This window comes from Streptomyces sp. NPDC005151, assembly GCF_053599875.1.
This window is the reverse complement of sequence record NZ_JBSFYR010000047.1, coordinates 1-57,671: the sequence shown is the minus strand read 5'-3', so window position 1 is coordinate 57,671 and position 57,671 is coordinate 1. Positions and strand designations below refer to the sequence as shown.

The window sequence follows — 57,671 nt, the reverse complement described above, 5'->3', positions numbered from 1 at the left end:
GCCCCGGCACCCCCGACACCGTCACCGTGTTCCAGTGCCGTTTGTTCATGTGCCACCCCGGGGCGATCGCCGCGTGCTTCTCCCGCAGCCGCACCGCGTCATCCGGATCGCACTTCAGATTGACCGTGAGCGGCCGTGCGTCCAGCGTGCTGAGCGCGAACATCTTGCCGAGCACCTTGAACACCGAGGTCTCCGGTCCGAACGGAAACTCCTCGACGCTCGCGTTGAACTCCAGGCAGAACGCCCTCAACTCCTGCGGAGTCATTCCGCTGCTGCCTCCTCCGGCACCACCGGCTCCACCAGTACCGTGACGATCTTGTTCCGGCGCCCCGCCGGGGACTCCGCGGTCAGCCGCAGCCGACGCCGGTCGGGCAGATCGACGACCGAGGAAGCCCCGGCGATCGGCACCCGGCCGAGCGCCTTCGCCAGGAGTCCGCCGACCGTCTCCACGTCCTCGTCGTCGAAGGCGTCGACCCCGAACAGCTCGCCCAGGTCGCCGATGTCGAGCCGGGCGGTCACCCGGAAGCAGCCGTTCTCCAGCTCCTGGACGGGCGGGAGCTCACGGTCGTACTCGTCGGTGATCTCACCGACGATCTCCTCCAGGATGTCCTCGATCGTGACGATGCCCGCCGTGCCGCCGTACTCGTCGATGACTACAGCGACGTGGCTGCGGTCCTGCTGCATCTCGCGCAGCAGATCACCGGCGTTCTTGGTGTCCGGCACGAACGCCGCAGGACGCATCGCCGTGGAGACTGGATCGGCCTCCGACTCCCGGTTGATGTGCGTCTTGCGGACCAGGTCCTTGAGGTAGACCATCCCGACGATGTCGTCCTCGTTCTCCCCGGTGACCGGGATCCGGGAGAACCCGGAGCGCAGGGCCAGGGTCAGCGCCTGCCGGATCGTCTTGTACCGCTCGATGCAGACCAGGTCCGTCCGCGGCACCATCACCTCGCGCACCAGCGTGTCGCCGAGCTCGAAGACGGAGTGCACCATGCGCCGCTCCTCGTCCTCGATCAGCGACTCCTGCTCGGCGAGGTCGACCATCGCCCGCAGTTCCGCCTCGCTGGCGAACGGGCCCTTGCGGAACCCCTTGCCGGGGGTGAGCGCGTTGCCGAGGAGGATCAGCAGCTGCGGGATCGGGCCCATGATCCTGGCGAGCGGCAGCAGCACGTACGCCGCCGCCGTCGCCGTGTTCAGCGGGTGCTGCCGCCCGATGGTGCGCGGCGAGACGCCGATGGCGACGTACGACACGAGGACCATCACACCCATCGCGACGGCCAGCGCCTCCCAGGTCTCCGGGAACTCCTTCAGGCAGACGTACGTGACGAGCACGCCGGCCGACATCTCGCAGGCGACCCGCACGAGCAGGGCGACATTGAGATAGCGGGTCGGGTCGGCCGCGACCTGTTCCAGCTTGTCGCTGCCACGCCGCCCGGAGCGCACCGCCTCGGCCGCCCGGAAGCTCGACGTGCGGGCGATGCCCGCCTCGGCGCAGGCCGCCAGCCAGCCGAACACGACCAGCAGAACGGCACCCAGGACGAGGGGGACGCTCACGAGACGGTGGGGGCGGGCGACGGACCGGTCAGGCCGTGCTCGGCGCGCCAGCCGTCCACGATCGCCGCCTGGAGACCGAACATCTCGGCCTTCTCGTCCGGCTCCTCGTGGTCGTACCCCAGCAGATGCAGCACCCCGTGGACGGTGAGGAGCTGGAGCTCCTCGTCCATGGAGTGCTGGGTCTCCGCGTCCTCGCCCTGCTTCTTCGCGACCTCCGGGCAGAGCACGATGTCACCGAGGAGCCCCTGCGGGGGCTCCTCGTCGTCCTTCGCCGGCGGACGCAGTTCGTCCATCGGGAAGGACATGACATCCGTCGGACCCGGCAGGTCCATCCACTGGATGTGGAGCTGCTCCATGGCGTCGGCGTCCACCACGATCACCGAGAGTTCGGAGAGCGGGTGGATCCGCATCCGTGCGAGCGCATAGCGGGCGATGTCGAGGATCGCCTGCTCGTCGACCTCGGTTCCGGACTCGTTGTTGACGTCGATCGACATGGTGCGCTGCGACTACTTCCGTTTGTGGCTGTCTCGGTTGTCGTACTTCTCGTACGCGTCGACGATACGGCCGACCAGCTTGTGCCGGACGACATCCTGGGAGGTGAGCCGGGAGAAGTGCACGTCCGGCACGCCTTCCAGGATGTCCTGGACCTGGCGCAGACCGCTCCTGGTGCCATTCGGCAGGTCGACCTGGGTGATGTCACCGGTGACGACGATCTTCGAGTCGAAGCCGAGCCGGGTCAGGAACATCTTCATCTGCTCGGCGCTGGTGTTCTGCGCCTCGTCGAGAATGATGAACGCGTCATTGAGCGTCCTGCCACGCATATAGGCCAGCGGCGCCACCTCGATCGTGCCCGCCGCCATCAGCCGCGGGATCGAGTCGGGGTCGAGCATGTCGTGCAGCGCGTCGTAGAGCGGGCGCAGATACGGGTCGATCTTGTCGAAAAGTGTGCCGGGCAGGAACCCGAGCCGCTCCCCCGCCTCGACGGCGGGCCTGGTCAGAATGATCCGGCTGACCTGCTTGGACTGCAGGGCCTGGACCGCCTTCGCCATGGCGAGATACGTCTTGCCGGTACCGGCGGGTCCGATGCTGAAGACGATCGTGTGCTTGTCGATGGCGTCGACGTAGCGCTTCTGGTTGAGCGTCTTAGGGCGGATCGTGCGACCGCGATTGGAGAGGATGTTCTGGGTGAGCACCTCTGCGGGCGTCTCGCCCTGCGGCTCCCCCTCCCCGTTGCCGCTCGCCCGGAGCATGGCGATCGAACGTTCCACTGCGTCCTCCGTCATCGGCTGCCCGGTGCGGAGCACGAGCATCATCTCGTCGAACAAGCGCTGAATCAGAGCGACATCGGCTGCGTCACCCGTGGCTCGGATTTCGTTGCCCCGGACATGAATATCGGCCGTCGGGAACGCCGTTTCGATCACGCGCAGCAGCGAGTCGCCCGATCCCAGGAGCATCACCATGGGGTGTGCGGCCGGGATCCTGATCTGGGCACGCGCCTGCGGCTGTGTGGGTGTCTGAGTCATGGGCCAGCCCTCGGGCCTGCACATACCTCCCGTTGCAGGGTTCTCGCCGCTCGACAACCTCTGGAACCAAGCCTACGACTCCGCACGGACAACGCCGAGGGCTTTTTCGCACACGATGCGAACCTCTGTGGCCGCGTCACGCGGGGTGGCGGAAGCCGATCGTCGGTACGGCCCGGCGCAGCGGCCAGGGCCGGGCGGCGGCGGGAAGCAGATGCTCCAGGAACGCGTACCGCTGGAGGGCCGCCGGATCCTGCCCGTCGCAGGTGCGGACCCGCTGCCACCAGGCGGCGATCTCCGCCCAGCCCGGCGCCGACAGGGACCCGCCGAACTCCTGGACGGAGAGCGCCGCGGTCAGTCCGGCGAAGGCCAGCCGGTCGGCCAGCGGCCAGTCCGCCAGGGTGCCGGTGACGAACCCGGCGACGAAGACATCGCCCGCGCCGGTCGGGTCGAGGGCCTCGACCTCGATCGCGGGCACCTCGGCGGTGACGCCGGTCGCCGCGTCCACCGCGTAGGCGCCCTCCGCGCCCAGCGTGACGACGGCGAGCGGCACCCGTTCGGCGAGGGCGCGGGCGGCGGCACGGGGGCAGTCGGTACGGGTGTAGCGCATCGCCTCCTCCGCGTTGGGCAGGAACGCCTGGCAGTGCCGCAGGTCGGGCAGCGCGTCCAGGTCCCAGCGGCCGGTCTCGTCCCAGCCGACGTCGGCGAAGATCCGGGCGCCGTGCCGGGCCGCGACGGCGACCCACGGCTCGCTGCGGCCGGGCGTCAGCGAGGCGACGGCGGCGCGGGCGCGCGGCGGGCAGCACGGGAAGGCCCGGTCCGCGTGCGAGGGGGCGGCGGGTGGCGGGGCCTCGTGTCCGTGCGAGACCATCGTCCGCTCGCCCTCGTACGCCATGGAGACGGTCACCGGCGAGTGCCAGCCGGGGACGGTGTGCGACATCGAGAGGTCGATGCCCTCGCCCTGTTCGAGGGCGTCCCAGCAGTACTCCCCGTAGTGGTCGTCGCCGAACGCGGCGGCGAGCGAGGTGTGCAGTCCGAGCCGGGCCAGTGCGGTGGCCATGTTGGCGACGCCGCCGGGGCTGGAGCCCATGCCGCGCGCCCATGACTCGGTGCCGCGGACCGGGGCGCTGTCCAGGCCGGTGAAGACGATGTCGAGGAAGACCGTGCCGGTGAGGAACACATCGCAGTCCGGGTCCTGCGGGGCACGCAGCCCGTCCAGTGGGTCGATGGCTGGATTGTCTGTGCTCACCTTGCACTCCCCGCTCGTGGCAGATCCGGCCAGTGTGCCCGATTCCCCCTGCATACGGTGGGTCCGCGCCGTCGCGCCGGGCGAGCGTGAGCCGGACCGGTGCCCGACCCGCCCGGGGTCTGCGCACACCAACACTGACCTGCATAAACATGCGCTGCTACCCGCTTCGCAAGGTGGCAAACACTAATGTGACCCAGATCACTCAGGGGTGGCTTTCGGTCGACTGTGCGCACTTGATACAAATTGGCCCGCACGCACCGTCGCCGATCGACACCGACGAGTGCCACGTCCCCCCGCTGTACCCCTCCCCGCCTTCCCTGCCTCCTCCGGCATGTCTTCAGGAACGCCCATGTCCCCGCGCCCTCGCGCCGCGTGGCCCCTGGTCGCCGTGTTCACCGCCGGTTACCTCGCCGCCTATCTGCTCCCCACCATCGTCGGCCGGCTCTCCACCCATCTGGGCCTCAGCGCGGCCCAGGCGGGTCTGGTCGGCAGCGCGCTCCTGCTGAGTTCGGCCACCGCCGGGTTCACACTGGCGGGCCGGGCCGAGCGGTACGGGTCGCGGAGACCGGCGCGGGCCGGACTGGCGCTGGCCGGACTGGCGCTGGCCGTGGTGGGCTACGGGTGCGCCGCGCTGGCCGGTTCCGTGCCCCTCGTGGTCATGGGCGCGGTGATCGGCGGGCTCGGCTCGGGTACGGCGACGGCAGTGGCCGCGGCCGGTATCGCCGCGCAGCGCGACCCGCACCGGACCTCGTCCCTGGGCCTGCTGAGTGTCTCCGCGACCGCGGGCGCCCTCTATCTGACGATCCCTCACCTGGGTGGCGGCCACCGGCTGCCGTTCGCCTCGATCGCCCTGGTCGCCCTGCTCGTCTGGCCCGCCACCGCGCGGCTCGGCGGCTCGGCGCCCACCGGTTCGACGGCACCGGTGGGCGGCCGGCTGCCGCACCGCCGCTCCGGTCTGGTGCTGGCGGGCGGCATGCTCGTCTGGTCGATGGCGCAGAACGCCCTGTGGGGGGTCAGCAGCCGGATCGGTGCGTCCCAGGCCGGGCTCTCCGAGGTCACCATCGGCGCGGTGTTCGCCGCCGCGCTCGGCGCCGGCCTGCTCGGCGTGATGGGCGCCGGAGTGCTGGGCGCCAGACTCGGCCGAGCCGTCCCGATCGGTCTCGGCACCGTGATCATCGCGGGCAGCATCGTGCTCAGCTCGTCGGCCGCCGGGCTCGGCTCGTTCGCCACCGGTGAGATCACGTGGAACACCGTCTACCCGGTGGTCCTGTCGTATCTGATCGGTCTGGCCGCGTCACTGGATGTACGGGGCCGCTGGGCGGTCCTCGCGGGCTCCGCGTCGTCCGTCGGCGTGGCCTGCGGCCCGGTCCTCGGCAGTGTGCTGTCCGAGACGGCCGGCTACCCGGTGATGGGCCTGATCCTGGGCGCCGTGACCCTGCTGGTCGCCGCCCCGGTCACGGCCGTCGCGCTGCACACCGGCGGCCGTCCGCTGGTGCCCGGCTCCGTCCGCCGCCGCGGCGGAGCCCCCGCGGCGCTGCTCGCCGCGACCACCGGCACGCTGTCCGGCGCGGTGCCGAAGATGGGCTCGCCCGAACAGGCCGTCACGGAGATCAGCGTGCCCGCGCTGCGCCGCAGGCGCCTCGGCAGGAACGCGTTCCGGACGGCCGGTCCGTCGGGCGCGGGCGGTCAGTCGAACGCGTACGCCTCGACCTCCGACAGGTAGCGCGACCTGCGCTCCTCGTCGTGGTCGAGGAAGGCCGCCTCGAAGGAGTTGCGGGCCAGGGTGCGCAGCTGCTCACGCTCCAGTCCGAGCGCCTCGTGGACGGCGTGGAAGGTGTCTCCGACGTATCCGCCGAAGTACGCGGGGTCGTCGGAGTTCACCGTGCAGAGCAGCCCGGCGTCCAGCATCGCCCGCAGCGGGTGGTCCTCCAGGGTGTCGACGGCGCGCAGCCGTACGTTGGACAGCGGGCAGAGCGTGAGCGGCACCCGCTCGGCGACGAGCCGCTTCACCAGGTCCGGGTCCTCCATGCAGCGCAGCCCGTGGTCGATGCGCTCGACCCCGAGGACGTCGAGCGCCTCCCGGATGTACTCCGGCGGACCTTCCTCGCCGGCGTGGGCGACCTTCCGCAGCCCGAGCGCCCCGGCCGCCTCGTACACCTCACGGAACTTCGCGGGCGGATGCCCGACCTCCGCCGAGTCCAGGCCGACGGCGCTGATCCGGTGCAGGTACGGCTTCGCGGCGTCGAGGGTCTCCAGGGCCGATTCGGCGGACTGGTCGCGCAGGAAACACATGATCAGCTGGGTGGAGATGCCGTGCTTCTCCTCGCTGCGGTCGAGCGCCCGGCCGAGTCCTTCGACGACGGTGCCGATCGGGACGCCGCGGGCGGTGTGCGCCTGCGGGTCGAAGAAGATCTCCGCGTGGCGGACGCCCTGGGCGGCCGCGCGGGTGAGGTAGGCGTCGGCGAGCTGCTCGAAGTCCTCCTCGGTGCGCAGGACGGCCATCAGCGCGTAATAGAGGTTCAGGAAGGACTGCAGATCGTCGAAGAGATAGGCGGTGCGCAGCTCTTCGGTGTTCGCGTACGGCAGCTCCACGCCACCCCGTTCGGCAAGGGCGAAGGCCAGCCCGGGTTCGAGGGTTCCTTCGATGTGGAGGTGGAGTTCTGCCTTGGGGAGTTGCACGGGTTGCTCGCTCACTCTCGCTGCTGCTGGTTACTGCTGCTGTTGATGTCGGCTCGGGACGGGAACGCTGATCAGGTCCTGGGCGATGGTCAGTTCGCCCTCGAACCCGGCGGCGCGGGCCTGGGTGGCGAAGGCGCCCGGATCTCCGTACCGCTGCGAGAAATGCGTCAGCACGAGATGCCGTACGCCCGCCTCCCGGGCCACCCGGGCCGCCTGTCCGGCGGTGAGATGACCGTGGTCGGTGGCGAGCCGTTCGTCCTCGTCGAGGAAGGTCGACTCGATGACCAGCAGGTCGCACCCCTCGGCAAGCGTGTACACGCCGTCGCAGAGCCTCGTGTCCATGATGAACGCGAAGCGCTGGCCGCGCCTGCGCTCGGAGACCTCGTCGAGGCCGACGCCGTCCAGCGAGCCCTCGCGCTGGATCCGTCCGACGTCCGGCCCGCTGATCCCGTGCTCGGCGAGCCGGTCGGGCAGCATGCGCTGCCGGTCGGGCTCGACGAGGCGGTAGCCGTACGACTCGACGGGGTGGGAGAGCCGGTGGGCGTGCAGGGTGTACGCGGCGGTCTCGGCGAGGACCCCGTCGGTGGCGACCGGGGCCTCGGTCAGCGCGACGGTCTCGCGGTAGGCGGTCGCGTACCGCAGCCGCTCGAAGAAGCGCTGCCCGCTCGCCGGGTAGTGCGCGGTGACGGGGTGCGGGACCTGGTCGAGATTGATGCGCTGGATCACCCCGGCAAGGCCGAGGGAGTGGTCGCCGTGGAAGTGCGTGACGCAGATCCGGTTGATGTCGTGCGCGGCGACACCGGCGCGCAGCATCTGGCGCTGGGTGCCCTCACCGGGGTCGAAGAGGATGCCCTCGCCGTCCCAGCGCAGCAGATAGCCGTTGTGGTTGCGGTGCCGGGTGGGGACCTGGCTGGCGGTGCCGAGGACGACGAGTTCGCGTACGGACATGGGTGCGGCGGCCTGCGATTCGGGTGGTTTCGGCGTTATCCGGGCGGCCACTGCAGTCCGCGGCCGCCCAGGACGTGGGCGTGCGCGTGGAAGACGGTCTGCCCGGCACCGGTGCCGGTGTTGAAGACGACCCGGTAACCGGTGTCGGTGATCTTCTCGTCGGCGGCGATGTTCGCGGCCTCGCGCAGTATGTCGGCGGCGATCTGCGGCTCGGCGGCGGCGAGGGTGGCGGCGTCGCGGTGGTGGACGCGGGGGATGACGAGGATGTGGGTGGGGGCCTGGGGGTTGATGTCGCGGAAGGCGACGGTCGTCTCGGTCTCGCGGACGATGGTTGCCGGGACCTCTCCCGAGACGATCTTGCAGAACAGGCAGTCGGGCTGCGGTTCTCCCGCCATGGCCGGGCTCCTCGGTCGCGTGGTTGATCCGTACACGGGCATGCTATCGGGCGCGGTTGCCCCGTTCCCGAAACCGGGGGCGGAGCTCCGGTCCCGGGAACGGGCGGGCAGGGGAACGAGGGCCTTTCTTCCGGATCGGGCCGGATCCGGAAGAAAGGCCCCGGCCCCCTACCCCGGCAGACCCGGTGCCGACTTCGCCGGGCTCTCCGCGAGCCCCTCCAGCGCGATCCGGATCGCCGCGTCCAGCTGCGGATCCCGCCCCGCCGCATGGTCCTGGGGCGCCATCACGACCTCCACGTCCGGGTCCACCCCGTGGTTCTCCACACCCCAGCCGTACCCCTCGAGCCAGAACGCGTACTTGGGCTGCGTGACCAGCGTGCCGTCGACCAGCCGGTACCGGCTGTCGATGCCGACCACGCCGCCCCACGTCCGCGTACCGACCACCGGCCCGATCCCGAGCGCCTTGATCGCCGCGTTCACGATGTCGCCGTCCGAGCCGGAGAACTCGTTCGCCACGGCCACCACCGGACCGCGCGGCGCGTCCCCGGGGTAGCTGTACGGCTGCCTGCCGCGCGGCAGGTCCCAGCCGACGATGCGGCGGGCCAGCTTCTCCACGACCAGCTGCGACGTGTGACCGCCGCGGTTCTCCCGTACGTCCACCACCAGCCCCTCACGGGCCACTTCGACCCGCAGGTCCCGGTGGAGCTGCGCCCAGCCGGAGCCGACCATGTCGGGGACGTGGAGGTAGCCGAGGCGTCCGCCGGACTGCTCGTGCACGTACGCCCGCCGGTCCGCGACCCACGCGTGGTACCGCAGCGCCTCCTCGTCCGCGGTCGGCACGACGACGACATGACGCAGGTTGCCGCCGTCCGCCGGCGAGACGGTCAGCTCGACCGGCTTGCCCGCCGAGCCGGTGAGCAGGGGCCCGGGCCCGGTCAGGGGGTCGATCTCCTGCCCGTCGACGGCGAGGATCGCGTCCCCGGCGCGGACCGCGACGCCGGGCGCGGCGAGCGGCGAGCGGGCTGCCGGGTCGGACGTCTCGGACGGCAGGATCCGGTCGATACGCCAATGGCCTTCGTCCGTGCGGGAGATGTCGGCGCCGAGCAGCCCCTGTCGGCTCGCGTCGTCGTGCCGGCCGCCCTGCGGCGTCACATACGCGTGCGAGGTGCCGAGCTCCCCCTGCACCTCCCAGAGCAGGTCGACGAGGTCGTCATGGGTGGCGACGCGCGCCAGCACCGGCCGGTAGCGGTCGAGGACGCCGTCCCAGTCGACGCCGCCCATGTCGGGCCGCCAGAAGTTGTCGCGCATGATGCGGCCGGCCTCGTCGTACATCTGGCGCCATTCGGCGGCCGGTTCGACGGTCCGGCGGATCCGGGAGAGGTCGACGGTGACGTTGTTGTCGCTGCCGCAGTCGTGGTCGTCGTCGGAGCCCGCCGGGACACGGCTGTCGGCGGGTACGACGCGCAGCTTGCCCCGGGTGTGCAGGACCAGCCGCTTGCCGTCGCCGCTGACGGCGAACCGGCTGACGTCGGAGGCGAGTTCGTCGCTGTGCAGTTTCTCCAGGTCGTACCGCTCCAGGACGGTCTCCGGTCCCTGGGAGTCCGGCGTCGCCCCTGCCGTACCGAGCACGCCCGTCACCGGGTGTCGCAGCCACAGCAGTCCGTCCTTCGCCGCGCGCAGCGAGGAGTAGCGGGCGGCCTCGACGGGCAGCGGCACGATCCGGTCGGCGAGCCCGTCGAGGTCGATCCTGGTGACGGGCAGCGCGGTGGGGTTGTCCTGGTCGCCGTCGCCGGAGCTCTTCTCCTTCTCGGTCGGGCGGCCGTGGCGCTGTGGCCCGAACGGGGAGGGCGTGGTGGCGGCGAGCGTCAGCAGGTGCGGGCGGCAGGCGCCGACGAAGGCCAGGTCGAAGACGTGCGCGTCGTAGACCGGGTCGAAGGCCCGCTCGGAGAGGAAGGCGAGGTGCTTGCCGTCGACGGTGAACGCGGGGGCGTAGTCCCGGAAGCGGAGCGGCGTGGCCTCGGCGACCGACAGATCGGCGAGGTGCGCGAGTTTGAGCTGGCTCAGCGGCTCGGGCCCGGGGTGGGACCAGGCGAGCCATGCCGAGTCCGGCGAGAAGACGAGTCCGGAGGCGTCGCCGTGTTCGCTGCGGTCGACCTCGTGGACCTCGCCGCTCTCCCGCTCGACGATCAGGATCCGGCCGTCGTGCGAGGCGACGGCGAACCGGCTGCCGTCGGCGGCCGCCGCCAGGTCGAGCACCCTGCCGAGCCGGCCGGCGGCCAGTCGGCGCGGTGCGGTGCCCGGAGCGGTTCCGGTGGCGGGTACGCACTCCAGGGCGTCGTCGCCCTCCGCGTCGGTGACCCAGACGACGTGCTGATCGCCGTCGGCCTGGAAGGTACGGGGCAGTCTGGCCCGCACCCCGGGTTCGACGGCCAGTGCGCGGGCCGGGCCCTCGCGGTGGGTGACCCAGTGGACGGCGCCGCGCGTCCCGACGGCACTGCCGCGGCCGGTACGGTCCGGGGACGCCGAGTCGAGGTGGCTCCCGGCGTGCACGGAGTGCGGCTGGAGGTCGGCGCGCTGGCCGCCGAGGCGGATGTCGAGACGCCGGGGCCCGGCGCCTTCCAGGTCGTCGAGCAGCCAGAGCTCACCGGCCGAGGCGTAGCTGACGCGGGTGCCGTCGGTCGTCGCGTGGCGGGCGTAGAAGCCCTCGGCCTCGGTGTGCCGACGCAGGTCGGAGCCGTCGGGGAGCGAGGAGTAGAGCGCGCCGACGCTTTCGTGGTCGGAGAGGAAGGCGAGACGGTCGCCGACCCACATCGGGCATTCGATGTTGCCGTCGAGGCCCTCGTGGATCCGTACGAAGTCCGCGACGCCGTCCGGCCCCTGGCCCTCCGCGGGTGCTTGCGCGAGCCACAACTTGCCCGCCGTGCCGCCCCGGTAGCGCTTCCAGGTGGCGGCCTCGCGCCCCATGGTGGCGGAGAGCAGCAGGACCCGTCCGCCGGGTCCGTACGCGAGGGAGCCGACCGGACCGTACGGCAGGGTCCGCGCGGGCCCGCCGTCGACCGGGACGGCCCGGGCCCAGCTGCGGCGCAGCGACACCTGCCCCTGGGTGCTGGTGACCAGGACGTCGCCCTCGGGGGTCCAGCCGCGTACGGTGGTCCGCGCGTCGCCCCAGTAGGTCAGCCGCTTCGAAGGGCCTCCGTCGACGGGGGCGAGGTGCACCTCGGGGGCGCCGTCCCGGGTGGATGTCCAGGCGACGTGGGTGCCGTCGGGCGATATGCGCGGCTGGCGGACGGGCCGGTTGTCGGCGCTGACGCGCCAGGCCCGGCCGCCGTCGAGCGGCGCCAGCCAGACATCGTCCTCGGCGGTGAAGGCGATCAATTCGCCCTGGACATGGGGGTACCGGAGATAGGCAGGCTGTGTCACATCGATCACCCTAGGCTGCGGTCGTGCTCCGGGGAACGGGGTTGGCCGGAGTCCGCCCCCGTCCGCGTGTCGGACGCACTCACTTGCCCTGCGGATATCCGGTCACCGTGACGGTCACAGTGACGGTCGGCCGGGCACGGCCGCCGCCACCACCGCTTCCACCACCCGTCGGCGGCGTCACGCCGCCGGTCGAGGGGGCGGCGTGACAGTTGCCGAGCACATCGGCCCGCAGGACGGTCCTGCCGCCGACCTTCCCGGTCAAGTCCCCCCGTACACAAAGCCCGTTGACCTCCTTCGTGACCTTGCCGACGAGTGTGACGTCCTTGCCGCCCGCGGTCCGGCCGCGGCAGTCGACGTGCGCCACCTGCCGCACGGACGCGGAGCGCGAGGACGAGGGCGGCGTCGTACCGCCGCCCTCGACCTCGGCCGTGCAGTTCAGCCACTGCACATCGACCCCTTTGCGCTCCAGCGCCGCGGTGCCGGTCCGGTCGGCGGTCAGGGCGACGGACGCGGAGTTCAGCCCGTCGATCGGCTCACAGGAGACGGCCCCCGCAACCGCCACACCGACGAGGCACAGTACGGCCGGAATGCGATGGGTCCGGCCGCGACCCCATGGACTCAATGCCCTCAATGTCCCCATACGTGGCAGGATCCCACCACTCCCCCGCGGGGCGGTAGACCGCTTGCAGCCACACCGGACGTGTTGTATACGGCGGTTACGCCCAGCGGCCGGTACGCCCCAGCAGCAGTGCCGTCGCCGCGGTGCCCGCCGTCGAGGTGCGCAGGACGCTCCGGCCGAGCCGGCAGGTCCGGGCGCCCGCCTCGGCGAAGGCCGCCAGTTCCTCGGGCGACACACCGCCCTCGGGGCCCACGACCAGGACGATCTCGCCCCCTGCAGGCAGTCCGACGGTGGCCAGCGGCTCGCTGTCGTACCCCCGGTCCTCGTGCAGGACGGCCGCGAAGTCGGCTGTGGCCAGAAGTGCGGCAACCTGTTTGGTCGTCAGTGCGTCCGTCACCTCAGGGAATCGCACCCGGCGCGACTGCTTGCCCGCCTCGCGGGCCGTGTTCCGCCACTTCGCGAGGGCCTTGAGACCGCGGTCGCCCTTCCACTGGGTGATGCAGCGCGAAGCCTGCCACGGCACGATCACGTCGACGCCCGTCTCCGTCATCGTCTCGACGGCGACCTCGCCGCGGTCACCCTTGGGGAGCGCCTGGACCACGGTGATGCGGGGTGTGGGACGGGGCTCCTCGTGGACCGTGCAGAGGTCCGTCACCACCAGCCGGTCCTTGCCCTCGGCGGCCCGCACGACCCCTTCCGTCCACCGGCCGTGCCCGTCCGTCAGGACGACGTCCTCACCGGCCTGCAGCCGCTTGACCGAAACGGCGTGCCGCCCCTCGGGACCGTCCAGGACGAACTCGGGCCCGGCGGGGACCTGTTCGACGACGAAGACCGGTGCGGTCACTGCGTGCTCCTTGTGCTCAGTGCCGCACGTGCGGCGTCCAGTTCTTCGGCGAGCAGCTCGACCAGCCGGCCAGCCGGCAACTCGCGTGCCATGCGGTGACCCTGGCCCGCCCACAGGGCCATTCCCTGCGCATCCCCGGCCCTGGCCGCGGCCTTGCGCAGCCCGCTGGTGACATGGTGCACCTGCGGGTAGGCGGCGGGGGCGTACGGTCCGTGCTCGCACACGAAGCGGTTGACGAGGCCGCGGGCGGGGCGCCCGGAGAACGCCCGGGTCAGGGCCGTCCGCACGAACAGCGGGTTGGTCAGCGCCTGCTTGTGCAGCAGATGGGCGCCGGACTCGGGGCAGACCAGGAATGCCGTGCCGAGCTGCGCCGCCTCCGCGCCCGCCGCGACAACCGCCGCGATCTGGGAGCCGCGCATGATGCCGCCGGACGCGATGAGCGGCAGCTGGACGGTCTCACGGACCTGGGCCACCAGGGAGAGCAGCCCGATGCCGGTGTCGTCGGTCTGCGGGTCGTCGCGGTGGGTGGACCGATGGCCGCCCGCCTCGACGCCCTGGACACAGATCGCGTCGGCGCCCGCCCACTGGGCGACCTGGGCCTCCTCGGGCGAGGTGACCGTCACGACGGTGTACGTACCGACTCCGGCGAGCGCGTCGAGGGCGTCGCGGGTGGGGCAGCCGAACGTGAAGGAGACCACCGGAACGGGGTCTTCCAGGAGAATCGCGAGCTTGGCCTCGTAGCCGTCGTCACCGCTGGAGTCCGGGTCACCGAGCGGGGTCTCGTACCAGGCGGCCTCACCGGCGAGCTGGTGCCGGTACACCTCGACGGCGCTCGGGTCGGCAAGGTTCGGCTGCGGCATGAAGAGGTTGACGCCGAACGGCTGACCGGTCATTCTGCGCAGCTGTTTGATCTCGTTGTACATGCCGTCCGCCGTCTTGTACCCGGCGGCCAGGAAGCCGAGCCCACCGGCTTCGGCAACGGCCGACACGAGCTGCGGACAGGACACACCGCCCGCCATCGGGGCCTGCACGACCGGATACCGGCAGAGATCGGTCAACGCGGATGACATGACCGCATCGTGTCACGTCCTGTGCACCCTGCCGAATCAGCCACGGCATGGCCGGAGCGGTATACGCGGAACGCAGCAGCGCCCGCCGGTCCGGGGACGGGCGGGCGCTACGGCGCAAGGGAACAGCGGGGTGCGGACGGTCCTCAGCGGCCGTTGAACGCATCCTTCAGGCGGGAGAAGAGTCCCTGTTGCCCTGGCTGGAACTGACCGGTGGGCCGCTCCTCGCCACGCAGCTTCGCCAGCTCCCGCAGCAGTCGCTCCTGCTCCGGGTCCAGCTTCGACGGGGTCATCACCTCGACGTGCACGATCAGATCGCCGCGCCCGCCGCCGCGCAGATGCGTGATGCCGCGGCCGTGCAGCGGGACCGACTGGCCGGACTGGGTGCCCGGCCGGATGTCGACCTCCTCCAGGCCGTCGAGCGTCTCCAGCGGCACCTTGGTGCCGAGCGCGCCCGCCGTCATGGGGATGGTGACCGTGCAGTGCAGATCGTCGCCGCGTCGCTGGAACACCGCGTGCGGCAGCTCATGGATCTCGACGTACAGGTCGCCGGCCGGGCCGCCGCCGGGGCCGACCTCGCCCTCGCCCGCGAGCTGGATGCGGGTGCCGTTGTCGACACCGGCGGGGATCTTCACGGTGAGCGTGCGCCGCGAACGGATGCGGCCGTCACCGGCGCACTCCGGGCACGGGGTCGGCACGACCGTGCCGAAGCCCTGGCACTGCGGGCAGGGCCGCGAGGTCATGACCTGGCCGAGGAACGACCGGGTGACCTGGGAGACCTCGCCGCGGCCGCGGCACATGTCACAGGTCTGGGCGGAGGTGCCGGGTGCGGCGCCCTCGCCGTTGCAGGTCGTACAGACGACGGCCGTGTCGACCTGGATGTCCTTGGTGGTGCCGAACGCCGCCTCGGCGAGATCGATCTCCAGCCGGATCATCGCGTCCTGGCCGCGCCGGGTGCGCGACCGCGGTCCGCGCTGCGACGCCGTGCCGAAGAACGCGTCCATGATGTCGGAGAAGTTGCCGAAGCCACCCTGTCCGAATCCGCCCGCGCCACCGCCGCCGGAGGCGGACAGCGGGTCGCCGCCGAGGTCGTAGACCTGCTTCTTCTGCGGGTCCGACAACACCTCGTAGGCGGCGTTGATCTCCTTGAACCGCTCCTGGGTCTTCGGATCGGGGTTGACATCCGGATGCAGCTCGCGTGCGAGCCGCCGGAAGGCCTTCTTGATCTCGTCCTGAGATGCGTCGCGGCGCACGCCGAGAACGGCGTAGTAGTCCGTGGCCACTTACGACTCCGCCAGGATCTGTCCGACGTAACGTGCCACTGCGCGTACCGCTCCCATCGTTCCGGGGTAGTCCATGCGGGTCGGTCCGACCACGCCGAGTTTGGCGACTGCCTCGTCGCCCGAACCGTAGCCGACCGCGACGACGGACGTGGAGTTGAGTCCCTCGTGGGCGTTCTCGTGCCCGATACGTACGGTCATGCCCGAGTCCTTGGCCTCGCCGAGCAGCTTCAGCAGCACGACCTGCTCCTCCAGTGCCTCCAGCACCGGCCGGATCATCAGAGGGAAGTCATGCCCGAAGCGGGTGAGGTTGGAGGTGCCGCCGATCATCAGCCGCTCCTCCGTCTCCTCGACGAGGGTTTCGAGCAGGGTGGAGAGCACGGTGGACACGGTTCCCCGGTCCTCGCTCTCGAAGGATTCCGGCAGGTCCTGCACCAGCTGCGGGACGTCCGAGAACCGGCGTCCCACGACCCGGCTGTTGAGCCGGGCCCGCAGATCGGCGAGAGAGGTCTCACCGAACGGCGCGGGACAGTCGATCATGCGCTGTTCGACCCGGCCGGTGTCCGTGATCAGCACGAGCATCAGCCGGGCGGGCGCCAGCGACAGCAGTTCCACATGCCGAACCGTGGACCGGGTCAGCGAGGGGTACTGCACGACGGCGACCTGCCGGGTCAACTGCGCGAGCAGCCGTACGGTGCGGCCCACGACATCGTCGAGGTCGACCGCGCCGTCGAGGAAGTTCTGGATGGCCCTGCGCTCCGGCGACGACAGGGGCTTGACCCCTGCGAGCTTGTCGACGAAGAGCCGGTAGCCCTTGTCCGTCGGGATGCGACCCGCGCTGGTGTGGGGCTGGGCGATGAAACCCTCGTCCTCCAGCACAGCCATGTCGTTGCGGACAGTGGCCGGGGAGACCCCCAGCTTGTGCCGCTCGGTGAGCGCCTTGGAGCCGACGGGCTCCTCGGTGCCGACATAGTCCTGGACGATGGCGCGCAGCACTTCGAGTCTGCGTTCGCTGAGCATGGCGCACACCTCCAGCTGTGTTTCCTCGGTGGTTCTGGTCGATCTCCGGTGATTCCTGGCACTCGATGCGTACGAGTGCCAGCGATCCCCCGCCAGTGTACGGCGGTCGGGTGGGGCCCAAGCAAGGGCGACCGGCCACGCTACCCCGACACTGTGCAGGTCGTTGCCGATAGCGTCGCCGCATGAACGCGTCTTGGGAAGAGTTCGGCTGGGAGCGACTGGGCAACGGTGTGGGCCGTCGGAGGCTCCCCGGGTGGGATGCCACGGTCGCACTGGTGGTCGGAGCGGAGGCGGCCCTGCTCTTCGACACAGGATCGACGCTGCGCGAAGGTGTGGAGATACGGACCCAGGTGCAGGGCATGACCGGCCGGAGGGTGACGCATATCGCACTCAGTCACCCTCATTTCGACCATGTGCTCGGCACCGCGGCATTCGCCGGGGCGGAGGTGTACGGCGCGATCGGTACGGCCGCTCTCCTCACCGGCAGTGCGGACGAGCTGTACGCCGACGCGGTACGCCACGGGGTGTCCGAGGAGGACGCGGCGCAGGCGGCGGACGTCCTGGTGGCGCCGCACCACCAGGTGTGCGGCGAATGGACGCTCGACCTGGGCGGCGGCCGTCAGGTGCTGCTGGCGAACGTGGGCCCCGCCCACAGCGGCCACGACCTCGTCGCCCTCGTGCCCGGCTCCCCGGCCGTGGTCCTCTGCGGCGACCTGGTCGAGGAATCGGGCGAACCGCAGGCGGGCCCGGACGCGATCCCGTCGCGCTGGCCGGCCGCGCTGGACCGGCTGCTGGCGCTGGGCGGCGAGGACGCGGTGTATGTACCGGGGCACGGGGCCGTCGTGGACGCGGCGTTCGTACGGGCACAACGTGACCGGCTGTCCGCCGCCTTCGGCGTGTCGTGACCGGTTCCCGTCCTATCGTCGTCCGATGCGCAGCTACCACCCGGACCTGACCCCGCCCTGGAAGAAGTCCGCTCCCGTCCCCGAGGTCCCCGCCGAGCCCGATCTGGTCGTGGAGGAGGTCTCCACCGGCTTCTGCGGTGCGGTGATCCGCTGCGAGAAGACGGCGCAGGGCCCGACGGTGACGCTGGAGGACCGTTTCGGCAAGCACCGGGTGTTCCCGATGGAACCGCGCGGCTTCCTCCTGGAGGGCCGCGTCATCACTCTCGTACGCCCCTCGGCGACCGGCCCGGCCCGCCCCGCCCGCACGGCCTCCGGTTCCGTGGCGGTCCCCGGGGCGCGGGCCCGGGTGGCGCGGGCGGGCCGGATCTACGTGGAGGGCCGGCACGACGCGGAGTTGGTCGAACGGGTCTGGGGCGACGACCTGCGCATCGAGGGTGTGGTGGTGGAGTACCTGGAAGGCGTCGACGACCTCCCGTCCATCGTCCGCTCGTTCGCCCCCGGCCCGGATGCGCGACTGGGCGTCCTGGTCGACCACCTGGTTCCCGGCTCCAAGGAGTCGAGAATCGCGGCCGAGGTCACCGACACGAACGTGCTGGTGGTGGGCCACCCGTACATCGACATCTGGGAGGCGGTGAAGCCGGCGTCGGTGGGCATCGGCTCCTGGCCGGTGGTGCCCCGCGGCCTGGACTGGAAGACGGGCGTGTGCCGGTCACTGGGCTGGCCGGAGAACACGGGCGCGGCGTGGCAGCGCATCCTGTCGACGGTCCGCTCGTACAAGGATCTGGAGCCGGCGCTGCTGGGCTCGGTTGAACACCTGATCGACTTCGTGACGGCGCCGGCCTAGTGACCCTCCCGGCAGGCTTTGCCGGTCACGGCACTAGTTTCGCCGTTCAGCCCGTCCGGCGACCGATGTCCAGGGGCCGGGGGCCCGGGGGCCCGGGGTTCCGGGGGCCCGGGGTTCCGGGGGCCCGAGGTTCCGGGGGCCCGAGGTTCCGGGGGCCCGAGGTTCCGGGGGCCCAAGGTTCCGGGGGCCCAAGGTTCCGGGGGCCCAAGGTTCCGGGGGCCCAAGGTTCCGGGGGCCCAAGGTTCCGGGGGCCCGAGGGTGGAGCCTCCGGTTCCGGGAAAGGGGCGGGCAGGGGAACAGGCCCGCCGCAGGCGCACCCCTATCCCCCGTGCCCCTCAGTCCACCAGGTCCCTGACCACCGCATCCGCGAGCAACCGCCCCCGCAGAGTCAGCACCGCCCGTCCCTCCGCATAAGGCTCCGCCTCCAGCAGCCCGTCCTCCACCGCGCGCCCCGCCGCTGCCAGTCCGGCGGGCGCCAGCAGCGACAGCGGACACCCGTCGACCAGCCGCAGCTCCAGCAGAATCCGCTCGACCCGCCGGTCCTCCGCCGACAGGATCTCCCGTCCCGCGCCCGGTGACCGCCCTTCCGCGAGCGCCTGCGCGTACGCGCCGGGATGCTTCACGTTCCACCAGCGCACCCCGCCCACATGGCTGTGCGCCCCCGGCCCGGCCCCCCACCAGTCGGCGCCCCGCCAGTACAGCTCGTTGTGCAGGCACCGCCCGTCCACCGTCCGGGCCCAGTTCGACACCTCGTACCAGGAGAAGCCCGCCGCGGCCATGGCCTCGTCGGCGATCAGATACCGGTCGGCGTGGACGTCGTCGTCCGTCATCGGAACCTCGCCGCGCCGGATCCGCCGCGCCAGCTGCGTACCCTCCTCGACGATCAGCGCGTACGCGGACACATGGTCCGGCCCCGCTCCGATCGCCGCGTCCAGCGAGGCCCGCCAGTCGTCGTCGGACTCCCCGGGCGTGCCGTAGATCAGGTCGAGATTGACGTGCTCGAAGCCCGCCTCCCGGGCCTCGGCGACACACGCCTCGGGACGCCCCGGCGTATGCGTACGGTCGAGGATCTTCAGCACGTGCTGCCGGGCACTCTGCATCCCGAACGAGATCCGGTTGAAGCCGCCTTCCCGCAGCTCCGCCAGATACGCCGGGTCGACCGACTCCGGATTGGCCTCGGTGGTGATCTCGGCGCCGTCGGCGAGCCCGAACTCGTCACGGATCGCCGCCAGCATCCGTACGAGATCCCCGGCGGCCAGCAGCGTGGGCGTACCGCCGCCGACGAACACCGTACGGACCGGTCGCGGGTCGTCGCCGAGCACCTTGCGGGCCTGGCGGACCTCGCCGATCAGATGGGCGGCGTAGTTGTCACGGGAGGCCAGCGCACCGCCCGACCCCCGCAGCTCGGTCGCCGTGTACGTGTTGAAGTCGCAGTACCCGCAGCGCGTGGCGCAGTACGGCACATGCAGGTAGAAGCCGAGCGGCCGGTCGGCGGCGCCTTCCAGGGCATGGCGGGGCAGCGCCCCGTCGTCGGGCACGGGCTCACCATCGGGCAGTACGGAAGGCATACCGTCCATTGTCACTCGTCGCCGGTCGTGCCCCGCCCGCGCTCACCGGGCCTGCAGGACCACCAGCGCCAGATCGTCGTCCGGCGGGCGCTCGGCGAACTCGTGAACGGCGCGTTTGATCCGGTCCGCGATCCCCTCCGCGGTCAGCCCGGCGCACCCGGCCAGCGCCCGGGCGAGCCCGTCCCCGTCGTCGAACATCGCCGGCCCGGAGCGCCGCTCCGTTACCCCGTCCGTGACGCAGAGCAGACTGTCCCCCGGCGCCAGGTCGAAGGTCTGGCTCTCGTACGCGACGTCCTCGACGACCCCGAGCAGCACCTGCGGCTCGGCTGCGGCCCGCACGGTACCGTCGGGCCGCAGCAGCAGCGGCAGCGGATGGCCCGCGCTGGCGAGCGTGCAGCGCGCTCCGCCACCGGGCAGCGGCACCATCTCCCCGTACAGCAGGGAGAGGAACCGGGGCTGCCCGCCGTCCGGCAGCTGCGGACCGTCCTCCCGCAGATGCTGGCCGCCCTTCGCCAGGTGCTGCCCGCCCGCGGCCGCGACCATGAGCGCGGCGGCCTCGGCGGTCTCCATCGCGTCGTCGAGGAGCAGCCGGTTGAGCCGGTCCAGCACCTCGCCGACACGGAACCCCTCCCGGGCCAGCAGCCGCAGCCAGGGCCGGGCAAGACCGGTGACGACGGCGGCCTCGGGGCCGCTGCCCTGCACATCGCCGAGGACGAAGCACCAGCGGTCGCCGGGGCACGGGAAAATGTCGTAGAAGTCACCTCCGACGACACCGTCGTCGGAGGGCTCGTACACCAGCGAGCTGGTGACGCCGGGTATCTCCGCGACCTTGCTGGGCAGCAGACCGCGCTGCAGGACGCGGCTGATGGTGGCCTGCCGGGTGTACGCGCGAGCGGCGCCGACGGCGAGGCCGACCCGGCGTACGAAATCCTCGACCAGGGCGGTCACCTCGTCGGGAACGCGCGCGATGCCCTCCCGCCCGAGGAGAACGGCGCCGAGCGTACGGCCGCCCGCGGCGATCCGGTAGGCCATCGCCGCCCCCTCGCAGCTGCCCGCACGCCCACCGAAGACCTCGCAGGCCCCCTTGTCGGCCGCGTCCTCGTCCGCCCCGGGCCACGGCATGGAGACGGGTCCGGTGCCCACGCGCTCCGGCAGCCGGATCGGCTCGCGCTCCAACGCCGCACGCAGTTGCCCCGTCTCGGCTTCGTCGCGGTGCCAGACGCTGGCGAGCCGGGGGACTGCCGCGGGTCCGCCGTTCTCCGGCTCCAGCCAGATGGCGCACCAGTCGGCGAGCCGGGGCACCAGGAGCTGTCCGGCGAGCGCCGCCACGATGTCCTCGTCGAGCTGGCCGGTGAGCAGATCGGAGGCTTCGGCGAGGAAGGAGAGGGCGCCGCGGCCCACCCAGTCCGCATCGTCGCGCAGGGCGCGCCGGGCGGTGGGGGCGAGCAATTCGGCGGTGCGGAGCCCGCTGCGAAGATCGGGCTCGGCGGTCCGGCCGGGCGGCGCGGTCCAGTCGTCGACGGGCAGCCGGGCCCAGACGGTCTTGAGGCCGGTGCGGTATGTGATGCCCCAGCGCTCGGCGAGAGCGGCGACGACTTGCAGCCCCCGACCGCAATCGGCCGGGCCGTCCTGCTCCGCCGCGGGTAACGGGCCGGGGCGTTCACTGCGCAGCGGACGGGCGGGGTGGTGGTCGGCGACCTCCAGGACCAGCGCGGCGGACTCCTCGTCGGTTGTCTCCTCCAGCCGGAAGAGCAGTTCGACGGTGGTCCCGGCGTGCACAACGGCGTTGGTGACGAGCTCGCTGACCACGATCACCGCATCGTCGCCCAGCCGCTCGCTGAAGCCGACGGCCGCGGGCAGCCCGAGTCCGGTCCACTCGGCCAGCGCGGCCCGGACGAACCGGCGGGCGGCGGCGGGTGCGAGCGGGTTGCCGGGCAGGCTCGTCCGGGCGATCGGGTGCGGGTCCACCTGTCCGAGGTGGGTACCGGGACGCTGAACGGTGTCCCGCTGCACGGGAATGGGCCCCATGGCGCAGCTCCTGACCTGTTCTCGCACGGCCTGTTTTCGCCGTGTGCCGCTGACGACACCGACAGAGTGACAGACCAACCCTGCAGATAAGCACCGAGTTACCGAAGTGGCAGAGAAGACGCAGGACCGTTTGTCAGGAACGGCGGCGCGAAACGACGGTGCGGACGGGGCAGCTCACCCCGTCCGCACCGCGCGCGCTTCGTGACGCCTCGCGTTACACCTCGCGGGCCCCCACGTACATCTCGTCGATGAGGCTCTTGTACTCGCGCTCGACGACCGGCCGCTTGAGCTTGAGGCTCGGCGTCAGCTCGCCGTGCTCGACGTCGAGGTCGCGCGGCAGCAGCCGGAACTGCTTGATGGTCTGCCAGCGCTGCAGCCCCTCGTTGAGCCGCTTCACATAGCCGTCGATGAGCTCCACGGTCTGCGGGGACGCGACCACGTCGGCGTACGGCTTGCCCGCCAGGCCGTTCTCGGCGGCCCAGCCGAGGATGGTCGGCTCGTCGAGGGCGATCAGGGCGGTGCAGTAGTTACGGTCCGCGCCGTGCACCAGGATGTTGGAGACGAACGGGCACACCGCCTTGAACTGTCCCTCGACCTCCGCCGGGGCGACGTACTTGCCGCCCGACGTCTTGATCAGGTCCTTCTTGCGGTCGGTGATCCGCAGGTAGCCGTCCACCGAGAGCTCGCCGATGTCACCGCTGTGCAGCCACCCGTCGGCCTCCAGCACCTCGGCGGTCTTCTCCGGCTGGCGGTGGTAGCCCTGCATGATGCCGGGGCCGCGCAGCATGATCTCGCCGTCGTCCGCGATCCGTACCTCGGTGCCGGGGAGCGGCTTGCCGACCGTACCTGTGCGGTAGGCCTCGCCCGGGTTGAGGAAGGAGGCGGCGCTGGACTCGGTGAGCCCGTAGCCCTCCAGGATGTGAATGCCGGCGCCGGCGAAGAAGTAGCCGATCTCGGGGGCGAGCGCCGCGGAGCCGGAGATACAGGCGCGGAGCCGGCCGCCGAAGGCCTCGCGGATCTTGGCGAAGACGAGCGCGTCGGCGACCTTGTGCTTGGCGCCGAGTGCGAACGGTACGGAGGCCGTGCCGGTGCGCCGGAAGTTGTCCTGGGACACCTTGGCGTACTCGCGGGCGACCCCGGCCGCCCACTGGAAGATCTTGTACTTGGCGCCGCCACCGGCCCGCGCCTTGGACGCGACCCCGTTGTAGACCTTCTCGAAGATCCGGGGCACGGAGGCCATGTACGTCGGCTGGACGACCGGCAGGTTCTCGATGATCTTGTCGATCCGGCCGTCGACCGCGGTCACGTGACCGACCTCGATCTGGCCGGAGGTGAGGACCTTGCCGAAGACGTGCGCGAGCGGCAGCCAGAGGTACTGGACGTCGTCCTCGGTGATCAGGCCGGTCGCCACGGTGGCCTTGGCCATGTACGACCAGTTGTCGTGCGGCAGTCGCACACCCTTGGGGCGGCCGGTGGTGCCCGAGGTGTAGATCAGGGTGGCCAGCTGGTCGGCGGAGATCGCGCCGACCCGCTCCTGGACCACGGACGGGTTCTTCGTCAGGAGCTCGGCGCCGCGGGCCTCCAGGTCGGCCAGCGAGAGCACCCAGCCCTCGGGGTCGGTCGCGTCGGGCTCGACGCCCTGCGGGTCGATGACGACGACATGGGCGAGCTCCGGCAGGTCGGCGCGGCGCTCACGGGCCTTGGCCAGCTGGCCGGCGTCCTCCGCGATCAGCACCCGGCTCTCGGAGTCGGCGAGGATGAACGCCGACTCCTCGGCGTTCGTCGACGGGTAGATCGTGGTCGTCGCGGCGCCCGCGCACATCACACCGAGGTCGGCGAAGATCCACTCGATGCGGGTGGCGGAGGACAGCGCGATCCGCTGCTCCGGCTCCACACCCAGACCGATGAGCCCGGCGGCGATCGCGTACACACGTTCCGCGGTCTGTGCCCAGCTCACCGACTTCCACTCATCGGGGCCCTGGCCGGTGGCCGACGGGACCGGGAAGCGGTAGGCCTCCCCGTCCGGAGTGGCCGCCACGCGGTCGATGAAGAGGCTCGCCACGGAGGGCGGCCGGTTATCGATCATGGTCTGTGTGTCGCTCACGACATCCTCCGGGCCTGCGGCAGTGCTTCACGACCGATTGGTGGTTGCTGCGTGCTGCTGCTTGTTCCTGCTTACGTACGTCCGTCTGCGTGCTTGTCCTGCGTGCTTGTCCGCGCGGATGGTTCCGCTTGTTTAACTGGCGAGTAACTACGAAGCCGAGATCAGGGTAGAGCGCCCGCGTCCGCCGCGTAAGAGGCAATCGGACGCCGCTTCATAACGAACGGGCCCCCACGCCGCAGCGTGCTGCGGTACAGGGGCCCGTTGGGCTACCACCCAGTAGCGGGTACGGAAGCCGGAGCCTGCTCGGAAGCGGGAATCCGCCGGGACTACTTCTTGCCCTTGCCCTCGCCGCCCGACTCGTCCGTCGACAGCACGGCGATGAAGGCATCCTGAGGCACCTCCACATTGCCGACCATCTTCATCCGCTTCTTGCCTTCCTTCTGCTTCTCCAGCAGCTTCCGCTTACGGGAGATGTCACCGCCGTAGCACTTGGCGAGGACGTCCTTGCGGATGGCGCGGACGGTCTCGCGGGCAATGACCCGGGAGCCGATGGCGGCCTGGATCGGCACCTCGAAGTTCTGCCGCGGGATGAGCTCGCGCAGCTTGGCGACGAGCCGCACGCCGTACGCGTAGGCCTTGTCCTTGTGCGTGACCGCGGAGAACGCGTCGACCTTGTCGCCGTGCAGCAGGATGTCGACCTTGACGAGCTGGGCGGTCTGCTCGCCGGTGGGCTCGTAGTCGAGCGAGGCGTACCCGCGGGTCTTGGACTTCAGCTGGTCGAAGAAGTCGAAGACGATCTCGGCGAGCGGCAGGGTGTAGCGGATCTCGACCCGGTCCTCGGAGAGGTAGTCCATGCCGAGCAGGGTGCCGCGCCGGTTCTGGCAGAGCTCCATGATCGCGCCGATGAACTCGCTGGGGGCGAGGACGGTGGCACGCACGACCGGCTCGTGCACCTTGTCGATCTTGCCCTCGGGGAACTCGCTCGGGTTGGTGACGATGTGCTCGCTGCCGTCCTCCATGTCCACGCGGTAGACCACGTTGGGGGCGGTGGCGATGAGCTCCAGACCGAACTCGCGCTCCAGGCGCTCGCGGATCACGTCGAGGTGCAGCAGACCGAGGAAGCCGACACGGAAGCCGAAGCCGAGGGCCGCGGAGGTCTCCGGCTCGTACACCAGGGCGGCGTCGTTGAGCTGAAGCTTGTCGAGGGCCTCGCGCAGGTCGGGATAGTCCGAGCCGTCCAGCGGGTACAGCCCCGAGAACACCATCGGCTTGGGGTCCTTGTAACCGCCCAGCGCCTCGGTCGCGCCCTTGTGCAGGGAGGTGATCGTGTCACCGACCTTGGACTGCCGGACGTCCTTCACACCGGTGATGATGTAGCCCACTTCGCCCACACCGAGACCGTCGGCCGGGGTCATCTCCGGGGAGGAGACACCGATCTCCAGCAGCTCGTGGGTGGCGCCGGTGGACATCATCCTGATGCGCTCGCGCTTGTTGAGCTGACCGTCGACGACACGGACGTACGTGACGACACCGCGGTACGAGTCGTAGACCGAGTCGAAGATCATCGCGCGGGCCGGTGCGTCGGCCTTGCCGACGGGCGCCGGAACGTCCCTGACCACCCGGTTCAGCAGGGCGTCCACGCCGATGCCGGTCTTCGCGGAGACCTTGAGGACGTCCTCGGGCTGGCAGCCGATGAGGTTGGCCAGCTCCTCGGAGAACTTCTCCGGCTGCGCGGCCGGCAGGTCGATCTTGTTGAGCACCGGAACGATGGTGAGGTCGTTCTCCATCGCCAGGTAGAGGTTGGCCAGCGTCTGGGCCTCGATGCCCTGCGCGGCGTCGACCAGCAGGACCGTGCCCTCGCAGGCGGCGAGCGAGCGGGAGACCTCGTACGTGAAGTCCACGTGGCCCGGCGTGTCGATCATGTTGAGGATATGGGTGCTGCCCTGGCCCTCGCCCGTGGTGGGCGCCCAGGGCAGACGTACCGCCTGGGACTTGATGGTGATGCCACGCTCGCGCTCGATGTCCATCCGGTCGAGGTACTGAGCGCGCATCTGCCGCTGGTCGACCACACCCGTCAGCTGAAGCATCCGGTCGGCAAGGGTCGACTTGCCGTGGTCGATGTGCGCGATGATGCAGAAGTTGCGGATCAGCGCCGGGTCGGTACGGCTCGGCTCGGGCACGTGGATAGGAGTCGCGGGCACGCAGGGTCCTGATTCTTGAGACGCCGAACGCCGTGTCTCGGGTCGATGTCGGGTCGGTCGGATCGATACGTAGCTTCCATCGTCCCACGCCCGCGGGGCAGAGACCGGTTTGGGCCGGTCGGAGCGCGGCTGGTACCGTTGACAGCTGTGCTTCGTGGCCCTTTCGGGCGGCGGGGCGCACATCGAAGATCCAACGAACCTGAAAAGGCTCTTTCGTGGCGAACATCAAGTCCCAGATCAAGCGGAACAAGACGAACGAGAAGGCGCGCCTGCGTAACAAGGCCGTCAAGTCCTCGCTCAAGACCGCGGTCCGCAAGGCCCGTGAGGCTGCCGCTGCGGGCGACGTCGAGAAGGCCACCACGGCCGTTCGCGACGCTTCGCGCGCGCTCGACAAGGCCGTCTCGAAGGGCGTCATCCACAAGAACGCCGCCGCCAACAAGAAGTCGGCGCTGGCCTCCAAGGTTGCCGCCCTCCAGGGCTGAGCTTTCTGATGTAACTGCCGGAACGGACCAGCGGGCCCTCTCTCCCGCCCCTGCCCGGCCCCCGCGCCGCACACCGAACCTGCGTTCGCCACGCGGGTGCGGCGCACCAAGCGTGAAACCGAGGTCCCGGCCATCGCTCTCCCCAGAGCGGCAGCCGGGGCCTTCGGCATGCCCGGACATGCCGGTCCCGTCAAGCCCGCCCGGCGATCGAGGGCAACACGTCAACCGCCCGGCCCCCACCCCGCCTCTCCGCGCCAGGGGGTGTCCGGCGGGTCAGGGCCCGGCCATGATCCGCTGAATACCGTCCAGTGCTGTGACCGGCAATGTTTGCCCCATGAGGAGCGTCGTCCGGTGCGTGCGATCGCAAGGCGGCCGGAAGTCCCCCAGTGGGGCTCCCCCTGCTCGAACGAAGTTGAGAGCTTGAGGAAGGAGCTACCAGGGCTTGTGGCCAACGCGGCGAACGCGCGTGCTGGGGCGGCACGACGGGGCAAAGCTTGCCGGGAGGGGCGCTAACGCCGCCCGGCCCGCGCCGCCCGCGCAACAGCGACCACGGCCTTCTCCAGGGCGTACTCGGGGTCGTCCCCACCGCCCTTCACGCCCGCATCCGCATCCGCGACCGCCCGCAGAGCCGCCGCCACCCCGTCCGGCGTCCACCCCCGCATCTGCTGCCGCACCCGGTCGATCTTCCACGGCGGCATGCCCAGTTCACGCGCAAGATCCGCAGGCCGGCCCCCGCGCGCCGAGGACAGCTTGCCGATCGCCCGTACGCCCTGCGCCAGCGCACTGGTGATCAGCACCGGCGCCACCCCGGTCGACAGCGACCAGCGCAATGCCTCCAGCGCCTCCGCCGCCCGCCCCTCCACCGCCCGGTCGGCGACCGTGAAGCTGGACGCCTCCGCACGACCGGTGTAGTAGCGCCCGACGACCGCCTCGTCGATCGTGCCCTCGACATCCGCGACCAGCTGGGACACCGCGCTCGCCAGCTCCCGCAGATCGCTCCCGATGGAGTCGACGAGCGCCTGGCACGCCTCGGGGCTCGCGGAACGCCCCAGCGCCCGGAACTCCGACCGGACGAACGAGAGCCGCTCGGCAGGCTTCGTGGTCTTCGGGCAGGCGACCTCCCGCGCACCCGCCTTGCGCGCAGCCTCCAGCAGCCCCTTGCCCTTGGCGCCGCCCGCGTGCAGCAGGACGAGCGTGATCTCCTCGGCCGGTGCGTCGAGGTACGCCTTGACGTCCTTGATCGTGTCGGCGGAGAGATCCTGCGCATTGCGCACGATCACCACCTTGCGCTCGGCGAAGAGCGACGGGCTCGTGAGCTCGGCAAGGGTGCCCGGCTGGAGCTGGTCGGAGGTGAGGTCGCGGACGTCCGTGTCGGCGTCGGACGCGCGGGCCGCCGCCACCACCTGCTGCACCGCACGGTCGAGGAGGAGGTCCTCCTGGCCCACGGCGAGCGTGAGGGGGACGAGCGGATCGTCGGTGGAATTCCTTCTGGTGGCCATCGCCGTCCAGCATCCCACGCCCCTCTGACAGCCCGGCTTCGACGCCTCTCCCCGCACCCGTCGCCGTATCGGAGAATGGGCAGGTGAGCGATGTGAGACATGTACTGGTGCTGCCCGACCGCGATACCGCGGAGGAGGTGGCCGGGGAGCTCGCCGACCGTTTCGGAGTCGCCGAGGAACCTCAACTCGTACGCGACGCGCTGGCCGGCGAGGACGACGCGGAGGACGCCCAGTGGCTGGTGGTCGTGGAGGACGCGGACGGCCGGCTCGACCCATCGGCACTCGACGCGCTGGCGGCGGAGTACGAGGGCTGGCTGGAGGCGCCCTAGGACTGTCCGAGCCTGATCCGCCGGACACCAGCCAGCCGCGGCGCCCCGGCGGCAGCGCCCCCGGGGGGCTCAGCCCTTGGGGACGATCTGGATGTCCATGTCGATGACGATGCTGGAGCCGACGGCGGCGATACCACGGGCCAGCATTGTCTGCCAGGTGAGGGTGAAGTCCTCACGGTGCAGCTCGGTGGTGGCCCGGCAGGCCGCCCTGGTCTCCCCTTCCACACCGTTGCCGACGCCGAGGTACTGGGTGTCCAGCATCACGGTACGGCTGACGCCGTGAAGAGTGAGCGCGCCGCTCACGCCCCAGCGGCTGCCACCCCGGTGAACGAAACGGTCGCTGTAGAACTCCATCGTCGGATAGCGCCCGACGTCGAAGAAGTCGCTGGACCGCAGATGGTCGTCGCGCATCTGCACGTTGGTATCGATCGACGAGGCGTCGATGATCACGTGCATGGCGGAGTCCTCCATGCGGTCGGCGATCCGTATCGCACCTGCGAATGTGTTGAATCGGCCATGGATACGGGCCAGCCCGATATGGCGGGCCGTGAAGCCGATCTGCGAGTGGTTCGGCTCGATCTCCCACTCACCGGGGTCGGGCAGCTGTGGGGGCGCGGCCACCTGGAGCATGACGTCCCCGAGTCCCGCGTGGCCGCTCCCGGAGACCGTGGCCGAACCGTGGAACGGGGTGAAGCCCTCGGCCGTGACAGCCAGCCGGTAGTCACCTGCCGGTACGGCGGCGAGGACGTTCCCGAAGGGGTCCGTCTCACCGCCGACGACCTTGCGGCCCACACTGTCCGTGACGACGAACTCAGCCTGCTGAACAGCCTCGTTGACCGGATCGAGGACGCGGCAGCTCAGGACTCCCGCGGTGCGTGGCACCGCGAGTCCCGCGAGCGGGTTTCCCTGCGCCGCACCCGTTGCCTTCTTGCTTTTCAGCCAACGGCCGAACATCTTCACGTACCCCCGGGGGAGATTCACCTTGGGGCCGGACGGCTGGACGTCGTTGTCGGAGCAGCGGCCCGCCGACGAGCATGCATTCGATCACTCTTGGGGTGTTCGAGGCAAACGGAGGGACTGGAAGGGGCTTGGGTGGAGGTGCTACCGAAGGTCCGAATTGAACGTTCCGCTTGTGTACATCAGCTGTTGCGTCCGAAAATCTCAACCTGATGGACCGTGGGCAGCCGGTGGAGACGCAGCCCGAAGTGTTCGCGGTAGGCGTCGAGCACCTCGGCGTCCGTGGCGAGCGGTACCTCGCTGCGTTCGCCACGCACCGTCGTGACGAGCGTGCGGCCGCTCAGGGTGACCCTGCCCTCGTCGGTGAGCCGGGAGCAGACCACGGACCGGGTGAAGTGGGAGTCGGGCGAGGTGCGGTGGTACCAGGCGCCTGCCCGGAAGTCCGCAAGAGCGCGGGGCCGCAGATCCAGCCGGAACTGCAGCGCCCCGTCGCGCAGCACATCGAGATCCCCGGCACCGGCACCGGCGCCGACTCCGGCGGCGCTCGCGGCGCTTACCGCGGCGCCGCCGCCGTCCTCGGTGTCGGGCGTCTCCCGGATCCGGAACGTACCGCTCGGATCCTCCTGGTCCGTGCGGTCGTCGAGTGCGAGCGGGTGGCGGGCGTGGTCGCCGAAGCCGACATCGACGAGCCAGGGGCCGGTGCTGTCGTCGGTCTCGACGCGCAGCGCGAGATGGTCGTACGGAATGCTGAGCCGTCCGCCGTCCCCATAGCTGCGGGCCTGGAGGAGGGTGACGCGGAAGCCGAGGGCCCGGAGCAGGGCGGCGAACGTCGCATTGAGTTCGTAGCAGAACCCGCCGCGCCGGGCACCCACCACCTTGTCGAGGAGCGCCTTTTCGTCCAGCACGATGTCTTCGCCGAGATGGATCGACAGGTTCTCGAAGGGCACGGCGGTGAGGTGTCGCAGCTGCAGCTCGCGCAGAGCGGCGGCGTCGGGACGTGCGGGACGGCGGGCGCCGATGCGGTCAAGGTAAGCGTCGACGGTCTGCGGCGATTGCGGGTCCATGGCCGAAGTCTGTCCCGGGGCCCCGCGGTATGCCATGAGCCGGTGGTCCTAGGACCACCGACCGAGGTGCGGGATTGCGCGCTCTGGCCGAAGGCACCTGGCTGATCCGACGACGCCACACCTCTCCAGGCCATCGGGCGGAGGCCGCCGAGACGGGGCACGGTTGCGAGGGACATGGTCGGCCGGCACACCGTCGGCCGGACAGTGGTCATGAGCGCCCGACCGCCCGCAGCCGCGACCCGGCACCCGTCACCGCGATCGCGCCGTCCAGGTCCGTGCGCAGCACCACCGCTCCCCCGGTCCTCAGCGCCTCGAGGGTCCGGGCCGCCGGGTGCCCGTACGGGTTGTCCCTGCCCACACTCACCAGGGCGAGCCGGGGACGCGCGCTGCGCAGCAACGCCGGGTCCTGGTGGGCGGATCCATGATGGGCGACCTTGAGGACGTCTACCCGCGGAAGCGCCGGGTACTGACGCAACAGCCTTTGCTGGGCCGGAGGTTCGAGGTCGCCGAGGAGCAACAGGCTCAGCCCGCCGGTCCGGACGAACAGCGTGACACTGGCATCGTTCGGCTCCTCCGGTACGGGGCCTGCCGTCGCGCCTCCCGCCGGCCACAGGACTCGCCAGTCGAGCGTGCCGATGCGGCGGCGCTCCCCTGCGACCGCCCGCACCAGGGGGACCCGCGCCACGGCGGCTGTTCTGCGTACGAACGCCGCCTGGTCCGGTGGTTCATCCAGACTCGTCGTCTGGATCGCGCCGACCGCTCTGCCCCGCAACACGCCGGGCAGACCCCGGACATGATCGGCATGAAAGTGTGTGAGCAGCAGGAGCGGTACCCGGGTGATGCCCAGGTCACGCAGGCAGCGGTCGGCCGGACGTGGATCGGGCCCGGTGTCGATCACCACGCCCTCGCCGTCCCCCGCCGCAAGCACCATGGCGTCGCCCTGCCCCACATCGCACATCACGAACGCCCAGCCAGGCGGTGGCCATCCCGTCAGCACCCGGGCGAGCGGCACCGGGCGCAGCACCGCGAGAACCAGCAGCAGCGCGGCAGCCGAACAGACCCATGGGTGACGCGCGATACGGCGGGCGGAGAGCGCCGCCAGGGCCGTGAGGGCGGTCAGCAGGAGCGCTCCCCGCCAGCCGTCGGGCCAGTCGATCTCCGCCCCGGGAAAAGCCGCCCCGGTGCGGGCCACGGAGGCGATCCACCCGGCCGGCCAGCCCGCGATCCGGGCGAGCAGCTCGGCCACGGGCATGGCCACCGGTGCCGCGGCGAGCGCGGCGAACCCGAGGACGGTGGCGGGCGCCACCGCGAACTCGGCCAGCAGGTTGCACGGAATCGCCACCAGACTGACCCGCGAGGCGAGCACCACGACGACGGGCGCGCACACCGCCTGCGCCGCGGCGGCCGCACCCAGCGCCTCCGCGAGCCGGGGCGGCACCCGCCTCCGTTGCAGCGCGGCACTCCATCGCGGGGCGACTGTGAGCAGGGCGCCTGTCGCCAGCACGGAGAGGACGAAGCCATAACTGCGCGTCAGCCACGGGTCGTACAGCACGAGCAGCAGAACGGCGGCGGCGAGTGCGGGAATCAGCGAGCGGCGGCGGCCCGTACCGATCGCGAGCAGTGTGATCAGTCCGCACACCGCGGCGCGCAGCACGCTCGGCTCCGGTCGGCAGACGAGGACGAAGGCGAGCGTGAGTCCGCCACCGAGCAGTGCGGTCATCCGCAGCGGGATGCCCAACCGGGCTGCCAGACCACGGCGTTCGACCCGGAGCGCGGCGCCGGGCGGCCCGATGAGCAACACGAGCAGGATCGCCAGGTTGGCACCGGAGACGGCCATCAGGTGCGTGAGGTCGACTGCTTGGAACGCCTCGTGCAGTTCGGGGGTAACCCGGGAGGTGTCGCCGACGACCAGCCCCGGGAGCAGCGCCCGCGCATCGGGATCCAGCCCGTCCGTCGCGCGTCGCAGGCCCGCGCGCAGTCCGCCCGCCGTGCGCTGGAGAAGGGTCGGCGGCCCGGTGACGCGAGGCGGCCCCTTGCCGTCCGGACGCAGGACCGCGGCGTTGCGTTGCCCGCTGTGCAGCGGTGGCGCGAGTCGGCCGCTCACGTGCAGCCTTGTGGACGGCAGCAGCCGCTCCCATCGCGCCGTCGAACCGGAGGCAGACACGATCACCAGCACCGGGGTACGAAGACGGGTGGTGGCACCGTCCGGTGCCGTGAGCCCGGTGATCTCGGCGTCCAGGAGGAGAGCGGCCGGGGTGCTGTGGTCGCCTTGGACCCGGGGGTGGGTCCGGCGTGCGTCGGACGTGACCGTCACCTCCGCCTCGACCTTCTCGAAACGGTCGGCCAGACCGGGAACGGGCCCCTGCCGTGCGTCCGCGCCGTGCAGGCCCGCCGCCGTCGCTCCGGCCGCCGCGCAGAGCAGCACCGCGGCCGCCGCGGTGGCATGGAGCCTGTGCCGGTTCCGTCCAGCGCTGCCCTCACCGCCCTCGCACTCCCGGTGGTCGGCGGGCCGAGCACGCGCTGCGCGGGTCGTCGAGGCCCTGGAGACGCCGAGAAGCACCAGGGCGGCGACGAGGCAGAGCACCGTCCCCGCGACCGTCCAGCGCCACGGCGCACCCACCGCGAGCGCCGCGGCGACCCAGGCCGCGAGGGCCGGCGGGACCAGGCGCAGATCGACCGGGCCCTCCTGTCGCGGGTCGGAGGCGCCAAGCCGTCGGCCCGACGCCGTATGGACGTCCGATGGGACGTGCGGACGGGTCATGGCCGTACCAACGGTTGGAGATCGGCGAACCGGCGGTCGCCGATCCCGTTGACCTCACGGAGTTCGTCGACGGAACGGAAGCCGCCGTGCTGCGTGCGGTAGTCCAGGATGTGCTGGGCAAGGACCGGACCGACGCCGGGCAGGGTGTCCAGCTGTTCCACGGTCGCGCTGTTGAGGCTGACCGGCCCCGTCGCCGGGCCACCACGGCTGCCCGTGCCGGCGCCGCCCGTGGCACCGGAGACGAGTGCGCCAAGTGGCCCGCCGACCACGACCTGTTCCCCGTCCAGCAGCACCCGTGCCCGGTTGAGCCCGGTGATGTCCACGCCCGGCCGGACCCCGCCCGCCGCCCGTAGCGCGTCGGCCACCCGCGCTCCGGACGGCAAGGGGTAGATGCCCGGCCGCCGCACCTTGCCGCTGACGTCGACGACGATCCGCCCGTCCGGTCCCGGGGTGGACGGTGGTCCGGGTGACGGTTCGGGGGTATGGACGGGATCCGTCATCGGGTCCGATGTCGGGGCGTGCGCACGCTCGTTGACAGGATCGGGCGCGCGTACGGACTGGGGCCGTACGGACCGGAAGTGGAGCGCTGCGAAGACTGCGGCAGCGACCAGCACGACGGTGAGCGCGGCAAGGGTTCTCGGCTCCAGACCGCACCTGAGCCGCAACCACATCGGGAGCCGCTCCCGCACCGCGGGCACCATCCGCTCCCACCGCCCCGGCGCAGCCGGAGCCGGCTCGACCACCCGCACCGGCTCGCCGGACGGCGCGGCACTCCCCGGACCAGGAACTGCCGGGACCGGTGCGGGGGCCGTGTCCGGAGTCGGCCCCGTCACCGACCGGTCCGCACGTCCTCCGTACGCCCCCGCCATGAGCGCGTCCGCACGCCGCCTCGAAGCGGCAGCGACCACGGCGGCGCGCCCGCGCGAAGGCCGTCGCCGCCCGGGGCCGGGACCGGGTCCAGGACCGGACCCGGGATCAACACCTTGGCCCGCACCGGGCCTGCGTCGGTCCCGCACGTCCGAGGCCGCAGCGCGGCCGGGTCCACTTCCGCTGCTTGCACGATGTGATCGGGGAGCCATGCCTCACGACGCTAGGCACATGTGCCCGAACCCGCTGAGCAGGCCCGCATCCGGTGGACAACCGACCAGTTGTGGATATCTCGCTCACTCCCAGGAGTGAGATCAACGCGGCGAAACCACTGCTCCCAGCAGACCCGGGCCGGTGTGCGCACCGATCACGGCACCCACCTCGCTGACATGCAGTTCGGCCAGTCCCGGGACTCGCACGCGCAACCTCTCGGCCAGTCGCTCGGCGCGCTCGGGCGCTGCCAAGTGGTGCACGGCGATGTCCACCCGGCCCGTGCCCGCCCGCTCGACGACGATCTCCTCCAGCCGTGCGATCGCCTTCGAGGCCGTCCGCACCTTCTCCAGCAGCTCGATACGGCCGCCGTCCAGCTGCAGCAGCGGCTTCACCGCGAGCGCCGACCCCAGCAGGGCCTGGGCCGCGCCGATGCGTCCACCGCGGCGGAGATAGTCCAGCGTGTCGACGTAGAAGTACGCGGAGGTGCCCGCGGCCCGCTTCTCGGCGGCCGCGACCGCCTCGTCCAGGCTGCCGCCCCCCTCCGCCGTCTCCGCCGCCGCCAGGGCGCAGAATCCCAGGGCCATGGCCACCATCCCGGTGTCCACGACCCGCACCGGCACCGGAGCGTCCTTCGCGGCGAGCAGCGCGGCATCGTACGTACCCGAGAGTTCGGCCGAGAGGTGCAGCGAGACGATGCCGGTTGCGCCCGCCTCGGCCGCCGCCCGGTACACCGCGGCGAAGACCTCGGGGCTGGGCCGGGATGTCGTCACGGGTCGGCGTTTCTGGAGTGCCAGCGCGAGGGAGCGGGCCGAGATCTCGGTGCCCTCCTCCAGCGCCTGATCGCCGAGGACGACGGTCAGGGGCACTGCGGTGATGCCATGCCGCTCCATCGTCTGGGGCGGCAGGTGGGCCGTGGAATCGGTGACGATCGCGACATGGCGGGACATGAGCGGGAGGTTACCTGCCGGGGCGGTGGCTCGGCAGTCCGCCCCTGAGCGAGTGATCACATCCGATCGCTTCAGGGCGCATCCTGCCACCACCAGTCACGTCGGTTCGAGCCTGACCCGACGGCCACACGCCCGTGCACGCCCGGACCTGACCCGACGGCCACACGCCCGTGCACGCCCGGACCTGACCCGACGGCCACACGCGTGCGTACCGTGCCCGGAACCGCCCGCAGCCGCCCATGCGCGCGACCGAAGTCCCCCGGTCGGGTCCGCCCCGCCGCCTCAGTTCTTCGTCTCGGGCCGCGCGGCCTTCTGCCACGGATAGCCCGTCTGCCCCCGAGGATCCCGAGCCGTGAGCGCCTCCGGCCCCTCCTCGCCGACCGGCGCACTCCACGCCCGTCCGTCCCCGCCCTGGCGTGCCCCCGCACCGGCGTCGGCCCGCCCTTCGGCACGGGCGTCCGCCCCCGCCGAAGGCTCCACGGGCTCCTCCACCGTCCAGTGCCGCAGCGCCCCCGCCTCCACGTCGATCTGCGTGTTCAGCGCCGCCAGATCGTCGTCGGCGAACTGCCGTGCCCGGTCGCGCGCGGCCCACCGCAGCGACTCCGCGGAGTGCGTGATCCGCTGCGTGCGCTGCTTCAGCCCGGGCAGCAGCGAGGCGACCGTCGCCCGGTCGGGCTCGCGCTCCAGCCTCTTCAGCTCCTCGTCGAGCTCCCGCCCGTGGACGCTCAGCCGCTGGAACAGCCCCAGCGACTCCGACAGCGAGGCGTCCTCGGCCACTCCTGTCTGCAGCGCCTCCTGCGTGGCCCGCATCGACGTACGCAGCGCGAGCCGGAGCTGCGCCAGCTCACCGGCCACGCCCGGCTGGCCATAGCTCTTCGCCCGCAGCGTGGTGTCCTCGACGGTGCGGCGCGCCTGCGTGATCGTGCGGTCCACGCCGCGCTTCGCCGCGCCGATGACCTTGACGCTCACATAGACGCCCAGGGCCATGAGCGCGACAAAGAGCAGCCCTAGCCCCAGAATCAGGATCACGGCTTCCATGACGCCCCTTGATGTCGGTTCGGCTGCCGAGTACCGGCCCCTCAACCGTAAACGGAACGGGCAGGCCGTGGGTTCCGTCGGAACCCCCAACCTGCCCGTAGGGGAAAGCCCTCACACCGCCGTACGACAACCGGCGGTCAGCCGCAAACCGGGACCGTCACGCGGGGACGATGTTGACCAGCTTCGGCGCCCGCACGATCACCTTGCGGATCCCGGCCCCGTCCAGGGCCGCGACCACCGCCGGGTCGGCCAGGGCCAGCGCCTCCAGATCCTCGTCCGAGATCGACGGGGAGATCTCCAGCCGCGCCTTGACCTTGCCCTTGACCTGCACCACGCAGGTCACGGTCTCGTCCACGACGTACGCCGGATCGGCTACCGGGAAGTCCTGGTGCACGACCGACTCGGTGTGGCCCAGCCGGCGCCACAGCTCCTCGGCGATGTGCGGCGCCAGCGGTGCGACCAGCAGCACCAGCCGCTCGGCGACGGACCGCGACAGCGGGCCGCCCACCTTGGTCAGGTGGTTGTTCAGCTCGGTGACCTTGGCGATGGCGGTGTTGAAGCGCATCCCGGCCATGTCCTGGCCGGCGCCGTCGATGGCCTTGTGCAGCGCGCGCAGCGTGTCCTCGCCGGGCTCGGCGTCCACGACGGTGACCTCACCGGTCTCCTCGTCGACGATGTTGCGCCACAGCCGCTGCAGCAGCCGGTACTGGCCGACGACGGCGCGCGTGTCCCACGGACGCGACACGTCCAGCGGGCCCATCGCCATCTCGTACAGACGCAGCGTGTCCGCCCCGTACTCGGCGCAGATCTCGTCGGGCGTGACGGCGTTCTTCAGGGACTTCCCCATCTTGCCCAGGACGCGGCTGACCTTCTCACCCTGGTGGTAGAACGTGCCGTCGCGCTCCTCGACCTCGGCCGCCGGGACCGCGATGCCGCGGCTGTCCCGGTAGACGAAGGCCTGGATCATGCCCTGGTTGTACAGCTTGTGGAACGGCTCCGCCGACGAGATGTGCCCCAGGTCGTGGAGGACCTTGGACCAGAAGCGGGCGTACAGCAGGTGCAGCACGGCGTGCTCGGCGCCGCCCACGTACAGGTCGACACCACCGGTCGGCTGACCCTCGCGCGGCCCCATCCAGTACTGCTCGATCGCCGGGTCGACCAGCTTCCGGTCGTTGTTCGGGTCCAGGTAGCGCAGCTCGTACCAGCAGGAACCGGCCCAGTTGGGCATGGTGTTGGTCTCGCGGCGGTACTTCTTCGGGCCGTTGCCGTCGCCCAGGTCCAGCGTGACGTTGACCCAGTCGGCGTTCCGGGACAACGGAGTCTCGGGCTGGGTGTCGGCGTCCTCCGGGTCGAAGGTGCGCGGCGAGTAGTCGTCGACCTCCGGCAGCTCCAGCGGCAGCATCGACTCGGGCAGCGGGTGGGCGATGCCGTCCTCGTCGTAGACGAGCGGGAAGGGCTCGCCCCAGTAGCGCTGGCGGCTGAACAGCCAGTCGCGCAGCCGGAAGTTGACGGTCCCCTCGCCCAGGCCCTTCGCCTTCAGCCACTCGGTGATCTTCGCCTTGGCGTCGACGACACCCAGGCCGTCCAGCGAGATCTCGTCGTTGGCGGAGTTGACCAGCTTCGCGTCGTACGAGGCGAACGCGTCGTCCCACGTGGAAGTGTCCGTACCGCGGTCGTCCGACGGCTCGACAACGCAGCGCATCGGCAGCTCGAAGGCGCGCGCGAACGCGAAGTCGCGCGCGTCGTGCGCCGGTACGGCCATGATCGCGCCGGTGCCGTAGCCCATCAGGACGTAGTCGGCGATGAAGACGGGCACCTTCTCGCCGCTGACCGGGTTGGTCGCGTACGCACCGGTGAAGACACCGGTCTTGTCCTTGGCCTCGGCCTGGCGCTCCACATCGGACTTGGCGGCGGCCTGCTTGCGGTACGCGGTGACGGCCTCGGCCGGGGACGCGTGTCCGCCGGTCCACACCGGGTGGGTGCCCTCGGGCCAGGCGGCCGGAATGATTCGCTCCACCAGCTCGTGCTCGGGCGCCAGCACCATGTACGTGGCGCCGAACAGGGTGTCCTGGCGGGTGGTGAAGACAGTGATGTCACCAGCGCCGTCGACGGGGAAGTCGACGCGCGCACCTTCGGAACGCCCGATCCAGTTGCGCTGCTGCAGCTTGATCGCCTCGGGCCAGTCCAGCCCGTCCAGGTCGTTCAGCAACCGGTCGGCGTAGGCGGTGATGCGCATGTTCCACTGGCGCAGCTTGGCCTTGAAGACGGGGAAGTTTCCGCGCTCGGAACGGCCGTCGGCCGTCACCTCTTCATTGGCCAGTACGGTGCCCAGCCCCGGCGACCAGTTGACGGGGGCCTCGGAGGCGTACGCCAGGCGGTACTCGCCCAGGACATCGGCGCGCTCGGCGGCGCTCAGCGCGCTCCAGTCGCGGCCGTCCGGGGTCGGGCGCTCACCGTTCTCGAACTGCGCGACCAGGTCGGCGATCGGCCGGGCCCGGTCCGCCTCGGTGTCGTACCAGGAGTTGAAGATCTGCAGGAAGATCCACTGGGTCCACTTGTAGTACTCCGCCTCGATCGTCGCGAACGAGCGGCGCTTGTCGTGGCCCAGGCCCAGCCGGCGCAGCTGGGACTTCATGTTGACCATGTTGGCCTCGGTGGAGGCGCGCGGATGCGTACCGGTCTGTACGGCGTACTGCTCCGCCGGCAGGCCGAAGGCGTCGAAGCCCAGGGTGTGCAGCACGTTGTGCCCGGTCATGCGCTGGTGGCGGGCGAAGACATCGGTGGCGATGTAGCCCAGCGGGTGACCGACGTGCAGGCCCGCACCGGAGGGGTACGGGAACATGTCCATGATGAACTTCTTCGGCCGGGCGGCCAGCTCCGCGTCGCCCGCCAGATCGCCCGTCGGGTTCGGCGCCTCGTACGTGCCGTGGGCGTCCCAGAAGTCCTGCCAGCGTGCCTCGATGTCGGCGGCCATCGCCGCCGTATAGCGGTGCGGCGCAGCCACGTCGACTGCGGAATTCGTCTCGCTCATGATCCTCAAAGCTCCATCGATCGTCATCTGCCAGCGCTTACGGAAACGAAAAAGCCCCTCGCACAGGAGGGGACGCCGCGCCGATTCCAACCAGGCGTTCACACCGGTCGGGACTGATCAGCGCGGCTCGCTAAGCAGAAGGCGTACGGCACGCATGGCGTCAGGATACCGCACGGGCCCGGAGCGCAGCCGGGCGATTCCGCTCCGTGGACGACGGCTGACGGCCGGAGCGCCGGCGAGGCGGCGGCGGAACACGCACCGGGCCACGGCGGAACGTCCGGGAAGCGGGGGTTACTCCGCGTAACGCCCCCTATCGGGGCAACCGCTCAAACCCCGCACTGGCCGGTATGGAGCGACTTAGCATGCGGCAACGGGAGCGCTTTGCCGAACCATTCGGAGTCGCCCCAATGAACCCTCATCGCAAGATCCGCTTGACCTGCACAGACAGAAAGCGGGCCATCCGATTCGGATGACCCGCTTCCTGTTACTTCCCTGTGGAGCTAAGGAGAATTGAACTCCTGACCTCCTGCATGCCATGCAGGCGCTCTACCAACTGAGCTATAGCCCCGTGCTGCGTTCCGCCCGGTCTCCCTGGCGACATCGAGAACATTACACGGTCACCCCGGCCCACCACCAAATCGATTCCCACAGGAGCCGAATTGCCCCAATTCGGGAAGGTTGTGCAACCGGATGCTCAGGCGGTCGCGAAGGAGTAGAAGCGCTTCAGGGTGCAGTGCTCCTCCAACAGCCGTCCGTAGATCGGCTCCCCCTCCAGCTCCCGATACGTCTCGATCGGGTCGCCTTTTATGATCAGCGCCCGCGCACACTCCTCGCACCAGTACTGGTACTCGGCATTGATCGGATCCATGTCCCGGACAATGGGCGTACCGCTGCCGCACCAGTCGCACTTCCGCCTGTGTGCACCCATGGGTCAGCTCCGGCCGTGGCCGCGGGCCGTGCACATGCGGGAGGTTCCGCCGTTCTCTTCGGGAACTTCGGGAACGTCAGGAACTCCGGGAACAAGGGGCAGGTCCGCGACCTCGTGGCGGCTCGCAGGCATCGCGCGCTCCCTCCCGTTCGGTCCGTCGCCCCCTCCGGCGGTCCGATTCTGCCATGACCCCGCAAGGGGGTCAGCCCTGCTGAGAATCGCCCCGCTGCCGACGCCCTACGAGACCGACCGACACGCCCACGATCGCGGCCGCCGACAGCGCGAGGGCGCACACCCACAGCGCATGGCCGAACCCGTGCGCCCCTGGTGTATCAAGGCGGTTGAGATACAGCGTGCCGAACGTCGCGACACCGATGAGCTGACCCAGCTGGGTGACGGTCACCAGCACACCACTCGCATCGGCGGCGTCCTCGGGCCGTACGTTGGCCAGCGCGCGGGTGAGGAGGGGACTGAATGCCAGCGACATGCCCATCCCCATGACGACCAAAGCCGCATACAGCATGAATCCACCGTCCCCGCCGTCGCGCATCACCAGCCCGGCCCCCGCCGAGGCGACGGCCACCAGGACGAACCCGCCCGGAACCAGCCCCCTTTGGAGACCCGCCGACCACCGGCGCCAGGTCAGCCCGACCGCGCCGAAGACCACCGCGGTCGGTGCGAACATCAGCCCGGCACGCAGCGCCGAGTAACCGAGACCGCCCTGGACGTGCAGCGTCATCGCAAAGAGGAAGCCCGCGTTGATCGCCATCACCAGCAGAATCCGCAGCGCCGCCGACGCGATTCCGGGAATACGCAGCACCCTGAGGGCGATCAGGGGTGCGCCGCCGCCCGCGGCCAGCCGTTTCTCCGGATGCGCGCCGCACCGGTGAAGTGCCGCTGGATCAGGCTGAGCACCTGCGGAATCATCACCGCCGCACCCATCCCCTGGATCAGCCGGAAGGCGATCAACTATCCGGCGTCCGCGGCCAGTCCGCAGGCGAGTGAGGCGGCGGTGAAGACCGTGAGCCCGGCCAGATGGGCACGACCGTGGCCGAGCAGCCCCCCGAGCCTGGCGCCGGTGATCAGCAGAACGGCGTACGTAATGGTGTAGCCGGCCACGGCGAGCTGTAACCCGGCGCCGGAGGCGCCGAGTTCAGTGCGGATCGTCGGGGCGGCGACATTGACGATGAAGGTGTCGAGCAGGGCCATGAACTGGGCGGCCAGGACCAGGGCGAGCAGCCGGCCGGGACGTCCGTCCGTGACGCCGTTGTCAGTGGTGCCGTCTTTACTGGGTACGGAACGCGGAGTTGCCTCGGATGCCGATGCCATGACCCGAAGCGTGCCGCCGACCTCATACGGTTAACGAGAGCCCGCCGATGCTGGTACTGGCAGCACCTGGCAACTCCGCCGCGGGGCACCGACCATGGGGGTTGGTAACTGCTTGCCGGTGAGTGGCGCACGAGGACGGTTTAACTCGATCGTGTGATGGTCGGCTCGTGGGCTTGTGGTGGTCTGGGCTGATCGGGGTAACGTGATCAGCGCGATCTGGGACGCCGGGCGCGGCGCCAGCGTGCGGGGCCCCTGCTCCACCAGCGAGATGGTTCAGGGCCTCCCCGTCGCCTCTGGCCGCGTCCATATGGCCAGGTCGTGAGGGACTCTGCCCTTCCGGCTCGGACCACGGACAGGATCCGTGTCGCCGCCCGGTTACGAAAGCGGACGACCAGTGCGCCCAAAACCGTTCGGGGCGTGCCAGTGCGCAGGGCTCACTCCTGCTCACTGCTCAGGAACGGTGTGACGACGGTGACGACACAGCACAACACGCAGAACACGCAGGACCACGAGCGAAATCCGGCCCCGAACCGGCCAGCCCGGCGGCGACATCGGTCGCACCGTCGGCGGTCGGAGCTCGCCGCCTTCCTGCGCAGTCGCCGAGCTATCAGCTGGCGGAGGTGGCGTACGCGCCGGGCAGGCAGGCCGACACGATCGAGGTCGGCCCGGAGATCCAGGGCATCATCGACGCCCTCGACCCGCATCCCGCGGCCGTCTACAACGCGAGGTACGACGTCCTCGCCACCAATGCCGCCTACCTCGACCTGTTCAACGTGCCCGCGCTGACGGAGTCGGGGGCACGGAACGTGCTGTGGGGGCTGTTCACGGTGCCTGAGGAGGACTGCCCGGTCGTGCACCGGACCCAGGAGTTGCCGATCATGGTGGCGACGCTGCGCGGGGCCTACGGGCGCCATACCGGCAAGCTGGCCTGGGAGTCATTGGTGGAGCGGCTCTCCGCGGCTGGCCCGTACTTCGCCGAGCTCTGGCGGAGCGGGGATGTCGCCCCGCCGGGTCCGCGGGTGAAGACGTTCCGTCACTGGGCAGCGGAGCGCGAGATACGGATGACGTCGGTGTCACTGTCCATCAACGGGCTTCCGGAGTGCCGGATCGTGGCGTACACACCCGCTGACGAGGAGAGCACGGAGCAGGTCGCGGCGCTGCGCCGCCGCCGCCAAGGGTGAGTGGCCGCACGCGTGCAGGAACACAGCCGGATCCAGGAATACCTGGGGAACGCAAAGATCCCGCCCCCTTCCGGGGACGGGATCCTGATTGTGGAGCTAAGGAGAATTGAACTCCTGACCTCCTGCATGCCATGCAGGCGCTCTACCAACTGAGCTATAGCCCCGCTGTTCGCTGTGTTTCCCTGCGTTTCCGCGCTGCGAACAAGAAGAACTTTAGCCTGTGACCAGCCAGAAAGTGAAATCCGGCCGACGCCGTCCGGAGTGGGCCTCCGGGTACCGCCGTGGGGCGCCCCGGGGAGGCGACAGGACTAGGCGTCGTCGCCGAGCACGGGTTCGGGCAGGGTGCCCGCGTTGTGCTCCAGCAGGCGCCAGCCGCGCGCGCCCTCGCCCAGCACCGACCAGCAGCAGTTGGAGAGCCCGCCCAGCCCTTCCCAGTGGCGCGCTTCCAGGCCGAGCAGCCGCCCGATGGTGGTGCGGATGGTGCCGCCGTGGCTGACCACGACGAGCGTGCCGCCGTCGGGCAGCTTGCCGGCGTGATCGAGCACGACGGGGGCGGCCCGGTCGGCGACCTCGGTCTCCAGTTCGCCGCCGCCGCGCCGCACGGGCTCGCCCCGCTTCCACGCGGCGTACTGCTCGCCGTACTGCTCGACGATCTCTTCGTGGGTGAGGCCCTGCCAGGCACCCGCGTAGGTCTCGCGCAGTCCCGCTTCATGGGTGATGTCGAGCCCGGTGATCGCGGCGAGCTCGGCGGCCGTGGCCGCCGCCCGCCGCAGATCGGAGGCGACGATGGCATCCGGCTTCAGCGAGGCGAGCAGCCGGGCGGCCCGGTGGGCCTGCCCGACGCCGTTCTCGGTGAGCTCGATGTCCGTGGAGCCCTGGAATCGCCGCTCCAGGTTCCACGCCGTCTGGCCGTGCCGCCAGAGGACGATCCTGCGGCCCCTGCCGCTGCTGCTGCCGTTCAGCTCTGGTCACCTTCCATGCCGCCGGTGAGCTGGGCGTGCTCCTCGGCCTTCCCCCGGGTCTTGACGGCGTCCTCGGGCAGCGCGATCTCGGGGCAGTCCTTCCACAGGCGCTCCAGCGCGTAGAAGACGCGCTCCTCGCTGTGCTGGACGTGGATCACGATGTCGACGTAGTCGAGGAGGATCCAGCGGGCGTCGCGGTCACCCTCACGGCGCACCGGCTTGACCCCGAGCTCCTTCTGAAGCCGCTCCTCGATCTCGTCGACGATCGACTTGACCTGGCGGTCGTTGGGGGCCGAGGCCAGCAGGAAGGCGTCCGTGATCGACAGCACGTCGCTGACGTCGTACGCAATGATGTCGTGCGCGAGCCGGTCGGCGGCCGCCTGAGCGGCGGCGTTGATGAGCTCGATGGAGCGGTCCGTGGCGGTCACAAGCAGGCTTTCGTCGGCGGTCAGATCAACCTCTAGGGTCTCACGGACCGCCGACAGCCCACGCAGCGATCTTCCGAAGATCGTTCCTGGAGGTCGTCCAGGAGGTGGAGCCCGACTATTTGATCTTGTAGTCCTGACCGAGAACGACGGACACATCCGCGTTCGCGGCCGGCTTGCCCCGCTTCACCGCGCTCACCGTCAGGCCCAGGGTCTTGGCGACCTGGGTCGCCTTCTCCTTGTCGGCCGCATCGCGGTAGAGGACCTCGGACAACGCCTCGGTGCCTGTGTTCCCGCCGCCGACGAAGGCATAGCCACCATTGACCAGCTCGATCCGGGCGGACTCCGTACCGCCCGCGTTCCCGGTGCCGTTCCTGACCCCGACCCGCACGGCCGCGTCCTGGTCCGGTGCCTTCACCATGCCGCCGAGGACGTCCTTGACGACGCTCTCGGTGGCCGCGTCGGTCAGGGTTCCGTCGGCCTGCACCGGCAGCAGCGCCGTCTTGTAGTCGCCGATCTTGGCGTGTTTGGCGAGCTTCGCCAGGGACGCGCCGAGGTCCTGCTCCAGCAGCGACGGGTCGAGGATCTGCGCCAGCGTCTGCACAGTGACCGTGGCGGCCTTCGGATCGTCCGAGATCTTCCGCAGCACGCCGCGCATGACCTGCCCGAACCGCATGAGCTGCTTCGCCTCGGCCTCACCGGGGCCCCGGTAGGTGGCGTACGCGACGGCCATCTGCCCGCTCAGGGTCTGTGCCTCGCCCTTCTTCACGAGGGGGGACACGTCCTTCTTGGTGTCGGGTACATCGGTGTCGGTGTCGACCTCGATGTTGCCGACCAGGTCGACGAGGTTCTCCAGGTACGGGGTGTCCAGCCGCCACGTACCGGAGATCTTGGTGCCGAGCAACGTGTCGATCGACTCGCGGGTGCCGGTCGAACCGTCGTCGTCGACGGATTTGCCAAGGGTGGTCGTGTTGCCCTCGTCGTCGGAGACGGCGAGCGAGTTGGGGAGCAGGACCGTGGTCCCCTGCTTGCTGGTGACGTTGTCGACGAGCAGCGCCGTGGAGGTGCCGCCCTTCTTGGTGTTGTGCAGATGGACCACGATGACGTCGCGCTGCTGCGGACCCGTCGTCGCGGTGTTCTTCTTCTCCGAGCCACCGAGGCCCGGGAGTTTGCCCGCGGACCAGAGGTAGCCGACACCGCCGACGACGACGAGGGCCACCACGACGACGAGCGCGACCATCCGGTTGCGGCCGCGTCGCCGTGCCTCCTCGCGTCGCTCGCTGCGGCTCTCGGTGAACTTCAGCCAGTCGATGACGTCTTCGGAGTCCTCGTCGGGCTCCTCGATGAAGGAGAACTGCCCGGTGCCGTGGTCACGATCCGCGCGGCGCTGCTCCGGAACGGCCGGCTCGGGATCCACGTCGAACCCGGGCCGCGGTTCGGGCTGCTGAGGGGCGGATACGGGCGCCGGCGCGGGAGCCTGTTGCGGGATGTTCCACTGCGCCGTGGTGTCGACCGCGGCCGGCTGCCGGCCGGTGTCGTAGCCGTACCCGTCGTAGCCATAACCCTGCTGCTGGGAGGCATACGGGTCGTACTGCTGGGGCTGCGGCTGCTGCGGCTGCTGCTGCGGCGGCGGCTGCTGCCGGCCGTACGGGTCGTATCCGTACCCTTGCTGCGCCTGCTGCCCCTGCTGCTGCGTGTACGGGTCGTACTGCTGCGGCTGCTGTTCCTGCTGCTGCCCGGGCTGCTGATACACCGGCTGCCCGTACTCGTCGTAGCCGACGATCTGCGGCTGCTGGTAGTACGGGTCGTACGGGTTCTGTCGGTCGTTCACCGGTCCCCCTCTCCGTGGCTCATTCGCCGCGGTACAGCTGGCGCTTGTCGATGTATCGGACCACGCCGTCGGGCACCAGGTACCAGACGGGATCCCCGTGCGCGACCCGCTCACGGCAGTCCGTGGACGAGATCGCGAGCGCGGGGACCTCCACGAGGGAGACACCGCCCTCCGGCAGCCCGTCGTCCGTGAGCACATGCCCCGGCCGCGTCACACCGATGAAGTGGGACAGCGAGAACAGCTCCTCGGCGTCCCGCCAGGTGAGGATCTGGGAGAGCGCGTCGGCGCCGGTGATGAAGAAGAGGTCCGCGTCGCCGTGGATGGCGTGAAGGTCCCGCAGCGTATCGATCGTGTACGTCGGTCCGCCACGGTCGATGTCGCTGCGGCTGACCGAGAACTGCGGGTTGGACGCCGTCGCGATGACTGTCATCAGATAGCGGTCCTCGGCCGGGGACACATTCTTGTGGCTCTTCTGCCACGGCTGCCCGGTCGGGACGAAGACCACCTCGTCGAGGTGGAACCGGGCGGCCACCTCGCTGGCCGCCACCAGGTGTCCGTGATGAATCGGGTCAAACGTCCCGCCCATAACGCCGAGTCGGCGCTTTGCGGCACCGGTAGGCACTTCCTGCTCTCCCATGCGTGCAGAGCCTACTGGCACAGCTGTACGCCTCGGCCTCAGCGGTCGCGGTTGAAGCGGGTGGTGATCCACAGCAGGAGCAGCAGCACGACGAACGCACCGCCACCGGTCAGGTACGGGTTGAGGCTTTCGTGGTTACCACCGTGCTCGCCGCCCTCGGAGGCGAGAGTGACCAGCTGGTGCGCGGTGCTTGTGAGGCTCATCTTCGGCAGGACCTATCGATCGGGAGTCGGAAGGAAGACGTCGCGGACATCGTATGCGGGTGCCCCGGGCACGCTCACGCCGACTCAGTCGTTGTTGTTGTCGTCGTTGCGGTATCCGCGGAGCAGGAACCACGCGAGCAGCGCCGCGCCGATGAGCGAGGCGAGCAGCACGATCCGGATGGTGTTGCCCGGGCCCTGGTCATCGGGTGCGGCGGCGAGCAGAGCAACGGTGTGCGGCATGTTGGGCGTCTCCTCAGTTATCCACAGCCCCCCGCACACCGTAGCCCCAGCACCTACGCTGGGATGTGTCAGGGGGCGAGCGACGTCTCGCACGAACAGGGGGCCATCCATGACCGACAGCAGCCACACGAGTCACGAGAACGTGCCGAGCAGGCAGCGCAGGCGTTTCGCCGGCATCTCGTCCCGGGCGTACGAACACCCGGCGGACCGCTCGGCCCTGGTGGCCCTGCGCAAGCTGAGCGGGTTCGACACAGTGTTCAAGGCTCTCAGCGGACTGCTCCCCGAGCGCAGTCTGCGGCTGCTCTTCCTCTCCGACTCCGTCCGGGTGAGCGACGCCCAGTTCGTCCATCTCAACGACATGCTGCGCGACGCCTGTTACATCCTGGACCTGGAGAAGGTCCCGCCGATGTACGTCACCCAGGACCCGAAGCCCAATGCCATGTGTATCGGTCTCGACGAGCCGATCATCGTGGTGACGACGGGGCTGGTGGAGCTGCTCGACGAGGAGGAGATGCGGGCGGTCGTCGGCCACGAGGTGGGACACGCCCTCTCCGGCCACGCCGTGTACCGCACGATTCTGCTGTTCCTCACCAGTCTTGCGCTGAAGGTCGCCTGGATTCCGCTCGGCAATGTCGCGATCATGGCAATCGTGACGGCGCTGCGCGAGTGGTTCCGCAAGTCGGAGCTTTCCTCGGACCGGGCGGGACTGCTGGTCGGCCAGGATCTGCAGGCGTCGATGCGCGGCCTGATGAAGATCGCCGGTGGCAACCATCTGCACGAGATGAACGTGGACGCCTTCCTCGCCCAGGCGGACGAGTACGAGAAGGGCGGCGACCTGCGCGACTCCGTGCTCAAGATCCTCAATATGCTGCCCCGCTCCCACCCCTTCACCACGGTGCGCGCGGCCGAGCTGAAGAAGTGGTCCGAGAGCCGCGACTACCAGCGGATCATGGATGGCCACTACCCGCGGCGTGACGAGGACAAGGACGCCTCGGTGACGGACTCGTTCCGGGAGTCCGCCTCGCATTACGCCGATTCGGTGCGCACCAGCAAGGATCCGCTGATGAAGCTCGTCGGCGACATAGCGGGCGGCGCCGGGGACCTGGGCGGCAAGCTCCGCGACAAGTTCACCGGCGGCGGTGGCTCGGCCGGCAAGGGTGGCGCTACGGGTGGCTCCGAAGAGACCCGGCAGTCGGGGCCGGAAGACCCGGAGAGCTAGAGCCCACAGGAGCCCGGGACGGGCGGGCGCTGAGCTCCAGCGCCCCGCAGAGCGCCCCAGCGGGCCTGCCCGTGGCGTACGGGTCGGTGCCCGCCGGTCCGCGGGATACCGCCCGCTGGCCGGCGAGCAGCGGACGCAGTGCGCCGGTCGTGTCGGCCGAGCAGGCCTGCGGTCCGGCCTGGACGTAGCTGGTCCGCAGCTCCAGCCGGTGCAGCCGCAGGTCCTCCCGGTCGAAGCGGAAGTGCAGCTCGCGCCGGACGGTGAACAGGGAGACGCCGCCTGCCCGTTGGGGGCCGGATACGGCCGGGCGCAGGGCGTACGTGAAGGTGTGGTCCGACACCACCTCCAGGGTGTCGGACGCCTCCTCCGAGTAGGCCAGGGTGCCCTGGACCCGAATGCCCGGGTCGGCCAGTGCCACCTTCGCCGGGTCGAACCGCACCAGCCAGCCGGCCGCGGTGTGCTGCCCGTCGTCGTCCGGCCGGCTCATGCTCCGGTCGAACTGACTCACCTGGTCCGGGTCGAGCAGGAGCTTCACCGGCCGTATCGCGCCGCCGGTGAGGACGTCGGGGTCGAGGGAGGACGCGACCAGGTAGTCCTTGACCGTGGTCAGGGCGGTGATCACCTGACTGTCCGAGAAGTTGTCCGTCCGCCGGACCATCGGGAAGTTGATGCCTGAGGCACCTGTCCGGAACTGTGCGGCGGGGCTGGTGGCGAAGAGACCGGCGGCCGTGCCGCCGGGCACGTCGCCGCGGGGCGCCAGGGGTATGACGGTCGAGCGGAGTGCCTCGGCCCGTCGGCCGACGGGCGCCTGGTACGGATGCCGGAAGCCCACGTAGACGGCCGCCGCGAAGGCCAGGGCTATGAGGACGACGAGGGCCAGGAAGGCCCGGGAGCCGGTGCGCAGGTGCCGGGCGGGGAGGCTGCGTACAGCGCGGGCGTGCTCGCCCATGCGTTCCTGGGCGGAGAATTCCTGGAGCCGGGCAGCACGGACGAACGACTCGTCGAAGACGACGGATCGGTACTCGTCCTCGCCGCCACCGGCTGCGTTCCCGGACGCTCCTTCTGGCGGTTCTTCACGGCCTGCCATGACTTCTCCCGACTCCACGTCACCGGCCGAGGCCGACACGTTACGCTCTGCTTCGGCCGATAGGCCTCGGGCAGGGCCTGTCCGTCACGAGTTCGCCTGTGCGGACGAGTGAGAAGCCCCCTCCGGGGGGGAGGGGTCACACCTTCAGAGTAGGTCGATTGCCAAGAAGGTAAACGCCCTGGCGGGTGAGAACTCGGGCCGGGTTCTCATGCGCCGGGGCGACTTCGCTTCAGGGCGTGCGCGGCACCGCGGAGACCGCAGGCCGGGAATAGCCGGAGGGGGCGGACGGGGTGGCATCGACACCCGGTGCGCTGTCCACGCCGGTCGAGGCGGGCGGCGGCACCTGGTCCTGCCGGTTGGCGGAGGCGCCCCGGTAGACCGCGCTGAAGGCCAGCGCGACCATGCCGATGCCCATCAGCAGCGCGAGCAGCCAGGCCACCGGCCGGTGCCAGCGTGCGGCACCCCGGTAGGGGCGCAGGGCGCCGCCGTGGCGCCCGTAGGGGCCGTTGTCGTAGTCGCCCAGCCCGTCGGGGTCCAACGGGTCGCCGTAGGGGCTTCCGCGGCCGTAGCCGCCGCCCGGGCCGTACCCGTCGTCGAAGAACTCGTCGTCGCCGGGGCCGCCGCCTGCGCGGGCTCGGCGCGCCTCGGCCTCGGCACGCGCCTCGGCAGCGGCCATCAGCCGCTCCACCGCAGTGGGTTCATGGAACTCTGCAGCCCGGACGAAGTCCTCGTCGAACACCACGGAGGCGAAGTCCTCGTCCGCGCCCCCGCGGTCGTCGTCGGGCTCCCAGCCGTCCGGGAACGGCCTGCCCCCCACGTCGTCCGGCACAGCTTCAGCGTAGCCCCGGCGGGTCGATTTGGGCAGGGAGAGCGCTAAATCGCCGGGGCCGGAGATCACCGAACGTGACCGTCACCGGTCACGATGTACTTCGTCGAGGTCAGCTCGGGCAGCCCCATCGGGCCCCTGGCATGCAGCTTCTGCGTGGAGATCCCGATTTCCGCACCGAACCCGAACTGCCCGCCGTCGGTGAACCGGGTGGACGCATTTACGGCGACCGTCGTGGAATCCACCAGTTGGGTGAACCGGCGGGCGGCGGCCTGCGAGGTGGTGACGATCGCCTCGGTGTGGCCCGAGGACCAGAGCCGGATGTGTGCCACCGCCGCGTCCAGCGATTCGACGACGGCTGCCGCGATGTCGTACGAGAGGTACTCGGTCTCCCAGTCCTCGGGTGTCGCCGCCACGACGGTGGCCTTGGACCCGTCGGCGTACTCCAGCACCCGCTCGTCACCGTGGACCGTCACCCCTGCGTCGGCCAGCGCGTCCAGGGCCCGGGGCAGGAACTCCGCGGCGATGTCCTTGTGGACCAGCAGCGTCTCAGCGGAGTTGCAGACGCTCGGGCGCTGGGCCTTGGAGTTGATCAGGATGTCGACGGCCATGTCGAGGTCGGTCTGGGCGTCCACGTACACGTGGCAGTTGCCGGTTCCGGTCTCGATGACCGGAACTGTCGATTCCTCCACGACCGTACGGATCAGCGAGGCGCCGCCGCGCGGGATCAGTACGTCGACGAGACCACGGGCCCGCATCAGTTCACGTACCGAGTCGCGGCTCTCGCCCGGCACCAGCTGCACCGCGTCGGCCGGCAGCCCGGAACCTCCGACCGCGTCGCGCAGCACCCGGACGAGTGCGGTGTTGGAGGCGTACGCGGACGACGAGCCGCGCAGGAGGACGGCGTTGCCGGACTTCAGGCAGAGCGCCGCGGCGTCCACCGTCACATTGGGCCGGGCCTCGTAGATGATCCCGACGACGCCGAGCGGCACCCGGACCTGGCGCAGGTCGATGCCGTTGGGCAGGGTCGAGCCGCGCACCACTTCGCCGACCGGGTCGGGCAGGGCCGCCACGTGCCGCACATCGGCGGCGATGGCCCGGATCCGCTCGGGGGTGAGGGTGAGCCGGTCGACGACCGACTCGCTGGTGCCGGCCTCGCGGGCGCGGGCGACGTCCTCGGCGTTGGCCTCGACGATCTCGCTCGTCCGCACTTCCAGCGCGTCCGCGATCGCCAGCAGCGCGTCGTCCTTGGCCGCACGCGGCAGTGGCGCGATGTCGGCGGCGGCAGAGCGTGCCCGGTAGGCGGCCTGGGCGACCGGGGACATGTTGTCGTACGGCGAAAGCGTGGTCATGCCCGCAGGGTAGTGCGCACACTGCGGGCATCCCTCACGCATCCCGCGCTGCGAGACAACCGTCCCAGGACGGGCCGGTTCAGTACGGGTGGACCCCGACCGGTGCAGCCGGCGGCGGCCCGTATCCCTCGGCGATCCGCTGGTGGTACGTCTCCCGGTCGATGACCTCCAGGCCGACGATCTCCCAGGGCGGCAGTTTGGCGCTGGAGCGGTGCTCGCCCCACAGCCGCAGCGCGACCGCCGCCGCGTCGTGCAGATCGCGGGCCTCCTCCCAGTAGCGGATCTCCGCGTGGTCGTTGGCGTACCGGCTGGTCAGCAGGAAGGGGTGGTCGTGCGCGAGCTGTTCCAGACCGCGTCTGACCTCCTTCAGCGGAGTCTCGGTGCCCGAGACGCTGAGCGTGATGTGCCACAGCTTCGACTGGGTGCGTTCCTCCTTCACCCCCACCGGCTCGGGACCGGTGGTTCCGTCGGTGGCCCCGTCGACGGTCCTGTCCGCGGGCCGGTTCCCGTCGAAGCCGGCACCTGCTCCGACGCTGGTCAGGGTGCGGCCACCCGTTCCTCGGGGCGGCGCCCCCGGGCGCGCTCGTCTCACCGGCGGCCTCCTGTGAATGCGTTGCTGTGCTGTACTCCGCTGTGTCCCCGTTACAAAGTTGACCAGTCCCGGGCCGGGCGTGGGGCGGTTTTCATGAAGGTCTCCGCCGGAAGTCCGGACTTTCAGCCGATTCAGGGGCCGGTCAGTGGTGCAGGAGGACCAGATCGTCCCTGTGTACGACCTCGCGCTCGTACGCCGGCCCGAGCTCGCGTGCCAGGTCACGGGTGGAGCGCCCGAGCAGCTGCGGAATCTCCTTGGCGTCGAAGTTGACGAGTCCGCGGGCCACGGGACGGCCGCGCAGGTCGCGCAGCTCCACCGGGTCCCCCGCGGTGAACTCGCCCTCGACCGCGGCGATCCCGGCCGGCAGGAGCGAGCTGTGGCGCTCGACGACGGCCCGCACGGCCCCGTCGTCCAGGGTCAGCCATCCCTGCGGGGTGGAGGCGTGGGCCAGCCAGAGCAACCGGTCGGCCGAGCGGCGTCCGGTGCGGTGGAAGTACGTACCGGTGTCGCGGCCCGCGAGGGCGTCGGCGGCGCGGCTCGCGGAGGTCAGCACGACCGGCACCCCGGCGGCCGTGGCGATCCGGGCGGCTTCGACCTTGGTGACCATGCCGCCGGTGCCGACGCCCGCCTTTCCGGCGCTGCCGATGGTGACGCCCGCCAGGTCGGCGGGGCCCGTCACCTCGGCGATGCGTGTGGTGCCGGAGGTGCTGGGGTCGCCGTCGTAGAGACCGTCGACGTCGGAGAGGAGGACCAGCAGGTCGGCGCGGACGAGGTGGGCGACGAGCGCGGCGAGCCGGTCGTTGTCGCCGAACCGGATCTCGTCGGTGGCCACGGTGTCGTTCTCGTTGACGATCGGGAGCGCACCCATGTCCAGGAGCTGGTCCAGGGTGCGGTAGGCGTTGCGGTAGTGGGCGCGGCGGCTGGTGTCGTTGCTGGTCAGCAGCACCTGGCCGACGCGTACGCCGTACCGCGCGAAGGAGGCGGTGTAGCGGGCGACGAGCAGCCCCTGGCCCACGCTGGCCGCGGCCTGCTGCCTGGCCAAATCCTTGGGCCGGCGCACCAGGCCGAGCGGGGCGAGTCCGGCCGCGATGGCGCCGGAGGAGACGAGGACGATCTCCTTCTCCCCGCCGCTCCTGACCTTGGCGAGCACATCGACGAGTGCGTCGACCCGGTCGGCGTCGAGGCCCCCGGCCGCGGTGGTGAGGGACGAGGACCCGACCTTGACCACGATCCTGCGCGCCTCGGTCACGCTCTGCCTTGCCCCTGCCACGTGCACTGTCCCCGTCCTCGCCGTCGGCTGCGCCTCCTGGCCGTCAGGGTACGTGAGCCGGGTGGGGCGCCGCACCGAACGGGCGTTCCCAGGGCGTTCCCGATATTCGGACTCCACTCTCCCTTTTTCGGTCGTTGAGCGGAGACCGGCTGCTCCGGGGAGCGCCACGGCGGCAGCGGTCATATCAAATAATTCGCAAATCCGTACGCATCTTTCGGCGGCCGAATCATTGACCGCCACCCTGGGCAACCATCCGGACAGGTCATCCATCCAACAATCGATAGGGTGCACGGCAGGCGGTGCTGGATCGCCGTTCTCCGCAGCCCGCGGACCCGCACCCGCCGTCGGCCCAAAGGGCCTCTATCAGCCATGGGACAGTAGCGATGCCAGTTAAAGTAAGTGTCGTCATTCCGGTATACAACCCGGGCAGGTTCATCGAACCCTGCATCGACTCGCTCCTGCGGCAGACCCTACCGGCACGGGAGTTCGAAGTCCTCTTCGTCAACGACGGGTCGACGGACGACACTCCTGACCGCCTCAAGCAGCTGGCCGCGGAGCATCCTCATTTCCGGGTGATCACCATCCCTAATTCCGGCTGGCCGGGAAAGCCCCGCAACATCGGAGTGGCCGAGGCGAAGGGTGAGTACGTCCAGTTCCTGGACCAGGACGACCATCTCGCCTCCGGCGCCCTGGAGCGGCTGTACGACATGGGCCGACGCAACGGCTCGGACATTGTCATCGGCAAGGTGGCCAGCAACTTCCGCGGTGTCCCGCACGGCGTGTTCAAGACGAACCGCGAGAAGTGCACCCTGCACGACGCCCCGCTGTACGACAGCCTCACGCCGCACAAGATGTTTCGTACGGAATTCCTCCGTGCGAACGGCATCGCCTACCCCGAGGGGAAGCGCCGCCTGGAGGACCAGCTCTACATGATGCAGGCGTACTTCCCGGCCAAGGTCGTCTCCATCCTGGGCACGTACACCTGCTACTTCTACTCGAAGCGGGACGACGGCAAGAACGCCGGATCGACGAGGATCGTGCCGTCCGGCTACTACGGGAACCTCCGCGAAGTCCTCGACGTCGTCGTGGCCCACACGGAACCGGGAGAATTCCGGGACCGACTGCTGCGCCGCTTCTACCGCGTCGAGATGCTCAGCCGGCTCAGCGAGCCGGCGGTGCTGCGCTACCAGCCGGAGTTCTACGACGAGATGTGCGACGCCATCCGGCCGCTGGCCACGGACTTCATGGGCGACGGGGTGCACGACGGCCTCGGTCCGGTCCTGCGGGCGCGGTCCACACTGCTGCGTGAGAACGACCGGCAGGGTCTCCTCCGCATCGCGCGTTTCGCCTCGTCCGTCACGGCGGCGGCACAGCTGGAAAGGTTCGCCTGGCAGCCGGACGGCAGGATCGCGATCACCGTCAGCGCCCGGCTGGTCCACGGCGAGGACCGGGCCCCGGTGCGGCTGCTGCGCCGCGAGGGCCGCTACTACCTGCACCCCGAGCTCGCCGACGGTCTGCAGGCCGACGGCGGACTGCTGGACATCACCGCCGACCTCGACGGCTTCTCCGCCGAACTCTCGCTCCGCAACCGCGAGACGGCCGTCGAGTGGCCCTGCCCCGCGACGTTCACCACGGAGCTGGAAGAGCTCGGCGACGACGTCTGCGAAGTCGTCCTGCACGGCAGCGGCCATCTGTCCGCCGAGGCGGTCAAGGGCCGCGGACGGGTGTCGCGCGGCTTCTGGGACGTCTGGGTGCCACTGCGCGGACTGGGTCTGGTCCGCAAGGCCCGGCTCGGCGCCGACCGCGCCGAAGGGGTGGACACCGCCTGTCTGCCCGCCTCCCTCGGGTCCCCGGCGCGCGCTGTCATCCCGTACTTCACCGATCCGCACGGCAACCTCACGCTCGATGTCGCCCGCCGCAGCAAGAAGCTGGCCGACCATCTCGCGGGCCGTCCGGTGCTGCGCACGCCGGGCAGCCGGCCGGAGCTGCGGCTGGACCTCTTCACCACCGCCGGCACCGCCGTCTCCGGCGCCCAGCTGGTCCTGAGCCCGGCCGACGGGACAACCGGCACCGTCCGCACGGTACGGACCTCGCTGCACCCCACCGAGGGCCGCGCCCATCTGACGGTGCCCGGACGTACGCGGGGCATCGCGGCGGGCAACTGGAAGCTCTCGGTCCGGCTCGACGGCGAGGACGGTCCCGCGCTCCCTCTCTGCGACGTCACCGTCGGCGGCCGCGGCCGGATCCACCTCGACCCGGCCCTGCCCGAGGTCGACGCCACGATCATGGCTGAGGTCGGCACGCAGCGCCGGAAGGCGGCGCTGCGGCGGGCGCTGCGCACGGTCGGCGGCCCGCTCTTCCGCAGGCTCCCGCCCGGCGGCCGCAAGCGGGCGCGTCGCCTGGCCGCCCGGTTCACCAGCTGATCCGGGATCCCGGACCACCCCCTCAGCCAGCACGGAACAAGGACGTGATCGCATGCGGCAGCTCTCTCTCGAAGGCGCCTGGGTGCATGAGCCCAAGGTCTTCCCGGACACTCGCGGCAGCTTCCACGAGTGGTTCAGGGCCTCCGAGCTCAGCGAGGCCGCCGGCCACGGCCTGCAGCTCGCCCAGGCCAATTTCTCGGTCTCCCGCCGCGGCACGCTGCGCGGTATCCACTTCGCCGATGTGCCGCCGAGCCAGGCAAAGTACGTCAAGTGCGTGCGCGGCGCGGTGCTCGACGTCATCGTGGACATCCGGGTCGGCTCCCCCACGTACAAGCAGTGGGAGGCCGTGCGCCTCGACGACGTGGACCATCACGCGGTCTACCTCGCCGAGGGGCTCGGCCACTCGTTCATGGCGCTGACGGACGACGCGACAGTCGTCTATCTGTGCTCCGAGGGGTACGCGCCCGGTCGTGAGCACGGCATCGACCCGCTCGACCCGGAGCTGTCGATCGAGTGGCCCGAGGGCATCATCCCGCTGCTCTCGGAGAAGGACGCTGCCGCCCCTTCGCTGGCCGAGGCCGAGAAGCAGGGCCTGCTTCCTTCGTACGAGGCATGCCGGGCGTACTACGCGCAGCTGCGCGCCCGCGGCTGAACGGGCGGCAGCGCAGCGAAAGCCCCCGTGGTCCGGGAGGGATCACGGGGGCTTCTCCGAGCGCGGGGGAGGCCGTCAGCCCGCGACGGCCTCGATACGCCCGCGCAGCGACGTGAACGCCGAGCGGGGACGGCGCAGATTGCGGGCCCGGGTCAGCGCGGGCCAGAAGTCGGCTCCGAGCAGCGTCTCGGGCCGGACTGCGGTCTTGCGCACCAGCACCTCTTCGGGCACATCCTGCGGATCGGGTACGACATACTCCTCGATAATCTTGTCGTACGCGTTCTTCAGAATGTCGCTCTCCGGATCGGCACCGAACACGGCGACCACTCCGGTCGGTGCCGTATCGATCTCGACGACCACCAGGTCGGGGCGGTAACGGCGCAGCACCTGCACCACCTTGTAGACATCGCCGGTCCAGAATTTGGTGTGCCGGTCCCGGGCCGCCTCGTCGACATTGCGCGGCAGCATGTCGTCGAGAACGATCACGCTCGACCAGCGGGAATGCCGTTCGACGTTCATGAAGTCGCGCAACGCGTACTCGAAGAGATGCATGCCGTCGATGAAGGAGAGTTCCAGCTTGGGGTCCCCGCCGAGCACATTGAGCGGGTCCCGGCGGGCGAGTGCGCGAAACGGGTTGCGGCCGTTGCGCAGGTGCATCAGCGGGTCCTTGCGGGCGAAGAAGGCGTCGCTCGTCGCCTTGACCAGGTGGACGTCGCAGCTGATGTCCGTCACCACGCGGAAGGCCGGGTCGACGGCGACGGAGGGCACTCGCGAAAGGGCCAGGCTCCTGCCGTCGTTTACCCCGATCTCCAGATAGTTCCGGGGCCTGTAGACACGGTGCATGTGACGCAGAAACTCATGGCGGTTCACGTGGAGCGGCCCTTCGACAGAAATCAACTGGTCCGATTCCCGGCGAAGTTACCCTATGAATGCACTGTGGCGTAAGCGTTCTTCCAGTGTTAACACCTGGGGTCTCCCGTAAGCGGGGCGGTTTCCACTGATCGTTGCGAATCAGCGGTAGGCGAGTTCCTTTGACCAGCGTCTCATGGCCTCGGCGGGGGTGCGGTCGCCCAGGACGCGG

Annotated in this window: 48 protein-coding genes, 2 tRNA genes and 1 pseudogene (1 of these 51 running past the window's edge); 9 read left to right on the top strand and 42 right to left on the bottom strand. The window is 70.6% G+C overall.

Features of this window, described 5'->3' with window-relative positions:
- The 5 genes from ACWD6R_RS23895 to ACWD6R_RS23875 all read right to left on the bottom strand — a co-directional run.
- On the bottom strand, positions 1-265 hold the 5' portion of the coding sequence (locus ACWD6R_RS23895) for an MmcQ/YjbR family DNA-binding protein (RefSeq protein WP_451820554.1). The gene continues 89 nt to the left of window position 1, outside the view; the window shows 265 of its 354 coding nt (coding positions 1-265); its start codon is at positions 263-265; its stop codon lies off the left edge, out of view.
- Positions 262-1,554, bottom strand: coding sequence for a hemolysin family protein (locus tag ACWD6R_RS23890; protein ID WP_451820553.1), 1,293 nt, complete (start codon positions 1,552-1,554; stop codon positions 262-264). The genes ACWD6R_RS23895 and ACWD6R_RS23890 overlap by 4 nt, the downstream gene beginning before the upstream one ends.
- Positions 1,551-2,048 (bottom strand): rRNA maturation RNase YbeY, encoded by a 498-nt coding sequence (gene ybeY / locus ACWD6R_RS23885; protein ID WP_355999303.1) that lies wholly within the window; start codon positions 2,046-2,048, stop codon positions 1,551-1,553. Before ybeY ends, ACWD6R_RS23890 begins: the two co-directional genes overlap by 4 nt.
- Before the next feature lie 12 nt (positions 2,049-2,060).
- Positions 2,061-3,077, bottom strand: coding sequence for a PhoH family protein (locus tag ACWD6R_RS23880; RefSeq protein ID WP_451820552.1), 1,017 nt, complete (start codon positions 3,075-3,077; stop codon positions 2,061-2,063).
- Positions 3,078-3,213: 136 nt separating this feature from the next.
- Positions 3,214-4,323, bottom strand: a complete 1,110-nt coding sequence (locus tag ACWD6R_RS23875; RefSeq protein WP_451820551.1) for a carbohydrate kinase family protein — start codon at positions 4,321-4,323, stop codon at positions 3,214-3,216.
- 349 nt (positions 4,324-4,672) lie between these two features.
- Between ACWD6R_RS23875 and ACWD6R_RS23870 the strand changes: the two genes are divergently transcribed.
- Positions 4,673-6,046: an MFS transporter gene (locus tag ACWD6R_RS23870; RefSeq protein ID WP_451820550.1), complete on the top strand. Its 1,374-nt coding sequence runs from the start codon at positions 4,673-4,675 to the stop codon at positions 6,044-6,046.
- Here ACWD6R_RS23870 and ACWD6R_RS23865 read toward each other — a convergent pair.
- The 9 genes from ACWD6R_RS23865 to hrcA all read right to left on the bottom strand — a co-directional run bounded on the left by ACWD6R_RS23865 (position 6,010) and on the right by hrcA (position 16,595).
- Positions 6,010-7,002: an adenosine deaminase gene (locus tag ACWD6R_RS23865; protein WP_451820558.1), complete on the bottom strand. Its 993-nt coding sequence runs from the start codon at positions 7,000-7,002 to the stop codon at positions 6,010-6,012. The two genes, ACWD6R_RS23870 and ACWD6R_RS23865, sit on opposite strands and share 37 nt — an antisense overlap.
- Before the next feature lie 30 nt (positions 7,003-7,032).
- Complete coding sequence (locus tag ACWD6R_RS23860) at positions 7,033-7,950, bottom strand: ribonuclease Z (RefSeq protein WP_451820549.1); 918 nt, start codon at positions 7,948-7,950, stop codon at positions 7,033-7,035.
- 35 nt (positions 7,951-7,985) lie between these two features.
- Positions 7,986-8,345 (bottom strand): histidine triad nucleotide-binding protein, encoded by a 360-nt coding sequence (locus ACWD6R_RS23855; protein WP_451820548.1) that lies wholly within the window; start codon positions 8,343-8,345, stop codon positions 7,986-7,988.
- 168 nt (positions 8,346-8,513) lie between these two features.
- Positions 8,514-11,765 (bottom strand): S41 family peptidase, encoded by a 3,252-nt coding sequence (locus tag ACWD6R_RS23850; protein ID WP_451820547.1) that lies wholly within the window; start codon positions 11,763-11,765, stop codon positions 8,514-8,516.
- A gap of 79 nt (positions 11,766-11,844) precedes the next feature.
- On the bottom strand, positions 11,845-12,387 hold the full coding sequence (locus ACWD6R_RS23845; RefSeq protein ID WP_451820546.1) for a hypothetical protein: 543 nt from the start codon (positions 12,385-12,387) through the stop codon (positions 11,845-11,847).
- Positions 12,388-12,481: 94 nt separating this feature from the next.
- Positions 12,482-13,228: a 16S rRNA (uracil(1498)-N(3))-methyltransferase gene (locus ACWD6R_RS23840; RefSeq protein WP_451820545.1), complete on the bottom strand. Its 747-nt coding sequence runs from the start codon at positions 13,226-13,228 to the stop codon at positions 12,482-12,484.
- Positions 13,225-14,298 carry a nitronate monooxygenase gene (locus ACWD6R_RS23835; RefSeq protein WP_451820544.1) on the bottom strand — a complete coding sequence of 358 codons (1,074 nt, stop codon included), beginning with the start codon at positions 14,296-14,298 and terminating at the stop codon, positions 13,225-13,227. Before ACWD6R_RS23835 ends, ACWD6R_RS23840 begins: the two co-directional genes overlap by 4 nt.
- Positions 14,299-14,441: 143 nt before the next feature.
- The gene (gene dnaJ, locus ACWD6R_RS23830; RefSeq protein WP_451820543.1) at positions 14,442-15,578 is read right to left on the bottom strand and encodes a molecular chaperone DnaJ; all 1,137 of its coding nucleotides are present in this window, start codon (positions 15,576-15,578) and stop codon (positions 14,442-14,444) included.
- Positions 15,579-16,595, bottom strand: a complete 1,017-nt coding sequence (gene hrcA / locus ACWD6R_RS23825) for a heat-inducible transcriptional repressor HrcA (protein ID WP_266985805.1) — start codon at positions 16,593-16,595, stop codon at positions 15,579-15,581. It abuts the gene before it with no gap.
- Between the two features lie 182 nt (positions 16,596-16,777).
- On the opposite strand from hrcA, the gene ACWD6R_RS23820 reads away from it, so the two are divergent.
- Together ACWD6R_RS23820 and ACWD6R_RS23815 are read left to right on the top strand one after the other, a co-directional pair.
- Positions 16,778-17,500 (top strand): MBL fold metallo-hydrolase, encoded by a 723-nt coding sequence (locus tag ACWD6R_RS23820; protein WP_451820542.1) that lies wholly within the window; start codon positions 16,778-16,780, stop codon positions 17,498-17,500.
- 25 nt (positions 17,501-17,525) lie between these two features.
- Positions 17,526-18,344: a DUF3097 domain-containing protein gene (locus tag ACWD6R_RS23815; RefSeq protein WP_451820541.1), complete on the top strand. Its 819-nt coding sequence runs from the start codon at positions 17,526-17,528 to the stop codon at positions 18,342-18,344.
- A 335-nt stretch (positions 18,345-18,679) separates the two neighbouring features.
- On the opposite strand, the gene hemW is transcribed toward ACWD6R_RS23815, so the two are convergent.
- The 4 genes from hemW to lepA all read right to left on the bottom strand — a co-directional run bounded on the left by hemW (position 18,680) and on the right by lepA (position 26,245).
- Positions 18,680-19,921 carry a radical SAM family heme chaperone HemW gene (gene hemW / locus ACWD6R_RS23810; protein WP_451820540.1) on the bottom strand — a complete coding sequence of 414 codons (1,242 nt, stop codon included), beginning with the start codon at positions 19,919-19,921 and terminating at the stop codon, positions 18,680-18,682.
- A 33-nt stretch (positions 19,922-19,954) separates the two neighbouring features.
- Positions 19,955-21,940: a SpoIIE family protein phosphatase gene (locus tag ACWD6R_RS23805; RefSeq protein ID WP_451820539.1), complete on the bottom strand. Its 1,986-nt coding sequence runs from the start codon at positions 21,938-21,940 to the stop codon at positions 19,955-19,957.
- A gap of 214 nt (positions 21,941-22,154) precedes the next feature.
- A complete protein-coding gene (locus ACWD6R_RS23800; protein WP_451820538.1) occupies positions 22,155-24,044 on the bottom strand; it encodes an AMP-dependent synthetase/ligase in 1,890 nt (629 codons plus the stop codon).
- A gap of 326 nt (positions 24,045-24,370) precedes the next feature.
- Positions 24,371-26,245 carry a translation elongation factor 4 gene (gene lepA, locus ACWD6R_RS23795; RefSeq protein WP_451820537.1) on the bottom strand — a complete coding sequence of 625 codons (1,875 nt, stop codon included), beginning with the start codon at positions 26,243-26,245 and terminating at the stop codon, positions 24,371-24,373.
- 215 nt (positions 26,246-26,460) lie between these two features.
- Here lepA and rpsT point away from each other — a divergent pair, with 215 nt between their 5' ends.
- The gene (gene rpsT / locus ACWD6R_RS23790; RefSeq protein ID WP_451820536.1) at positions 26,461-26,727 is read left to right on the top strand and encodes a 30S ribosomal protein S20; all 267 of its coding nucleotides are present in this window, start codon (positions 26,461-26,463) and stop codon (positions 26,725-26,727) included.
- A 509-nt stretch (positions 26,728-27,236) separates the two neighbouring features.
- Here the strand turns inward: rpsT and holA are convergent.
- On the bottom strand, positions 27,237-28,226 hold the full coding sequence (holA, locus tag ACWD6R_RS23785; protein ID WP_451820535.1) for a DNA polymerase III subunit delta: 990 nt from the start codon (positions 28,224-28,226) through the stop codon (positions 27,237-27,239).
- An 83-nt stretch (positions 28,227-28,309) separates the two neighbouring features.
- Here holA and ACWD6R_RS23780 point away from each other — a divergent pair, with 83 nt between their 5' ends.
- Positions 28,310-28,555: a hypothetical protein gene (locus ACWD6R_RS23780; RefSeq protein WP_451820534.1), complete on the top strand. Its 246-nt coding sequence runs from the start codon at positions 28,310-28,312 to the stop codon at positions 28,553-28,555.
- Between the two features lie 69 nt (positions 28,556-28,624).
- On the opposite strand, the gene ACWD6R_RS23775 is transcribed toward ACWD6R_RS23780, so the two are convergent.
- The 10 genes and pseudogenes from ACWD6R_RS23775 to ACWD6R_RS23730 all read right to left on the bottom strand — a co-directional run bounded on the left by ACWD6R_RS23775 (position 28,625) and on the right by ACWD6R_RS23730 (position 41,570).
- A complete protein-coding gene (locus ACWD6R_RS23775) occupies positions 28,625-29,509 on the bottom strand; it encodes a YceI family protein (protein ID WP_451820557.1) in 885 nt (294 codons plus the stop codon).
- Between the two features lie 185 nt (positions 29,510-29,694).
- Positions 29,695-30,576 (bottom strand): arylamine N-acetyltransferase family protein, encoded by an 882-nt coding sequence (locus ACWD6R_RS23770; protein WP_451820533.1) that lies wholly within the window; start codon positions 30,574-30,576, stop codon positions 29,695-29,697.
- A 208-nt stretch (positions 30,577-30,784) separates the two neighbouring features.
- A complete protein-coding gene (locus ACWD6R_RS23765) occupies positions 30,785-33,337 on the bottom strand; it encodes a ComEC/Rec2 family competence protein (protein ID WP_451820532.1) in 2,553 nt (850 codons plus the stop codon).
- Complete coding sequence (locus ACWD6R_RS23760; protein WP_451820531.1) at positions 33,334-34,170, bottom strand: helix-hairpin-helix domain-containing protein; 837 nt, start codon at positions 34,168-34,170, stop codon at positions 33,334-33,336. Before ACWD6R_RS23760 ends, ACWD6R_RS23765 begins: the two co-directional genes overlap by 4 nt.
- A gap of 348 nt (positions 34,171-34,518) precedes the next feature.
- On the bottom strand, positions 34,519-35,364 hold the full coding sequence (locus ACWD6R_RS23755; RefSeq protein ID WP_451820530.1) for a DegV family protein: 846 nt from the start codon (positions 35,362-35,364) through the stop codon (positions 34,519-34,521).
- A gap of 282 nt (positions 35,365-35,646) precedes the next feature.
- Complete coding sequence (locus ACWD6R_RS23750) at positions 35,647-36,402, bottom strand: hypothetical protein (RefSeq protein ID WP_451820529.1); 756 nt, start codon at positions 36,400-36,402, stop codon at positions 35,647-35,649.
- A 157-nt stretch (positions 36,403-36,559) separates the two neighbouring features.
- Positions 36,560-39,433, bottom strand: a complete 2,874-nt coding sequence (gene leuS / locus ACWD6R_RS23745; RefSeq protein WP_451820528.1) for a leucine--tRNA ligase — start codon at positions 39,431-39,433, stop codon at positions 36,560-36,562.
- A 495-nt stretch (positions 39,434-39,928) separates the two neighbouring features.
- Positions 39,929-40,001 (bottom strand) — tRNA-Ala (locus tag ACWD6R_RS23740).
- 126 nt (positions 40,002-40,127) lie between these two features.
- Positions 40,128-40,361, bottom strand: a complete 234-nt coding sequence (locus tag ACWD6R_RS23735; RefSeq protein WP_018487125.1) for a hypothetical protein — start codon at positions 40,359-40,361, stop codon at positions 40,128-40,130.
- Between the two features lie 202 nt (positions 40,362-40,563).
- A pseudogene (locus tag ACWD6R_RS23730) lies at positions 40,564-41,570 on the bottom strand (MFS transporter).
- 740 nt (positions 41,571-42,310) lie between these two features.
- On the opposite strand from ACWD6R_RS23730, the gene ACWD6R_RS23725 reads away from it, so the two are divergent.
- Entirely contained in the window at positions 42,311-42,871 is a 561-nt protein-coding gene (locus ACWD6R_RS23725) for an MmyB family transcriptional regulator (protein ID WP_451820527.1), read from the top strand.
- A 91-nt stretch (positions 42,872-42,962) separates the two neighbouring features.
- Here the strand turns inward: ACWD6R_RS23725 and ACWD6R_RS23720 are convergent.
- The 7 genes from ACWD6R_RS23720 to ACWD6R_RS23690 all read right to left on the bottom strand — a co-directional run bounded on the left by ACWD6R_RS23720 (position 42,963) and on the right by ACWD6R_RS23690 (position 47,169).
- Positions 42,963-43,035 (bottom strand) — tRNA-Ala (locus tag ACWD6R_RS23720).
- Positions 43,036-43,179: 144 nt separating this feature from the next.
- Positions 43,180-43,833: a histidine phosphatase family protein gene (locus ACWD6R_RS23715; RefSeq protein ID WP_451820556.1), complete on the bottom strand. Its 654-nt coding sequence runs from the start codon at positions 43,831-43,833 to the stop codon at positions 43,180-43,182.
- Positions 43,830-44,261 carry a ribosome silencing factor gene (gene rsfS / locus ACWD6R_RS23710; protein ID WP_393299085.1) on the bottom strand — a complete coding sequence of 144 codons (432 nt, stop codon included), beginning with the start codon at positions 44,259-44,261 and terminating at the stop codon, positions 43,830-43,832. Before rsfS ends, ACWD6R_RS23715 begins: the two co-directional genes overlap by 4 nt.
- Before the next feature lie 115 nt (positions 44,262-44,376).
- The gene (locus tag ACWD6R_RS23705) at positions 44,377-46,089 is read right to left on the bottom strand and encodes an LCP family protein (protein WP_451820526.1); all 1,713 of its coding nucleotides are present in this window, start codon (positions 46,087-46,089) and stop codon (positions 44,377-44,379) included.
- A 19-nt stretch (positions 46,090-46,108) separates the two neighbouring features.
- Positions 46,109-46,726: a nicotinate-nucleotide adenylyltransferase gene (gene nadD, locus ACWD6R_RS23700; RefSeq protein ID WP_451820525.1), complete on the bottom strand. Its 618-nt coding sequence runs from the start codon at positions 46,724-46,726 to the stop codon at positions 46,109-46,111.
- A 38-nt stretch (positions 46,727-46,764) separates the two neighbouring features.
- Positions 46,765-46,929 (bottom strand): hypothetical protein, encoded by a 165-nt coding sequence (locus ACWD6R_RS23695; protein WP_358859065.1) that lies wholly within the window; start codon positions 46,927-46,929, stop codon positions 46,765-46,767.
- Between the two features lie 84 nt (positions 46,930-47,013).
- Complete coding sequence (locus ACWD6R_RS23690) at positions 47,014-47,169, bottom strand: hypothetical protein (RefSeq protein WP_451820524.1); 156 nt, start codon at positions 47,167-47,169, stop codon at positions 47,014-47,016.
- Positions 47,170-47,278: 109 nt separating this feature from the next.
- Here ACWD6R_RS23690 and ACWD6R_RS23685 point away from each other — a divergent pair, with 109 nt between their 5' ends.
- Positions 47,279-48,388 carry a M48 family metallopeptidase gene (locus ACWD6R_RS23685; protein WP_451820523.1) on the top strand — a complete coding sequence of 370 codons (1,110 nt, stop codon included), beginning with the start codon at positions 47,279-47,281 and terminating at the stop codon, positions 48,386-48,388.
- Here ACWD6R_RS23685 and ACWD6R_RS23680 read toward each other — a convergent pair.
- The 5 genes from ACWD6R_RS23680 to proB all read right to left on the bottom strand — a co-directional run bounded on the left by ACWD6R_RS23680 (position 48,333) and on the right by proB (position 53,494).
- The gene (locus tag ACWD6R_RS23680) at positions 48,333-49,475 is read right to left on the bottom strand and encodes an SCO2583 family membrane protein (protein ID WP_451820522.1); all 1,143 of its coding nucleotides are present in this window, start codon (positions 49,473-49,475) and stop codon (positions 48,333-48,335) included. The genes ACWD6R_RS23685 and ACWD6R_RS23680 overlap by 56 nt on opposite strands.
- Before the next feature lie 229 nt (positions 49,476-49,704).
- Entirely contained in the window at positions 49,705-50,304 is a 600-nt protein-coding gene (locus ACWD6R_RS23675) for an SCO2584 family spore wall biosynthesis protein (protein WP_451820521.1), read from the bottom strand.
- Positions 50,305-50,369: 65 nt separating this feature from the next.
- On the bottom strand, positions 50,370-51,653 hold the full coding sequence (locus tag ACWD6R_RS23670) for a glutamate-5-semialdehyde dehydrogenase (protein WP_451820520.1): 1,284 nt from the start codon (positions 51,651-51,653) through the stop codon (positions 50,370-50,372).
- Between the two features lie 79 nt (positions 51,654-51,732).
- Positions 51,733-52,245 (bottom strand): hypothetical protein, encoded by a 513-nt coding sequence (locus tag ACWD6R_RS23665; RefSeq protein WP_451820519.1) that lies wholly within the window; start codon positions 52,243-52,245, stop codon positions 51,733-51,735.
- Positions 52,246-52,387: 142 nt separating this feature from the next.
- Positions 52,388-53,494 (bottom strand): glutamate 5-kinase, encoded by a 1,107-nt coding sequence (gene proB / locus ACWD6R_RS23660; protein WP_451820555.1) that lies wholly within the window; start codon positions 53,492-53,494, stop codon positions 52,388-52,390.
- A 404-nt stretch (positions 53,495-53,898) separates the two neighbouring features.
- Here proB and ACWD6R_RS23655 point away from each other — a divergent pair, with 404 nt between their 5' ends.
- Together ACWD6R_RS23655 and ACWD6R_RS23650 are read left to right on the top strand one after the other, a co-directional pair.
- The gene (locus ACWD6R_RS23655; RefSeq protein WP_451820518.1) at positions 53,899-55,938 is read left to right on the top strand and encodes a glycosyltransferase family 2 protein; all 2,040 of its coding nucleotides are present in this window, start codon (positions 53,899-53,901) and stop codon (positions 55,936-55,938) included.
- A 52-nt stretch (positions 55,939-55,990) separates the two neighbouring features.
- Positions 55,991-56,590, top strand: a complete 600-nt coding sequence (locus ACWD6R_RS23650; protein ID WP_451820517.1) for a dTDP-4-dehydrorhamnose 3,5-epimerase family protein — start codon at positions 55,991-55,993, stop codon at positions 56,588-56,590.
- A gap of 75 nt (positions 56,591-56,665) precedes the next feature.
- On the opposite strand, the gene ACWD6R_RS23645 is transcribed toward ACWD6R_RS23650, so the two are convergent.
- Entirely contained in the window at positions 56,666-57,460 is a 795-nt protein-coding gene (locus ACWD6R_RS23645; RefSeq protein ID WP_451820516.1) for a class I SAM-dependent methyltransferase, read from the bottom strand.
- Positions 57,461-57,671 lie beyond the last annotated feature (211 nt).

Excerpts from the sequence above, each read along its gene's own strand:
- ybeY (WP_355999303.1), bottom strand. The coding sequence starts at position 2,048 with ATGTCGATCGACGTCAACAACGAGTCCGGAACCGAGGTCGACGAGCAG.
- ACWD6R_RS23880 (WP_451820552.1), bottom strand. The coding sequence starts at position 3,077 with ATGACTCAGACACCCACACAGCCGCAGGCGCGTGCCCAGATCAGGATC.
- ACWD6R_RS23870 (WP_451820550.1), top strand. The coding sequence starts at position 4,673 with ATGTCCCCGCGCCCTCGCGCCGCGTGGCCCCTGGTCGCCGTGTTCACC.
- ACWD6R_RS23860 (WP_451820549.1), bottom strand. The coding sequence starts at position 7,950 with ATGTCCGTACGCGAACTCGTCGTCCTCGGCACCGCCAGCCAGGTCCCC.
- ACWD6R_RS23855 (WP_451820548.1), bottom strand. The coding sequence starts at position 8,345 with ATGGCGGGAGAACCGCAGCCCGACTGCCTGTTCTGCAAGATCGTCTCG.
- ACWD6R_RS23835 (WP_451820544.1), bottom strand. The coding sequence starts at position 14,298 with ATGTCATCCGCGTTGACCGATCTCTGCCGGTATCCGGTCGTGCAGGCC.
- hrcA (WP_266985805.1), bottom strand. The coding sequence starts at position 16,595 with ATGCTCAGCGAACGCAGACTCGAAGTGCTGCGCGCCATCGTCCAGGAC.
- ACWD6R_RS23820 (WP_451820542.1), top strand. The coding sequence starts at position 16,778 with ATGAACGCGTCTTGGGAAGAGTTCGGCTGGGAGCGACTGGGCAACGGT.
- ACWD6R_RS23815 (WP_451820541.1), top strand. The coding sequence starts at position 17,526 with ATGCGCAGCTACCACCCGGACCTGACCCCGCCCTGGAAGAAGTCCGCT.
- hemW (WP_451820540.1), bottom strand. The coding sequence starts at position 19,921 with ATGGACGGTATGCCTTCCGTACTGCCCGATGGTGAGCCCGTGCCCGAC.
- ACWD6R_RS23805 (WP_451820539.1), bottom strand. The coding sequence starts at position 21,940 with ATGGGGCCCATTCCCGTGCAGCGGGACACCGTTCAGCGTCCCGGTACC.
- holA (WP_451820535.1), bottom strand. The coding sequence starts at position 28,226 with ATGGCCACCAGAAGGAATTCCACCGACGATCCGCTCGTCCCCCTCACG.
- ACWD6R_RS23775 (WP_451820557.1), bottom strand. The coding sequence starts at position 29,509 with ATGTTCGGCCGTTGGCTGAAAAGCAAGAAGGCAACGGGTGCGGCGCAG.
- ACWD6R_RS23770 (WP_451820533.1), bottom strand. The coding sequence starts at position 30,576 with ATGGACCCGCAATCGCCGCAGACCGTCGACGCTTACCTTGACCGCATC.
- ACWD6R_RS23765 (WP_451820532.1), bottom strand. The coding sequence starts at position 33,337 with ATGACCCGTCCGCACGTCCCATCGGACGTCCATACGGCGTCGGGCCGA.
- ACWD6R_RS23755 (WP_451820530.1), bottom strand. The coding sequence starts at position 35,364 with ATGTCCCGCCATGTCGCGATCGTCACCGATTCCACGGCCCACCTGCCG.
- ACWD6R_RS23750 (WP_451820529.1), bottom strand. The coding sequence starts at position 36,402 with ATGGAAGCCGTGATCCTGATTCTGGGGCTAGGGCTGCTCTTTGTCGCG.
- leuS (WP_451820528.1), bottom strand. The coding sequence starts at position 39,433 with ATGAGCGAGACGAATTCCGCAGTCGACGTGGCTGCGCCGCACCGCTAT.
- ACWD6R_RS23735 (WP_018487125.1), bottom strand. The coding sequence starts at position 40,361 with ATGGGTGCACACAGGCGGAAGTGCGACTGGTGCGGCAGCGGTACGCCC.
- nadD (WP_451820525.1), bottom strand. The coding sequence starts at position 46,726 with ATGGGAGAGCAGGAAGTGCCTACCGGTGCCGCAAAGCGCCGACTCGGC.
- ACWD6R_RS23695 (WP_358859065.1), bottom strand. The coding sequence starts at position 46,929 with ATGAGCCTCACAAGCACCGCGCACCAGCTGGTCACTCTCGCCTCCGAG.
- ACWD6R_RS23690 (WP_451820524.1), bottom strand. The coding sequence starts at position 47,169 with ATGCCGCACACCGTTGCTCTGCTCGCCGCCGCACCCGATGACCAGGGC.
- ACWD6R_RS23685 (WP_451820523.1), top strand. The coding sequence starts at position 47,279 with ATGACCGACAGCAGCCACACGAGTCACGAGAACGTGCCGAGCAGGCAG.
- ACWD6R_RS23680 (WP_451820522.1), bottom strand. The coding sequence starts at position 49,475 with ATGGCAGGCCGTGAAGAACCGCCAGAAGGAGCGTCCGGGAACGCAGCC.
- ACWD6R_RS23670 (WP_451820520.1), bottom strand. The coding sequence starts at position 51,653 with ATGACCACGCTTTCGCCGTACGACAACATGTCCCCGGTCGCCCAGGCC.
- ACWD6R_RS23655 (WP_451820518.1), top strand. The coding sequence starts at position 53,899 with ATGCCAGTTAAAGTAAGTGTCGTCATTCCGGTATACAACCCGGGCAGG.
- ACWD6R_RS23650 (WP_451820517.1), top strand. The coding sequence starts at position 55,991 with ATGCGGCAGCTCTCTCTCGAAGGCGCCTGGGTGCATGAGCCCAAGGTC.